Below are 57504 nucleotides of genomic sequence, written 5' to 3'. Positions count from 1 at the left end.
TTCAGGTGCTCAGCGAGCATGCGCGCGAATTCGCCGAGGAATATCCCGGCATCGCCGAACGCCTCGGCGGGCTCGTCGCCGAGCGCATGGACCCGATGGTCGCGGGGCTCCTCGAAGGCGCCGCCTTCCTTGCTGCCCGCGTGCAGCTGAAACTCAAGCACGAGTTTCCCGAGTTCACCAACAACCTCATCGAGCAGCTCGTACCGAACTATCTTGCCCCGACGCCCTCTGCGATGCTGGCGAAGATCGTGCCGCCCTATTCCGACCCGGGCCTGCGTGACGGCAGCCGCATCCGCCGCGGCGCCTATCTCGATGCAACCTACCGCGAGCGCGACCGGCGCGTGACCTGCCGCTACCGGCTCGCCGCCGACGTAACGCTATGGCCCTTCGACGTGGCGGCGGCCGAATATATCGCCAATCCCGCGAGCCTTCAGGCGCTCGGCGCTGCCGGCGGGGCCGACGTGGCAGCAGGCCTGCGGCTCACCCTCTCCCACCGCCTTGCCGCGCGGCGCGAAGACGAGCCGGCCGACAAGGATGCCAAGGAGCCCACGGGCTGGTTCGCCGGCTGCCGCACGACGGATCTTCCCATCCACATCCTCGGCGCGGAGGCGGACGCGATCGCGCTCTACGAGCAGATCTTCGGCCACTGCACCGGGGTCTATTTCCGCTATCTCGACACCTATGGGGACCCCATCGTCATACCGATGCCGGCCGACATCCTCGAGGCGGTCGGCTTCGGCGAGGACGAGGCGCTCCTGCCTCAGGACAAGCGGATCTTCCGCGGCTTCGAGCTGCTGCGCGAATATTTCCTCTTCCCCCGCAAGTTTCTCGGCTTCCGAGTGAAGCGGCTCACCGAGGTGCTGCCGCAGGTCAAGGCCAGGTCGCTCGACCTCCTCCTGGCCTTCGACGAGGCGCACACGCGCCTTCCGGCGGCGGTGGAGCCGGGCATGTTCGCCCTCTATGCGGTGCCGGCGATCAACCTGTTCGAGAAGACGACGGAGCGCATTCCCGTCCGGCCGAACCAGCATGAATATCACGTCGTGCCGGACCGAAGCCGCAACCTCGACTATGAGCCGCACCGCATCCTGGAGGTGCATGCCCATTACACGGGCGGGCGCGAGAAGGTGCCGGTGCGGCCGCTCTATTCTGCCGCCGCGGCCAGCCATCCCGGCGGCCCCTTCTACACCATCCGCCGGCTGCCACGTCGCCGCTCCGCCGAAGAGCGCCGCTGGGGCGCACCATCCGACTACACGGGCACAGACGTCTTCATCACGCTCGGCGAGCCGGCCGGAACAGGCGACGGGGAGAGCATCGCCGAGCTCAGCGTGCGGGCCCTGTGCTCCAACCGCCACCTGCCGGAGCATTTGCCCATCGGCGAAGGCGGGGCGGACTTCCGGCTCATCGACAACGTGGCACTCGACGTCTTCTGCATCGCCGGACCGACGCCGCCGCGTGAGCCCGTCGTTTCCTACCGGCAGAGCCGCGGCGAGAACGCCTCGACCGGCACGGTCGCCTGGCGGCTTATCGACATGCTCAGCCTCAACCATCTTGGTCTCGTCCGCCACGGCGCAGGCCAGAATGCGGAGGCACTGCGCGAGATCCTGTCGCTCTTCGCGGATCTTTCCGACAGCACCACCGAGCGCAGGCTGCGCGGCATCCGTTCGCTGACCAGCCGGCCGGTTGTGCGACGGCTGCGCGCGCGCGCCGGCACCGGTGCCGCACGCGGGCTCGAAATCACGGTCACGCTCGACGAGAAGGCCTTCGAAGGCAGCGGCGCCTTCCTGCTCGGCACGGTGCTCGACCGTTTCTTTACCGAATATGTCACGCTCAACCATTTCACCGAGACGGTGATCTTCTCGACAGAGCGCGGCGAGATCCTGCGCGGGCCGCCGCGCGCCGGATCGAGGACGCTGATGTGACCGCCGGGGGCCCGCCGTGAACGAGAACCCGCGCACCGCAATGGCCGATGCCGTCGAACTGTCGGCCGCAGAAAACAGCCGCGCGGCTCAGGACCGTTTTCTCGACGCTCTTCGGCGCGAGCCCTGGCGCTTCGACTTCTTTACGGTCCTGCGCCATCTCGAGCGCAACCATCCCGAGTGCCCGCGCATCGGCGACAGCGCCACCCGCCGCGACGACTACGTTGCGCTCGGAGAGGATCCCTACCTCGACTTCCCCGCCTCGACGCTCGCCCGCGCCGACCGCGACAGCCGCGAGCGTGTCCGGCTCTTCGTGAAGTTCCTCGGCCTGCTCGGCCCGCAGGGCGCCCTGCCGCTTGCCACGACCGAGGAGGCGCACGCCTGGCACCTGGCGCATGACGACGCCTTTCCGCGATTCCTCGACATCCTCAACCACCGCTTTCTGCAGCTCTTCTTCCGTGCCTGGGCCGATGCGCGGCCCATCGCCCAGCACGACCGGCCCGACCTCGACCGTTTCGGCGCCTATATCGGCGCGGCCGTCGGCATCGCCTCCCCGCATATGCGCGGGCGCGACACGGTGCCGGATGCCGAGAAGCTCGCCTTCGCCGGGCTCCTTGCGCCCCAGGCGCGCTCGGCTTCGCGGCTGCGCAGCTTCCTCGCCGGCCTCTTCGACATCGATGTGGAGATCGAAGAATTTGTCGGCTCGCGCCTCGTCTTCCAGAAAGATGAGCGCACGCATCTTGGCCGGCAACACTGCGGCCTCGGCATCGATGTACTCGTGGGCGCCAGCGTCTTCAGCGTCGAGGACAAGTTCCGCGTCCACCTTTTCACGGACAGCCTTGCCGACTATCGCCGCTTCCTGCCCGGTGGCGACCGCTCGGCCATGCTGGCGGATGCGGTTTTCCACGTCCTCGGCGACATGCTCGACTGGGACGTGGAACTCGCCCTGCCCGCCGGCCGCGTCGAGCCCGTACGTCTCGGCCGCTCCGGCGAACTCGGCTGGACGAGCTGGATGGCTCCAAATTGGGCGGCGACCGACGAAACGGTGCGGCGGGATGCGCGCTTCCACCCCGCCGAGCGTCTGCGGCGCGCCCGCAACATCAACGCCCGATAGCAAGGGGGCGCCCCATGGCCGACATTTCGCTCGAAGCAGTCACCGGCAAGCTGAACCGCGTTGGATACGAGACCTTCATCCAGGCCCTCCGCCAGGCCAAGGGCGCCGGAAACCGCCATGTCGAACTGGCGCACTGGCTCTTCCACATCCTGCAGCACGACGCGGCCGACATCACCCTGACCATCGACCATTTCGGCCTTGAACGGGGCCGGCTGCTCGCCGACATCGGCCATGTCGTCGAAGGCTTCGCCAAGAACGAAACCGAGATGCCGGGCGTGTCCAACGCCGTCATCGATGCGCTCGACCGCGGCTGGCACTATGCCACCCTCTTCTTCGGCGAGACACAGATCCGCACGGGCCATATCCTCGTCGGCGCGCTGAAGTCGCTCGAACTGCGCCGCGCCCTGACGAGCGCCTCGCGCGAGTTCGGCAAGATCCCGGTCGATCAGCTGGCGAGCGAATATCGGGCCATCTGGGCCAGCTCCGAGGAGGAGAACCTGCGCCCGCTCGACGGCGCGGGCCTCAGGGCCGCCGGTACGCCGGGGGCGGAAGCCGTGGCGGAGCAGGCCGGCACCACGGCGCTCGACCGCTTCTCGCACGACCTCACGGCGAAAGCGCGCGCGGGGGAGATGGACCCGATCGTCGGCCGCGACGAAGAGATCCGCCAGATCGTCGACGTGCTCATGCGCCGGCGCCAGAACAACCCGATCCTCACCGGCGAGGCCGGCGTCGGCAAGACGGCGGTGGTCGAGGGCTTCGCCCAGCGCATCGCCGCCGACGACGTGCCGCCGCCCTTGCGCGGCGTGCGCCTGTGCGCCCTCGACATCGGCCTGATGCAGGCCGGCGCCTCCATGAAGGGGGAATTCGAGCAGCGCCTGCGCTCGGTCATCGACGAGGTGCAGAGTTCACCGCAGCCCATCATCCTCTTCATCGACGAGGCGCACACCCTCATCGGTGCCGGTGGCGCGGCCGGCACGGGCGATGCCGCCAATCTGCTGAAGCCCGCCTTGGCCCGCGGCACGCTGCGCACCATCGCGGCGACGACCTGGGCGGAGTATCGGCAATACTTCGAAAAGGATCCGGCGCTGACCCGCCGTTTCCAGCCGATCCAGATCGACGAGCCCGACGTTCAGCGCTGCTGCGACATGCTGCGCGGCATCCTCGCCCCCATGGAGAAGCATCACGGCGTGCGCATCTCGGACGCGGCCATCGTCGCCGCCGTCGAGCTGTCGCATCGCTACATCCCCGCCCGGCAATTGCCGGACAAGGCCGTGAGCCTGCTCGACACGGCCTCGGCCCGCGTCGCCATCAGCCAGACCACGACACCCGCGACGATCGAGGACACGCGCGTTGCCATCGCTGCGCGCGAGAAGGAGAAGGCCGGGCTCGTCGCTGAGCGCGACCTCGGCAGCGCCGATGAGGACCGCATCGCCGCGATTGACACCGAGATCGGCACGCTCACCGAAAAGCTCGCCCGTCTCGAGGAGGAATGGCAGGCAGAACAGGCGATCATCGCCGAAATCCACGCCCTGCGCGACAAGCTCGCCGCGCCGAAGGGAGAGGGGGAAACGGAGGCCGAGACAGAGCCCGAGGCCGAGGCGACGCGCGCGATGCTCAAGGAGAAATTCGCCGCGCTCGATGCGATGGAAGCCGAGGCGCGCAAGATCTACGCCCATGTCGACGAGGCGGCCGTCGCCTCCGTCGTCTCGGACTGGACGGGCATACCCGTCGGCCGCATGGTGCGCGACGAGATCGAGACCGTGCTGGCGCTGCCGGACATCCTCAACCGGCGCGTCATCGGCCAGTCACACGGGCTCGAGATCATCGCCAAGCGTATCGAGACCAGCCGCGCGCGGCTCGACAACCCGAACAAGCCCATCGGCGTCTTCATGCTCTGCGGCCCCTCGGGCGTCGGCAAGACGGAGACGGCGCTGGCGCTCGCCGAGGCGCTCTACGGCGGCGAGCAGAACGTCATCACCATCAACATGTCGGAGTTCCAGGAAGCGCACACGGTCTCGACGCTGAAGGGCGCGCCGCCCGGCTATGTCGGCTATGGCGAGGGCGGGCGGCTGACGGAGGCCGTGCGGCGCAAGCCCTATAGCGTCATCCTGCTCGACGAGGTCGAAAAGGCCCACCCGGACGTGCACGAAATCTTCTTCCAGGTCTTCGACAAGGGCCAGATGGAGGATGGCACCGGCCGGCGCATCGACTTCCGCAACACCCTCATCCTCCTCACCTCCAACGTCGGCACGGATGTCATCATGGAGCTCGGGCAGGACGCGGCCTATGCGGGCGATCCGGAAACGCTCGCCGCCGCCCTCAGGCCGGAGCTGCTGCGCGTGTTCCCGGCGGCGCTGCTCGGCCGCATCGTTATCATTCCCTACCTGCCGTTGTCGCAGGAGGTGCTCGCCGGCATCGTGCGCCTGCAGCTCGGCCGCATCGCGCGGCGCATCGACGAGGCCCACGGCGCCACCTTCATCTACGACGATGAGGTGGTGGACCATATCGTCGCTTTGTGCCGCGACCCGGAATCCGGCGGGCGCATGATCGACAACGTCATCACCAACACGCTGCTGCCCGCCCTCTCGCGCGAGTTCCTGAAGCGTTCCCTTGGCAAGGGAGCGGTCGCGGAGGCGCGGGTCTTCATCGAAGAAGGCACCTTCGCCTATGCTTGGCGCTGATGAACGAGCAAAAGAAAACCCTCCGCCATGTGCGGCGGAGGGGTGAAAGTCGTGTCTTCTGGTCGAGACAGGCGTAGAATGCCTGACGAAGAGACCGGCAGCGGTGCGCAACAGCACGATGAGGGCTGATGGCACGGGAAGCCGGCGGGAACGGTCGGCGGGCCGGCATGTGCGCCGCCTCACGGCAGCTGGCGAAAGACCCGCCTAACGTCGGACTGCACCGGCAGGCAGGCGCGGCAGCCTGCGCGGCGAAATCGCCCGGAAGAGACGAGGCCGACAGCCTGCCGCCTGTGAAGAGATGCCCGGTGCGCGCGCGAGACGCCGTCTCGCAGGCTGAGGAGGGTATTTCCATGACCAGTCCAGCCGTGGCTCCCCGGCCGATGCGGCCGGGCCATCTCATGAACTGGCTTGCCGCCGCCGTCGTTGCAGTCATCCTCACCCCATGGCCGGCGGAAGCCGCCAAGCGCGTCGCACTCGTCGTCGGCAATGCGTCCTACGAGGCGATCCCCGCGCTGCCGAACCCGATGCGGGACGCGGCGGCGACGCGCGATGCCCTGACGGAGGCGGGCTTCGACGTCGTCCATCTCGCTGACGCCACCCTGCCCGCCTTCCAGGCGACGCTCGATGCCTTCGCCAAGAAGGTCGAGGCGGCGGGCGAGGATGCGGCAGCCGTCGTTTTCTACGCCGGCCATGCCGTCCAGCTTGCCGGAACGAACTACCTCTTGCCAATTGACGTCAAGCCCCGCACCGATGCCGACGTGCCCGGCCAGTCGGTCTCGCTCACCGACATCCTGAAGCGCCTCGACGCCACGAAAGCGCGCACCAAGATCGTCATCCTCGATTCCTGCCGCGACAATCCCTTCGTCAACCCGGCCGGGGCGCGCGGCCTCGCGCTGACGCTCCTCGATGGCGCCGACGCCACCCTGCGGGGCGAGACAGGTCTCGCGCGCATCGAATCGAAGGGTGGCACCCTCGTGGCCTTCTCGACCTCCCCGGGCGCGACGGCGGCCGACGGCAGCGGCGAGCACAGCCCCTTCGCCGCCGCCTTCCTCAAGCTGGTGCGCGAGCCGGGCCTGCCGGTGGAGCAGCTGTTCCGCCAGGTGCGCCTCGCCGTCTACGAGACCACCGGCGGCCAGCAGACGCCCTGGGAAACCTCGTCGCTGACGACGCCATTCAGCTTTTTCGAAGGATCGCTGCAGACGGCGGCGGACACGGTCGAGACCACCGGCTCGACGGGCCCTGCCCACGTCACGACCGCCTCGCTCGGCGGGCACACCGCGGCGGAGGCCTTCCGCACCGCCCTCTACTGGGACACGCCGGACGCCTACCGCCTGTTCCTCGCCGCCCATCCCGACGACGTGCTGGCGCTGCGCGTGCACCGCATCCTGACGCTGCGGCAGGAGGAGATGGCCTGGGCCGAGGCCGTGCGCGACGGCACCAAGGACGCCTTCGCCCTCTATCTGCGCCTCTTCCCCGGCTCCTCGCACGCCGAGGCGGCCACGCGTCTCGCCGCCACCGCGCCGGAACGCGCAAGGCTGCAGCTGGCGGCCGTATGTCCCGCGCCGGCACCCGCGCTCAAGCCCACGAAGACCAAGACGACGCCCGCGCCGGCACCGAAGAAGACGCAGAAGGCCACGACCAAGCCGCGCCGCACGCCGGTCGACGACTACGCCGAGCCCGTATGGGTCGAGCGGCCCGTGCGCAGCTATGACCCCGGCCCGGCCATCGCGGTCGACATCATCGGCGGCGCCATCCTCGGCGGCATGGGCCGTCCGCGTCCCCCGCGCATGCGCGGCGACGACGGCGGCTATCGCCCGATGCCGCGCCAGCCGATGCCGCAGCGCCAGCCCATGCCGACTTCGCCGAGTTACGGGTATCGGTAGGAGCAGGTTACGCCGGGCCCTGCCATGAGGGCCCGGCGTCAGCGGCCGGCAACGGCTTATCAGGCGAGCTGGAGCGCCCGCCTATACCTCAAGGCCGTCATGCCCGCGCTCGTCGCGGGCATCCACGACGTGGAAACAGTACGCAGGCTCCAAGACGTGGATGGCCGGGACAAGCCCGGCCAGGACGCGATACGCGTAACTTTATTGTTCCGCCTGCCAAGATCGTGCTGACGGGACATTAACCCCAGCCACCACCGCCGCCACCACCGCCACCACCATTACCACCGTTGCCGGAATCGGGTGGTGGGAAGTACTGGGGCCTAGGTGCGGCGGCTGGTACGACCCGAGCCCTAGTAGGCGTTCCACGCGGTGCCGCCGTCGTCGTGCGGGAGGTGCGGGGCTCCATCGCCGTGTCATAGGGGCGTGGCTGCGTCATGCACCCCTGAAGGGAGGTTGCGCCGATCAGCAATAACGCCGCCACAGCGACGCTCGTCGGGGCACCGTGGGACATCTGCGTCTTCCTTTCCGTCAGAAGAGATCGACCCGGGGATTGCGTTGCTGCCAGGCGTCGCGGGCGAGCGCGACGAGGGTGTCGTCGAGTGCGCCGCCACCTGCGTCGAAGCTGCGCCCGAGCTGGCGGGCGAATTCGCGGGCGGCGGCCGTCTTGGCCTCGGCGGGAAGCTGCGTGAGGCGCTCCCGCGCCGCCGTATTGCCGTTGGTGCGGTCGAGCGCCACGGCGAGGGCGAAGAACTGCGCGGCGATCTGCCGGTCGCGGGGCGTCGGCTTGGCCAGAACGAGCTCGCCCCGGGCCGATGCGCCCCAGGTGTCGCCCCGCTCGGCGGCCTGCTCGAACCAGCGCGCCGCCGCCGCCGCATCCCGCTTCACGAAGATGCCATCGCGGTACATGCGGCCGATGTTGTAGGGGGCGGCCGGATGCCCGTCCTTGGCGGCGGCCGTGAAGAAATCGTAGGCCCGCTTCGGGTCCTTCGGCACGCCAGTGCCGCCGAGATAGGCAAGGCCGAGATTGTTGAAGGAATAGATGTCCTTGCGCGCCGCCCCGGCACGGTAGAACGCGACGCCCCGGCCCTCGTCCGGCGATATGTTGCGGCCGTAGAGGAAGATGGCGCCGAGCTCGTTCATGGCATAGGTGTGGCCCATCTCGGCTGCCCTGAGCAGCATCGCAAGGCCACCCGGCACATCCTGCGGCAGGCCGCGGCCGTAGAAGAGCGCCCGGCCGTAATTGTAGACGCTGTAGGGGTCTCCCAGGTCGGCGCCGCGCTTGTAGTAGTCGTTCGCCCTGGCCCGATCCATCGGCCGGCCGGCATTGACCGTGTAGAGATAGCCGAGCTGGTAGAGCGCGCGCACATGGCCGCGCGCCGCGCTCTCCTCGAAGCTCGCCCAGGCCGCGTCGCGCTCGCGGCTCGCCAATTGGGCGCGGCCGAGCTGGTAGAGGAAGCGCGTGACCTGCGGATAGTCGCGGCGCGCCTCGTTGCAGGCGGCGAGTGCCTTCGGCCCGTCGATCTCGTTGGGCAGGACGCCGGCCGTAACGCCGGCAAGGTCGAGCGGCTCGCCGGCCAGCACGTCGCAGGCGTGCAGCACGGGCTCGACGGCGACCTTCGCCACCAGGGGCGCGCGTCCCGCCGCCCTCGGCAGGCCGAGCGTCAGCGAAAAGGCCTGGGCCTGCGTGCCGATCTGCGGCTCGTAGGCGAGGCGGGCGAGGCTCGAAGCGCCGATGCGTGCCCCGGCGAGCACCGTCTTACCGTCGAGCCGCAACACACCCTTGGGCGGAATGGCATCGACCGAGACGATGGGCTCGCCCGCACCGGCCGGTGCCTCGAAAGCGGGAAAGCCGAGCGGCACGGGGCCGACGCCGATGGGCACGCGCGCCTTGTGCGCCGCGAGGCGCTTGGCGAAGCGCTCCATCACGGCGCCGTCTTCGGCCTCGGCGGAGCGGGTCGGCCCGGTTTTCGTATCGCGCGCTCCGGCCTGCGCGACGGTCGCGTCCGTCACGGTGAGCGCAACGAGCCCGCGGCTCGACTGCTCGAAGCGGTTGGATACCGTGTAGCCCAGAATGCCGACAAAACCGGGCGCGACCCCCTCGCTGCGGTAGACGATCCGCCCGAGAGCCGAGGCCGGATAGGGCTCAGCAGCGGCGACGGGCACGCCGTCGAGCAGGATCCGGCCCTGCTCCGGCAAAAGGTCGAAGGAAACCTTGAGGTCCGCCTCCTGGTAGGTCTGCGGCTCGGGGATGCCCACGCGGATGGTGCTGCCGGCGGCAACCTGGACGTGCTGCATCGGCGCAACCACCGGTGCCACGTCGCGCGAGATGAAATAGAACGGGTCGGTCAGCGAGGAATTCTCCCAAGGCACCTGCCGGCCGCCGGTCGCCTTGATGACATCGCGGCGCACGTCCGTGAGGAGCGAGCGGATTTCCTGGTTGGGCGTCAGAGCCCGGGAGGTGAAGGCCTGCGTGAAGGGGCTGAGCGGCCCCTCGCCATCATAGGAGACGTTGCCGGGCTCAGTGGAGAACGAGATGAGAGTGCCGATGCCCGGGCGAATGTCCGCAAGGCCCTGGCGCTGTTCCACCGGACGCAGCTTCTCCGCTACCCAGTAGCGCTCGGCCCGGAAGGGATTGTTGCGGCAGGCATCCAGAAAGACGATCTGCGTCTTCGCCGTACGCCGCATCTGGTCGAGGATCGCCTCAAGATCGACGGTCTGGATCTCCACGTCATAGGCCGTCGATAGGGTGGCATCGGTCGGTACCACATAGTTGCGGCCCGACAGCTGCACCGCATGGCCCGAATAGTAGAAGAGCCCGACATCCGCCCCGTTGAGAGAGCGGAAGAAGCGCTTGATGCTCTCCTCCAGCGCCAACCGGTCCTGGTCGATACCGGCGATGACATCGAAGCCTGCGCGCCGCAGCGTCGTCGTCACCTCCTCGACCTCGTTGGCCGGGTTCTTCAGCGCCGGCAGGGTGTCATAGCGTGCATTGCCGATGACGAGCGCGACGCGGCGGGTATCGGCCTGCGCCGGAAGGGCTAGAACGCCAGCGGCAAGGACGAAAAGAAAGGCACCGAGGAAAGTCACGAAACGGACCGGCCCGGAGCGACGAGGGCACCATGACGATCCGGCGAAAGGCAACGAGAGAATGCTTGCGATCACCGCAGCCCCCTTCTCATCGTGTGCCAATTCTACTCGCACGGGGTGAAGGAGGAAAGCGCGTTGCCGCACAGACAGGCGCGCCGGTCAGCTTCCGTCGCGGCGTTCCTGGCTCTGCTGCCACTGACGCCAGGCCGCATAGAGGTCCGGACGCCCGTCGAGGCGGATGGGATCGTGGCTGATGGTCATCGACTGCGCGGCGAAGGGCCCGCAAGATCGGCTTCGATCGCCGCAGTCGACAGACCGTGGAGCGCGGCATCCTCGTTCGTATAGGCATAGACGACCGCACCGACGCCGGATGGGCGCATGGTGGCGAGGCACATCGGGCAGGAATGGCCGCCTTCCCTCACGGCGACGGCACCGAAGGGCCATCCGCCTTTGACGACATTCGCATAGGCGAGATCGACCGCCTCGCAGAGGAGCGCCCGGGCGGCATGTCATGCTCCCCGGCCATGGCCAGCGTTTTCCTCGGTCGGCCCCGCCGGGATTCTGGACACCATCGCCGGTGTGCTGAAACCACTACCCACGTCCCAATGTTGCGCCGCATCCGCAAGGATGAGATCCGCCCCCTTCTCGGCGATCATGAAGACCGCCGCCTGGGTGTTGGCGGAGACGATCGTCGGCATGATGGAGGCGTCGACGACGCGCAGCCCCTGGAGACCGCGCACCCTGAGACGCGGATCGACGACCGCCTGCTCGTCCGTGCCCATCCGGCAGGTGCCGCAGGCGTGATAGATCGTCTGGCCGTTGCTGCGCGCGAAATCGAGCCAGTCGTCATAGTTGCGGCAGTCGGGCCCGGGGCTCATCTCGTGGGCGCGGAAGGCGTCCATGGCCGGCTGCTCGACGATGCGGCGCGCGATGCGCATGCCCTCCACCATGCAGTCGCGGTCGACCTGCGCGGCGAGGAAATTCGGCCGGATCACGGGCGGCGCGAGCGGATCCGGCGAGCGGGCGTGGATGCTGCCGCGCGATTCCGGCCGCAGCTGCGTGACGCCGATGGTCATGCCCGGCTCGCGGTCGAGCCTGCGCTCGGCCGCATTGGCATAGCTCGCGTGCATGAAGAAATACTGGATGTCGGGCCCGGCAAGCTCCGGCCGCGTCCTGACGAAGCCGTGCGCAAGGCCGGTGCCGAGCGTCAGGATGCCCTTTCGCGTCAGGAAATATTGCGCGACGGCGAGCGCGAGGCGGTAGCCGCGTGTCGCCTCGTTGAGTGTCACCTTCTGCTTCACGCGCCAGTTCATGCGCGTGCAGAAGTGGTCCATGTAGTTCGCGCCAACCCCGGCGAGCGCGTGCCGCACCGGCAGGCCGAGCCCGGTGAGCACCGTCGGATCGCCGACGCCCGAGAGCTCGAGCAGCTGCGGCGTCTGCACGGCGCCGGCGGCGAGGATGACCTCGCCGCGCGCCTTGACGCTGACGTCACGGCCACCGCTGCGATAGGTGACGCCGGTGGCGCGGCGGCCGTCGAAATCCACGCTGAGCACGTGCGCATGGGTGCGGACGGCAAGGTTCGGCCGGCCGCGGGCCGGGCGTAAATAGGCATCGGCCGCGCTGACCCGGCGGCCATTCCGCTGGTTCACCTGGTAATAGCCGAAGCCCTCCTGGTCACGGCCGTTATAGTCGCGGTTGCGCGGAAAGCCGGCTTCCCCCGCCGCCGCGATGAAGGCCTCGGCCAGCGCTGGACGCTCGGTCACTGTCGTGACGGCGAGCGGGCCATCCCGGCCGCGAGTCTCGTCCGCTGCACCGTCGAAAGCCTCCAGCTTGCGGAAATAGGGCAGGACATCGTCGAAGGCCCAGCCGGTGCAGCCCATCTGCGCCCAGGTGTCGTAGTCCTGCGGCTGGCCGCGCACGTAGATCATGCCGTTGATGAGCGTGGAGCCGCCGAGCCCCTTGCCGCGCGGGATGGCGATGGAGCGGCCCTTGACGCCGTCCTCCGGCTCGGTGGCGAAGCGCCAGTTGTAGACGTCATTGACGAGAAGCTTGCTGAAGCCGGCGGGGATCGGGATCCAGAAGCCGCTGTCACGCCCGCCCGCCTCGAGGAGCAGTACGCTATGCCGCCCTCCAGCACTCAGCCGCTCGGCGAGGACGCAGCCGGCATTGCCGCCGCCGACGATGACGAAATCGAAGCTCTCCATGCTGTCTGCGGCTGTCCTGCCCGCCATCACACCAGCGCCCCCAGCGCCGCCGCATCGAGCGGCCTTCCCTTCTCGGCCATCGTCAGCGCAAGGCCTGCGGCAATCTCGGCCGGCCCGGCGAAGGCGGCACGCTCCAGCACCCTGGAGATGGTGGGCGAGGCCTCGCGCCCGTGCACCCGCTGCACCGGCTGGTCCAGCCAGTCGAGATAGCGGCGCTGAATCTCGTCAGCGAGCATGCCGCCGTAGGACGTGCCGCGCGCACCCTGCTCGACGATGAGAACGTTGTGCGTGCGGCGGATGCTGTCGCCGATCGTCTCCCAGTCGAGGCTCAAGCGGTCGAGCGTGCGCAGGTCGATGACCTCCGCGTCGACGCCGAGCGCGTCCACCGTCTCCAGCGTGCGGTGCACCATGGCGGAATAGGTGAGCACCGTCATCTCCGCGCCCGGCCGCACGATGCGCGCCCGGCCGAGGGGGACGAGATAGTCGAGATCGTCCGCCGGCACCTCGCCCGTCATCTGGTAGAGATCGACGTGCTCGATGACGAGGACGGGATCGCGGCAGAGAAGCGCCGCGTTCATCAGCCCCACGTAGTCGAAGGGCGTCGACGGCGCCACGATGCGCCAGCCGGGCGCGGTGGCGAAGACGCCGGCGGGATCGAGCGAATGCTGGGAGCCATAGCCGGTGCCCATGGCAATCTTGGTGCGCAGGACGAGCGGCACGTCGGTGTCGTCCCCGAACATGTGGCGCGCCTTGCCGATCTGGTTGAACACCTGGTCGGCCGCGACCCACATGAAGTCGGGATACATGAACTCGACGATCGGCCGGTAGCGCCCGTCGATGGCGAGCCCGCCGGCAAGGCCGGTGAAGGCACCCTCGCTGATGGGCGTGCCGAGCACGCGGCCGGGATGGGCATCGGCGAGGCCGCGCGTCGCCCCGTTGGTGCCACCCTTGAGGCGATGCACGTCCTCACCCATGAGGACGAGCGAGGGATCGGTGGCGAAACGGCGGTTGAGCAGGTCGGCGATGGCATCGACGAAGCGGCGCTCGGCCATGGCAAGGCCACGCGCCTCCTCCTCGGCGCGGCGCCCGGGCGGGTGGGCCGGCAAGGGCGCACGGATGCCGACGTCGACGAAGGCCTTGTCCGGCCACAGGCCGGGGCGGATGCGCCGGCGATTGCCCTCCGGCTCGACGAGACGCCCGGCGATGTCGCGCATCAGCGCCTCGCAACGGTCCCTGAGATCGGCGACGGCCGCTTCGTCGATGAGCTTGCGGCGGATCATCTCGTCGGCGGTGCGCTTGAGCGGATCGCGCGCGCGCCACGCCGCCTCCTCCTCCTTCGGCCGATAGCCGAAGGCCGAGCCCGGGAAGGGTCCATTCTGGTGGAAATAGCGGTAGACCTCGACCTCGATGAGCGCTGGGCCGCGTCCCGCGCGCAGCAGCGCCGCTGCCTCCTCGGTGGCGAGGTGGACCGCGAGCGGGTCCATGCCGTCGACGCGCCAGGCGGGAATGCCGAAGCCCGGCGCGCGGCCGGAGAGGCGCGCCTCGCGCGTCACCTCGTCGACACGGGTGGCGACGGCATAGAAATTGTTCTCGACGAAGAAGAGGAGCGGCAGCGACCAGGCGGCGGCGAGGTTCATGGTCTCCAGCGTCGCGCCGATGTTCATGGCCCCGTCGCCGAAGCAGGTGACGGCGATGTCGCCGGTCCCGGCGAGCTTGTGGGCCATGGCGGCACCGGCCGCGAGCGGCACCCCGCCGCCGACGATGGCATTGGTGCCAAGGGCCCCGGCCTCGGCCCAGCGCAAGTGCATCGAGCCCCCGCGCCCGTGGCCGAAGCCGGGCTCGAGCCCAAGGATTTCCGCCAGCGTGCGGTAGAGAACCCGGTCGACCGTCTCCGGGAGGGCGCCCGTCGGATCGAGCCCCGGCGCCGCATAAGCGAGCGCCTTGGCGAGGAACTGGTGATGCCCGCGATGCGAGCCATTGATCTGATCGCTCGGCCGCAGGCCGACGATGGAGCCGACTGCCCCGCCCTCTTGGCCGATGGAGGAGTGCGCCGGCCCGTGCACCAGCCCTTCGCCCGCGAGCACCAGCACCTCCTCCTCGAAGGCGCGAATGAGATGCATCTGCGCCAGCATCGTCCCGAGGAGAGCCGGATCGGCCGCATCCCAGTCCTCCGGACCGGTGGCGAGCCTCGTCCAGGGCGCTACTGCGGACAATGTCGTGCGGGTGACCATGGCAGCCCCTAGATGTACCCGTAGGCGGTCCAGCCGCCGTCGGCGCCTGCGACCTGGCCGGTGATGGCGGAGGCTTCGTCCGATGCCAGGAAGGCGGCGAGTTGGGCGATCTCGTCCGGGCGGATGAGGCGGCCGATGGGCGTACGCACCTCCATGGCCGCGGGGTCGAGCCGGCCCCGCGCGATCAGTTCCTCCAGGAAGGGCGTGCGCACGTAGCCCGGGGCGATGGCGTTGACGCGCACGCCGTGGCGCGCCCACTCGATGGCGAGCGCCTTGGCCATCATGGCAACGCCCGCCTTCGACACGCAGTAGCCAAGGCGCTCGGGCGCCGCGACCACGCCATACATCGAGGAGACGAGAAGGATGACGCCGCGCCCGCGCGGCACCATGCGCCGGCCCGCCTCGTGCGCCGTGACGAAGACGCCGTCGAGATTGACGCTCATCACCCGCCGCCAGCCGGCGAGGTCGAGCTCCAGCGTCGGGCCGTTCTGCGACACGCCCGCATTGGCGATGACGATGTCGAGCGGTCCGAACGCCTGCTCGACCGCATCATAGGCCCGCGCCACGGCGTCCGGATCCTCGACGCTGGCCGTGTGGAGCGTGACGCCCGCGGGCAGGGCCCCGGCCACCTCCGCATCGCGGTCGAGCACCGCCACGCGCGCGCCGCGCGCCGCAAGGAGCCGCACCATGGCGAGCCCGATGCCGGAGCCGCCGCCGGTGACGAGCGCGACGCGGCCGGCAAGATCCTGCGAGCGATCCGTGCTCATGCGCGCATCCCCAGGAAATCGGCCATCAGGTCGAGCTGGCATTCGAGCATCGGCTTGCCGGGATGGACGTGGCAGCCGCGCGCCCGGGCCGCGGCCATGAGCGCCGTCTCCGCCGGCTGCATGATGACCTCCGCCACCGTCTGGCCGCTCGTCAGCCCCGCGATATCGACCGGCAGCGGATCCCCCTCGCTGAGCCCCAGCGAGGTCGCGTTCACGACGAGGGCGTAGCCGCCGACGCCGCCCGGCTCCGTCGTGACGGGCAGCGCGGGGAAGGCCTTGCTGAGGCGTGCGGCCAGATCATCGGACTTCGCCTTGGTGCGATTGGCGATGGCGAGGCGCTTCACGCCCGCCTCGGCAAGCGCGAAGGCGATGGCATTCGCCGCGCCGCCGGCGCCGGCGAGGAGGACGCCCATCCCCTCGGGATCAATGCCCTCGCGCTTGAGGCCGGCGACGAAGCCCTTGCCGTCGAGCATGTCGGCGACGAACCGGCCGTCCGCTTCGCGCCGCACGCAATTGGCCGCCCCGACGCGCCGGACGGTCTCGGAGGCTTCGTCGCACAGCGCGGCGATCGCCGTCTTGTGCGGCACGGTCACGACGAAGCCGCCGAAGTTGCGCACGTGCCGCATGGCGCCGACCACTGCGGCGAGCTCGCCGGCGCCGACATGCATCGGCACCATGACGCCGTCGACGCCGCGCGCCACCATCATGAGGTTGAGCGCCTGCGGCGTCTTCACGTGGTGGATCGGGTCGGCAAGGATGCCCCAGACCCGGGTGGTTCCGGTGATGTTCATCTTGAGTTCCCGCGGCTGTCAGATGCCGAGATAGGCGGTCTTGATGTGCGGATCGGCGAGCAACCCGGCGCCCGTGTTCTCGATGGCGATGCGGCCGTTCTCGATGACATAGGCGCGATGGGCGATCTTGAGCGCGTGGAACGCCTTCTGCTCGACGAGGAGCACGGTGGTGCCCATCTCGCAGATGCGATCGACGATGCCGAACATCTGCTGCACGATGATTGGCGCGAGGCCGAGGGACGGCTCGTCCAGCATCAGCAGCTTGGGATTGGCCATCAGCCCGCGGGCGATGGCGACCATCTGCTGCTCCCCGCCCGACAGGGAGCCGGCGAGCTGGTCGAGCCGCTCGCCGATGCGGGGGAAGAGGTCGAGCACCTCGGCGAAGCGCCTGTCCGCTCCGGCCCGCGCGGCGGGATGGTAGGCGCCCATGAGCACGTTGTCGCGCACGCTCATCACCGGGAACAGCTGGCGCGCCTCCGGCACCTGGATGAGACCGCGGCCCACGATGTCGGCCGGCGCCATGCCGGCGATGTCGGTGCCGTCGAACGTGATGCGGCCGGCGCTCGGCTTCACGAGCCCCGAAATGGCGCGCAGCAGCGTCGTCTTGCCCGCGCCGTTGGCGCCGATGATGGTGACCACCTCGCCGCGCCCGACTTCGATGGACACGTCCTGAAGGATGACGGTGCGCCCGTAGCCGGCGGTGACATTAGAGACCTTGAGCATCGACGAAGTCCTCTCCGAGATAGGCCTCGATAACGCGGCGGTTGCGCACCACCTCCCGGGGATCGCCCTGCGCGATGACCTTGCCGGAATCGATGACGACGATGCGGTCCGACAGGCTCATGATGGCTTGCATGTTGTGCTCGATGGCGATGACCGTGACGCCCGTGTCCCGGATGGTGCGGATGAGCTCCACCATCTTCTGGGTGTCGGTCTGGTTCTGGCCCGCCATGACCTCGTCGAGCAGCAGGATCGACGGCTCGGTGGCGAGGGTGCGGGCAACCTCGAGGCGCTTCAGATCACCGATGGGCAGGTTGCGCGCCTCGACGTCCTTCACGTGGAGGAGGCCGACGAGCCGCGCGATGCGCAGGGCCGCGGCGCGTGCGTCGTCCACCGACGTGTGGCGCATGAAGGCGCCGATCATGATGTTCTCGATCACCGTCAGCTTGCCGAAGGGCTGCACGATCTGGAACGTGCGGCCGACGCCGAGGCGGGCATATTCGTCCGCCCGCGCCGGCGTCACCGGCCGGCCTTCGGCATCATAGATGACCACCGTGCCGGACGTCGGCTTCAGGAAGCCGGAGATCTGGTTGAACAAAGTCGTCTTGCCGGCGCCGTTCGGCCCGATGACGCCGAGGATCTCGCCGCGCCTGAGCGTGATCGACACATGGTCGGTCGCCGTGAGGCCGCCGAACTTCATGACGAGGTCGCGCGTCTCCAGCACCGGCTCGCCGGGCGTACCTTCGATGTGGCGCAGGGCCGGCGCCTCCCTGTCGGGCGCCACGCGCCGGCCCGGCAGCCTGTCGATGAGGGCCGTGACACGCGGCCCGAAGGTGCCGGCGAGGCCCCCCGGCAGCGTCAGGGTGATGAGCACGAGCACGACACCGTAGACGAAGCCGTGCAGGCCGTTGGCGGAAGCGCCGAGCCAGCCGCGCGCGAGCTCGGCGATCGGCACGACGAGAACGGTGCCGAGGAGCGGCCCCGCCACCGTGCCGAGCCCGCCGATGAGCGCGAACATGGCGATCGACACGGAGTTCGCCAGCGAGAACATCGTCTCCGGCTCGAGAAAGGTGAGATACATGGCGTGGAAGGAGCCGAAGAGGCTCGTCAGCCCCGCCGAGATCATCACGGCCTTGAGCTTGACGTCCGTATTGGAGATGCCGGCCGCCGAGGCGGCGTCCTCGCGCTCGCGCACGGCGGTGAGACAGTAGCCGAGGCGCGAGGTGCGGATGGCGTAGGAGACGGCGAGCGTTGCCAATAGCAGGCCGAAGGCGATGTAGAGATAGTTGATCTTGTCCTGGAAGATCATCCACGCCCAGCCGAGCTTGAGCGGCACGATGAGCCCGGCCGAGCCGCCGGTGAAGCCGTGGAAATGGATCGCGAGCAGGCGCACCACTTCAAGGAAGGCGATGGTCGCGAGCGCGAAGAACGGGCCGCGCAGGCGAAAGCACGGATAGCCGATGAAAACCGAGACCGCGACGGAGACGGCGGCGCCGACCCACATGCCGAGCCACGGCGTCAGCCCGAAGTGCTGGATGAGCAGCGCCGTCGTATAGGCGCCGATGCCGTAGAACACCATGTGGCCGAGCGACAACTGCCCCGCATACCCGCCGACGATGTTCCAGGCCGTCGACAGGCCGGCGAAGACGCAGATCGTGACGAAGACGTGCACGATGAAGGGCGAATCGACGACGATCGGAATGACGAGGATGAGCGACAGGGCCGCGAGCGACGTGTAGACGCGCGGGTTGCCGAGCCAGGCCATGAGCGCGGCGAGACGGCCGGCAGGGGGAGCTTCGCTCAACGAGACTCTTACGGTCATGGGCTCACTCCGTGCCGCGGCCGAAGCCGAACAGGCCGGTCGGCTTGAAGATGAGGATAAGGATGAAGATCGCGAAATAGACGACCTCCTTGAGGTCGGGCGCGATGTAGTAGCCGGACAGGCTGTCGACGATGCCGATGATCATGGCGCCGAGAAAGGCGCCGTACATGCTGCGCATGCCGCCGAGCACAACGACGACGAAGGCGGTCAGCACGAAATAGGTGCCGATGGTCGGCGTCACCGGGAACAGCGGCGAGATGAGCGCGCTCGCAAGGCCGACGCAGGCGGCCCCGAGGCCGAAGGCGATGACGTAGATGCGGTCGACGCGGACGCCCATGAGCTGGGCCGCGTTGCGGTTCTGAGCCGTGGCGCGGATGGCGCGGCCGAGCGGCGTCCTCTGCATGAAGAGGTGCAGACCGGCGACGAGCACGAGCGCGCTCGCGAGCATCACGACCTGGGCATGGAGCACGGTGTAGCCGCCGATCGACAGCGGCTGGCGCACGCCGGGCGCCTGCACCGAATAGAGATCGGCGCCGAAGACGAGGAGCGCGAGATTGATGAGCGCGGTGGAGAGGCCGACCGTGGCGAAGATCTGGATGTGCTCGTCGGCCCCGAGAAGCGGCTGGATGATGAAGCGCTGCACCAGCGCCCCCACGGCAAACAGCATGAGCACCATCGGCACCGCCGAGACGTAGGGGTGCAGGCCAAGATGCAGCGACAGAAGATAGACCGCATACATCCCGACCATCAGGAATTCGCCATGGGCGAAGTTGACGACCCTGACGATGCCGAAGATCAGCGTCAGCCCGACGCTGATGATGGCGTACATGCTGCCGAGCATGATGCCGTTGAGGATGAGCTGGACAAGCACGTCCATCGCGAGGCCTCCCGACCGCGAAAAATTGTTCTTCGTTGCTGACCGGGGCGCGGCAGGCACGCCCCGGTTCGGGCGGGCACGCTACTCGGCGCCGATGCCGGTCTTTATCTCGGCGACCGCGGCATCGGCCGGGAAGACCGTGACGAGTTCGCCGCCCTGCCACTGCATCAGGAAGGGTGTGGCGCGCTCGTTCTGGCCAGCCTCGTTGAACTTGGCGCCCCAGCCGGTCGCCGTCGTGCCCTCGGTGACATCGACCGCCATCACCGCCTCGCGGATGGCCGGGGCCGTCAGGTCCTTGGCGGCGGCCATGGCGTCGAGCAGCACCTTGGCGCCCATGTAGTTGGCGAGGCTGTGGCCGGAGCGCGGCGCCGTGCCGTATTTTGCCTCGTACTTCTTCACGAATTCCTCGATGCCGGGAGCGGCCTTGGGATTGGTACGATATTGGGTGAAGTCGACATTGAGCGCGCCCTCCATATTCTCGGGGCCCACCGCCTGCATGGTGTCACGGAGGGAATAGCCGCCGCCCGCACCCATCACGGCCTTGGGCTTGAAGCCCTGCTCCTTCATCTGGCGGAAGAAGAGCACCGTGTCGTTCTGGTAGGAGGTCTGCAGCACGACGTCGGCCCCGGCCGACTTGAGGCGCAGGATGACCGGCGTCAGGTCGACCGACTTCGCCGAATAGGGCAGCGTCTCGACGAGGTTGAGCCCCACCTCCTTGGCGCGCGCCTGCTGGTAGCCGGCGACCGTCTGGCCATAGAGCGAATCCTCGTGGATGATCGCCACCTTGAGGCTCTTGGCGTCGGTGCCGAGCGCCGGCGCCACCGCCTCGGCCACCGCATCGACCATGCGGTTGGCGAAGATGCGCGCCGTCGGATTGGTGCGGTAGACGTTCTTGAAGCCGCGCTCGGTGATCGGATCGGAAATGGCGCCGAGCTCGAAGTAAGGCACGCCGGCAAGTTCGGCGACCTGGGTCGCGGCAAGCGACAACGACGAGGAATAGGTGCCGAAGATCACCGACACCTTGTCGACGGAAGTGAGGCGCCGCGCCTCGCCCACCGCCTGGTTGGGATCGACGGCGTCGCCCCGCACCATCTCGATCTTGCGGCCGTTGAGGCCGCCGGCGGCGTTGCGCTCCTCGATGGCGAGCTCCAGGCCGCGGAAGCTCTCGTCGCCGAGCAGGGCAAGGCCGCCGGAGAAAGGATAGAGCGCGCCGATCCTGACGGCATCCTGAGCGAAAGACGGCGCTGCGGACAGCGCCAGGCCGGCGGCCAGCGCCGCCTTGATAAGAACCTTCATCGTTTCCTCCTTCTACCCCGCGGCGGCGCCGCGCGGGCAGCCCCATGGCAGGCGGCCTCTTGGCAGTCCCTGGGCCGGCGGCCGGTCTTATTGTTCCCGGTCCGGCGCGGATAATGGAGATAACCAAGTTGCCTGACAAGTAGCAAATTGCTACGAACGACGACGATGATTAGATGCGACGGTAGCCCGCTCCCGGGCCGGCCAAGTTGCACAGCCGGAGGAAAGTCCATGACCGTTCCCGCTTCCATGCGGCAGGCCCGTTTCGACGGCGCCGGCGGCCCCGAGGTGATCCGCGTCGAAACCGCGCCCGTCCCGACACCCGGCCCCGGACAGGTGCTCATCGAAGTGGCGGCGGCCGGCGTCAACCGGCCGGACTGCCTGCAGCGGGCCGGCAACTATCCCCCGCCCCCCGGCGCGACCGACATCCCGGGGCTCGAGGTCGCCGGCACCGTCGTCGCCGTCGGCGAAGGCGTGACGAGCCCGCGGCCGGGCGAGAAGGTCTGCGCCCTCGTCATCAGCGGCGGCTATGCGGAATATTGCGTGGCCGACGCCCCGCTGTGCCTGCCCGTGCCGGTGCCGCTCTCTCTGACCGAGGCGGCCGGCCTGCCGGAGACCTATTTCACGGTCTACGATAACCTCTTCACCCGCGGGCGGCTCCGGGAGGGCGAGACGCTGCTCGTCCACGGCGGCTCGAGCGGCATCGGCTCCACCGCGATCCAGCTCGCCAAGGCCTTCGGCGCCGCTGTCTACGCCACCGCCGGATCGCAGGAGAAATGCGACTTCTGCCTCGGTCTCGGCGCCGATGCCGCCATCAACTACCGCGAAAAGGATTTCGTCGCCGAGGTCAAGGCGCTCACCGGCGGGCGCGGCGTCGACGTCGTGCTCGACATGGTCGGTGGCCCCTATATCGCGCGCAACCTCAGCGTCCTCGCCGTCGAGGGCCGTCTGGTGCAGATCGCGTTCCTGCAGACGAGCAAGGTCGAGATCGACCTGATGCCGCTGATGCTGAAACGCCAAACCATCACCGGATCGACGCTGCGCGCCCGCTCCGTCGCGCTCAAGAAGGCGATCGCCGACGAATTGCGCGCGAAGGTGTGGCCGCTCCTCGAAGCGGGCAGGGTGCGCCCCATCGTGCACGCCACCTTCCCGCTTGCCGAGACGCGCGCCGCGCACGAGCTGATGGAATCGAGCGCCCATCAGGGCAAGATCATGCTGGAGATGCGCCGTGACTGACGCGGGCTCCCATGCCGGTCGAGTGGCGCTGGTGACGGGCGCCGGGCGGGGCATCGGCCGCGCCATTGCCGATGCCCATGCGGCCGCAGGCGCCGGCGTCATCTATCTCGACCACGACAGGGCGCTCGCAGAAGAAGCGGCCAGGGTCGCGATGGCCCGGGGCTGGCGCGCCGTCGCCGTGGCGGCAGACGTCGCGGACGAGGCGTCGGTCGCGGCGGCCGTCAGGCACGGCACCGAGACGCTCGGTCCCGTCACGCTGCTCGTCAACAACGCCGGCATCTCGCCAAAATCGGGCAGCGCCGGCGGTAAGGCCTTCGTCTGGGAGATGCAGGCGGCGGAGTGGCGCCGCGTGCTCGACGTGAACCTGACGGGCGCCTTCCTGGTGACGCGCGCGGTCGTGCCGCAGATGCGCGAAGCCGGATACGGGCGCATCGTCAGCATCTCCTCCGTCGCCGGCCGCACCTATTGCGACATCGTCGGCGTGCATTATGCGGCGACCAAGGCGGCGCTCATCGGCTTCACCAAGCATCTGGCCGGCGAACTCGGCCCCTCCGGCATCACGGTCAATGCCGTCGCCCCCGGCCGCATCGACACGCCCCTCATGCGCGGCACGGCCGCGGAGGCCAACGAAGCCGTTCGGCTGGCAACGCCGCTGCAAAGGCTCGGCACGCCCGACGAGGTCGCCGGGATGTGCCTCTTCCTGACCTCCGACAAGGCCGCCTTCGTGACCGGCCAGGTCTGCGACGTCGCCGGCGGATGGCTGATGACATGAGCGCGCCGATCATCGACTTCACCGGACGGACCCTGCTGCTGACCGGCGCCAATGGCGCCATCGGCCGCGCCATCGCCCGCCTCTTCCATGCCCTCGGCGCCAGTTGCGGCCTGACCGACCTCGACGTCGAAGGCCTCGCTGCCTTCGCAGGCGAGTTCGACCCCTCTGGTGCCCGCATCCTCGTGCTGCGCCAGGACGCAGCGTCGCAGGCGGATGCCGAGGCGGCGGCGCAGCGCACGGCCGAACGCTTCGGCCGCATCGATCATGTCGTCACTGCCGCCGGCCTCTACCGGGAGCGGCTTGTGAAGGACATGGACGAGGAGCACTGGCGCCGCTCGCTCGCCGTCAATCTCGACGGCGTTTTCTACACCTGCCGGGCCGCCGTGCCGCATCTCGCCGAGGGCGGCGCCGTCGTCAATATCGCCTCCATGGCCGGTCACCGCGGCAGCCTCGCGCATGCAGACTATGCCGCCGCCAAGGGCGGCGTGCTCACCTTCTCCCGCTCGCTCGCGCGGGAGCTTGCGCCGCGCGTCAGGGTCAACGCCGTCTCGCCAGGGCTCATCGAAGGGCCGATGGTGCAGCATCTCATGGAGGTGCGGGGGCCGGCGCTCCTTGCTGAGACGCCCCTCAAGCGCCTCGGCACGCCGGACGAGGTCGCCCGCGTCGTCGCCTTCCTCTCATCCGACTGGGCCTCCTTCGTCACCGGCGAGACTGTGCATGTCAACGGTGGGCTGTACATTGCGAGCTGAAGGCGCCACAGGGGCGGAGAAGGCCAGTCGATGCCTGGAATGATGCGATGACCCAGTCCCACGATTTCCTCGACCGAGCCCCCTCGCTCGCCGACACGCTGGCGCACAGGCTGCGCCAGGAGATCGCCGCCGGGCGCATGCGGCCGGGCGAACGCCTGCCGACCGAGCAGCAGATCTCCGAACGCTACGGCGTCAGCAGGCCGACGGTCCGCGAGGCCATCGGCCGGCTGAAGCACGACGGCCTCGTCGTCACGCGCCAGGGCGCCGGCGCCTTCATCGCCGAGCCGGGCGCACTTGCTGTTTTCCGCCTCGACGTCGAGGATTTCACCAACCGCGACGAGATCCGCAACATCGTCGAATTGCTCATGGCCGTCGAGGCGACCGCGACGGAGCTGGCCGCCCAGCGCCGCGGCGAGGAGGACCTCGCCGCCATCCAGGCGCAGCTCGACGCGATGCAGGCCGCGATCGACCGCGGCGAGCCGGGTGTCGACGAGGACATGGCCTTCCATCGCGCCATCGTCGATGCGACCGGCAATCCCTTCTTCCGCGACCTGTCCGACTTCCTCGACAGGCGCGTGCGCCATTTCATCCGCACCGCCCGCGCCAACACGGCGCGCATGGGCGGCCTGACCCAGGCAGTCCAGGCCGAGCACCAGGCGATCTTCGACATGATCGCCAAGGCCGACCCGGTCGGCGCGCGGCGCGCGGCGGAAACCCACCTGCGCAATGCCGCCGAGCGCCTGTCGCTCTATTTCGCGAAATAGCGGCACGGATCGGCGTCCCGCGCCCGGCGCCACACCCCGGGAACCATTCGGCCTTCGTGACGTTACCCCACGGACGTAACGGAGGCTGCGAGTGTCCAGCGGGCGCGTCCCTGAGCGATACCTCCTGATATCCTCGACTGGCGACGGCAGGTCCGACCCGCCGGAAGTGGCGGTTGCGCGCAGGGCCATCCGCCCTCCGCGCGTCGAGCCGCGGTTCACGCGGGCGCACGCCGCCTCACCACCGGACCCTGCTGTTGGACGCCCGCGCCATGCCTGGCGTCGCGGCTGCCGGCAACCTGTGGAGGAGGGAGATTGCCATGAGAATGATCGGAGCTATCGCCGCAGCATTGGCCTTCACGGCCGGCGGGGCCCTCGCTCAGGAAGCGGCGACCGCGACGGCGAATTTCGTCGATGCCAAGGGCGAGGCGAACGGCAACGCCCGCTTGACCGCCGTTCCCAGCGGCGGCGTCCTGATCGCCATCGAGATCACGGGCCTGCCTGCCGGCCAGCGGGTCGCCTTCCACGTGCACGAGACGGGCAGCTGCGACCACACCACCGGCCATGATTCCGCCGGCGGCCATTTCAACCCGACCTCGAAGGAACACGGCTACAAGGTGGCGGGCGGGCCCCATGCCGGCGACATGCCGAACCAGTACGTCGGCAGCGACGGAACGCTGCGGGCCGATGTCTTCAATCCCGCCGTCACTCTGGACAAGGGCGAGGCCGGCATCGTCGGGCGCGCGCTCATGATCCACGCCGAGCCCGACGACTACGAGAGCCAGCCCTCCGGCAATGCCGGCAACAGGATCGCCTGCGCCGTCATCGAATAGCCGGCCGTGACACGGCCGCTCGAACGCCGAGGCCCATGATGGACGAGATCTACTGCGGTCCCGCGCCGACGCCAGCGACCCTGCCGGCGAGCTGGAATATCGACGCGCCCGCGGCCGTCCTGTGCCTTCTCCTCATCGCGCTCTACGCCGTGCGGGGCGAGCGCGACCGGCGCGCCGCCTTCGCGCTGGCGGTGCTGCTCGTCGCCGCGCTGTTCATGTCGCCGCTCTGCGCCCTGACGGCGGCGCTGTTTTCGGCCCGCGCTGTCCACCACGTGCTGCTCGTGGCCGTGGCGGCGCCCCTGCTCGCCGCGAGCTTCCCCACCCGCCGCAGCGGCGGCCGGCCAAGGGGCCTCGCGCTCCTCGTCGCCCTTCACGGCCTCGTGTTCTGGGCCTGGCACGCGCCGGCACTCTATGACGCCGCCATCCGCTCGCCGGGGCTCTACTGGCTGATGCAGCTGAGCCTGCTCGGCACGGGCGTCCTCCTGTGGCGGGCGGTGCTGCGCGATACCCGCACCGGCGCGGCGCTCCTCGTGCTGCTCGCGACGGTGGTGCAGATGGGCTTCCTCGGCGCGCTGCTCACCTTCGCCCGGGAACCGCTGTACCAGGCTCATTTCCTGACGACGGCGGCCTTCGGCCTCGACCCGCGGCAGGACCAGCAGCTCGCGGGTCTCGTCATGTGGGTGCCGGCGGCGCTGCCCTATCTCGCCGCCGCGCTCTACCTGGCATTCGTGCGGCTCGGTGCCGGCACGGCGGAGCCGCGGGCGGGATGATCTGGCTCAAGCTCGTGCATATCGCCGCCATCGCGCTGTGGAGCGGCGCCCTCATCAGCCTGCCGGCCCTCTACGTCCAGCGCGCGCATGTCGACAGCACGGCTTCCCTCCACCGCCTGCAGGCGCTCGTGCGGTTTCTCTACGTCAACGTGCTGTCGCCCGCCGCCTTCCTCGCCATCGCCTCCGGAACCGCCCTCATCTTCCTGCGCGAGACCTTCGAGCCCTGGTTTTCGCTGAAGCTCGCCCTCGCCGGGGCAATGACCGCCATCCACATCATGACGGGTCAGGTCATCATCCGGCTCTTTGACGCGGATGAGATCTACCCCCTGTGGCGCTTCACGGCCACAACAGTGCTGACACTCGCCGTGGTCACGTCGATCCTGACCGTCGTGCTGGGCAAGCCCGACCTGCCGGCCCTGCTACCCGATGCCTTTGGCGAGCCGGGGGCGCTGCGCCGCCTGATTCTGCGGCCTCAGTCCCTGTCCGAAATCATGAGGCCTATACCGTGATCGAAAACGAGCTTGCCGCCGTGCCAGCCCGCCATCCCTGTCAGGACCATGGCCAGGACCGAAACGAGCAGCCCGTGTGGCAGTACCTCGATGTCGCCGGAAAGGCGCAGGCCCCAGTTCAAGCCCATGACGGCGATGAGGCTCATCGCGGCCACCGCGTGGCTCCAGCTCGCCACGCGCACCCGGATGCCCGGCACGAGCAGCAGCTCGGCGGTGCCGACAAGGCCCGCGCCGATGCCGGCGGCGAAGGCGCCGCCCGAGGACCACAGGCCCGCCCGCACCCAGAACGGATCCCCGCTCCACCAGTAGAAGACGTCACAGCCCAGGGTCACGACGACGAGCGCGATGGGGAAATGCACGGTCATGGCATGGATGGGATGGCCGGCCACCGCGACGGTGGAACTCGTGTCCTTCCCCGCGACCTCCTCCATGACCGGATTGGGCGCCTCGCTCTTGTCGTTCATCGCAGTCCTCGACCGATCTCGAACAACGTCGGCCCACATCCATGGTTCCACCGCGCCGCCGCCGGTGCCGCGGCCCTTCCCGCCGCCGGCTGCAGCGGCGACTACTCGACGCTCGCCCCCGCGGGCCCCGCGGCCGAGGCCATCGCGCTCATCTGGTGGATCATGCTCGCCGGCGCGACCGTCATTTTCCTCGCGACATCGCTGGCGCTCGCGGGCGCCTTCATCCCTTCCATCCGCCCTCTCCTGACGCCGAAGCGGCTCATCCTGTGGGGCGGGCTCGTCGTTCCCTCGCTCGGGCTCACCGCGCTGGTCGCGGGCGCCTTCACGCTCGGCGAGCGCCTGCTGCCGCGCCAGGGCGCCGAGACCCTGCGCATCGAGGTCGTCGCGCGCCAGTTCGCGTGGGAGTTCCGCTATCCCGGCACGCCAGTGGCGACGCGGGACGTGCTGCACATCCCGGTTGGGCGTGACATCGATTTCGCCGTGACCAGCGAGGACGTCATCCATTCCTTCTGGATCCCGCGGCTCGGGGGCAAGATCGACGCCATCCCGGGCCATAAAAACATCGTGCGGCTGAGGGCCGACGCCCCAGGCACCTATGGCGGCATATGCGCCGAATATTGCGGCGAGGGCCACGCGCCGATGCGCTTCATCGTCATCGCCCACGCGCCGGAGGACTACGAGGCGGCGCTGACCTCCGAGGCCGCGCGATGACGACGGCTCCGCACGAACCGCGCGTGGCCCCGCCGGACGCGCCTCCCTCCGCCCTCCGCCTGCACCGGGAACTGTCGGCGATCTGGGACACGCCGCCCGGCTGGGGACGGCTCTCCGCAGTCAACCACACCATACTCGGCAAGCGCTTCATCATCGCCGCTTTCGTTTTCTTCGTGATCGGCGGCCTGCTCGCCATGCTGATCCGCGTGCAGCTCGCCACCTCGGGCAGCGCCTTCGTCGGACCGGAGATCTACGGCCAGATCTTCACCATGCACGGCACGGTCATGATGTTCCTGTTCGCGATCCCGATGTTCGAGGGCTTCGCGATCTACCTGCTGCCCAAGCTGCTCGGCACGCGCGACATGGCCTTCCCGCGCCTCACCGCCTACGGCTTCTGGTGCTACGTGCTCGGCGGCTCGATCCTCGTGGGCGCCATGCTCGCCGGCGTCGCGCCGGCGAGCGGCTGGTTCATGTACACGCCGCTCTCCTCCTCCGCCTATACGCCCGGCATCAGCGCGGACGTCTGGCTGCTGGGCATCACCTTTGTCGAGATTTCGGCGCTCGCCGCGGCGGTCGAGATCATCGTCACGGTGCTGAAGCTGCGCGCGCCCGGCATGTCCCTCGACCGCATGCCGATCATGGCGTGGTACCTGCTGATCGTCGCCTTCATGATGCTCTTCGGCTTCCCGCCGCTGATCCTCGGCTCGATCCTCCTCGAGCTCGAGCGCGCCGCGGACCTGCCCTTCTTCGACCCGACGCGGGGCGGCGATCCCCTGCTCTGGCAGCACCTGTTCTGGCTCTTCGCTCATCCTGAGGTCTACATCATCTTCCTGCCGGCGGCCGGGGCGATATCGACCATCCTCCCGACCTTCGCCCGCCATGAGCTTGTCGGCTACCGTATCATCGTCGTGGCCGTGATCGCGGTGGCCTTCCTCTCCTTCGGGCTGTGGGTGCACCACATGTTCACCGTCGGCATCCCGCATCTGGCGCTCGCCTTCTTCTCGGCCGCCAGCGGGCTGGTGGCGATCCCCACCGCCGTGCAGATCTTCGCCTGGATCGCCACCCTGGCGCAGGGACGCCTGCGCTGGGACGTGCCGATGCTCTATCTCGCCGGCTTCTTCGTCATCTTCGTCATCGGCGGGCTGACCGGCGTCATGGTCGCCATGGTGCCCTTCAATCTCCAGGCCCACGACACGCACTTCATCGTCGCGCACCTGCACTATGTGCTCATCGGCGGCTTCGTCTTCCCGATGATGGCGGCCACCTATTACTGGCTCCCGCACTTCACGGGCCGCCTCGCCGACCACCGCCTGTCCGTCCCGGCTTTCTGGCTGATCTTCGGCGGTTTCAACCTCACCTTCTTCCTGATGCATCTGACGGGCCTCCTCGGCATGCCGCGGCGCGTCGCGACCTATGCCGCCGAGGCCGGCTGGGACTGGCTGAACCTCCTGTCCTCCGTCGGCGGCTTCGTGATGACGGCCGGCTTCGCCCTCTTCGCGGCCGACGTTCTCATGCAGATCCGCTTCGGCAAGGGCTTTCGCCGCAATCCCCACCAGGCCCGCACCCTCGAATGGGCGATGCCCACGCCGCCCACGCCCTACGCCTTCGCCTCCCTGCCGGACATCACCGACCGGGCAGACAGGCTGGAGCCGGGGGGCCTCGGCAACCGGCTGGCGCGGGGCGAGGGCTATCTCGGCTTCGCCCGCAACCGCTGGCTCGAGACGCTTGGCGTCGACATGGTGTCCGGCAGGCCCGAGCAGCTGATCGTACTGCCGGGACCGACACGCCTGCCCCTCTGGAGCGGTCTCGCCACCTGCGCCTTCGTGCTCTGCCTGCTGTTCAAGCTCTACCTCCTGTCGCTCCTGCCACTCATCGCGGTGGTGTGGCTCTTTCTCGGCTGGACGGCGGCCACCGCCGCGAAGGCGGACCTCGGCCTTCTGCCGGTGGGCCGCGGAAGGGAGCTGCCGCCACACTGGGAGGCCGAACGACCGCCGTCATGGTGGGCGATGATCTTCACGCTCGCCGGCGACGGGACGCTCTTCCTCTCCCTCGTCTTCGGCGCGCTCTTCCTCTGGCTCGTGGCGCCGGGCTGGCCGCCGGGGGAGGTCGTCCTGCCCGCACCGGTGCCCGTGGCGGGCTGCGTCGCCGTCTCTGTGCTGGCAGCCATCGCGGGCAGGAAGGCCGTCACCGTCCTGAGAGCGGGTGGTTCGCCCGCCCTCTGGCTCGGGCTCGGCGCATTGATGCATGCGGCCACCGTCGCGCTTCTCGCCGCGCTGGCCGCCGCCGTGCCCGGCCCGACGACGCACAGCCTCCATGCCGTGACCTTCACCCTTCTCTTTTATGCCGGGCTGCATGCCGGCATCGGCCTCGTCTATGCGGGCTATTGCCTCTGGCGCCAGGGCGGCGGCTATCTCTCGCGCCGGCGCAGCCTCGACCTGCGGATCGCGGCGCTGTGGCACGACTACACGGCCGTCTCCACCATCGTCGCGCTGGCCCTTGCCGTCGCGCTGCCGCTTCTGGCCGTCGTCCCGGAGACGCGGCCATGATCGATGCAACGTCCGGCCGCAAGATCCTGCTCCTGTCGCTCGCCGCGGGCTTCGGCCTCTGGGCGGTCGCCTTCGTGGCGCTCTATGCGATGCTCTCCATCGGCTGCGCCTTCGGTTGGGACAGGGGAAGCCTCGTGCTCGGCCTATCGCTGCAGCGCCTGCAGCTCCTTCTGCTGCTCGGGATCTTCCTCGCGCTGCACGTCGCTCTCGTCGTCGGGCTAAGCGCGCGACAGCAGCGCTCTGACACCGCGACGGACCGTTTTCTTCATTCGGCTGCCCGTCTCGCGGCCATCGCCGCCCTGGCCGCAAGTATGTTCACCTATTGCGGCACCGTACTCCTGACCACCTGCAATCCGTGATGGCACGGTCCGTCTCAGTCGTCGGCACTGGCGACCGCCCCACCCGCCGACTTGCGGAACACCCGCCGCACATGACCTTGGACGAGGCGCGGCGGCGAGCCGCACAGCGTGTCAGAGGCGCATGCGCCAGAGATGCAGCCGCTTCGGAACGCCGTCGGAGGCAAGGGCCGCATAGACCGGCGGCACCGACAGGTCGGTGAGCCACCACCCCGGCTGACCGGACGGATCGACGTCAAAGAACGCCCGGAACGGCGCCGCCTCGGGCTCAGTGCCGACGAAGAACGCATGCAGCGGCAAGTGCAGCCCCACACCCATGGCCTTGGTCAGCGCCTCCTTGCGCGTCCAGCAGCGCAGGAAGACGTTTTGCTTCGCGGCAGGGGCACGTTCGCCGGCGATGGCCAGCCATTCATTCACATGGAAATGCTGACGCGCGATCTCGTCGATATCGTCCATGACGCGCGCCACCTCGATGTCGATGCCCACACGCATGCCGGACGCAACGGCGATCAGCGCCATGTCCGCACTGCGCGAGGTATTGAAATCGAGGCCCTGGACACGCGCCCCTTCCCGATCGGCAAGGCACGGCCGCCTGATCCCGGTCTCACCGAAGGCGATGTCGCCGGCCGCACAGCCCAGATAGCGAGCAAGCACGAGGCGGCGCAGGATCCGCGCACGGCTGAAGCGCGCGCCATCGTGCGCGAAGCGGTAACGCGCCGCCTTCGCCACCTCGTCGGAGCCAAGGATTCCCTCCGCCTGCGCCCAGTCGCCCTCGTCGAGAGCTGCACTCCAGACGTGCACTTCGCCGTCCGCGGGCCAGGGCGGCACGCCGGGCCCGATCGGCCAACGGTCAGGTGGTCCCGCATCATGGGTAGCTGGTTGGATCATCGTCACCGCAGGCAACACACCGTTTCGGCACGCCGCCCCGCGAGGAAGAGCTGCACGGGCGAAGTGAGCAGGAACTGCCGATGTTCCTCACCCGTCTCTTCGCAGGGGAGCCTGGAGAAATTCATGATCAGCCGCAGCCCGAGCCTGTTGGCGCAATGGATCACATTTCCTCGGATGCAATCGATAGACCTCCCCGCCATGCCGCCGCTGCCGCCGCTGCCGCCGCTGCCGCCGCCGGTGAGCGGCGCGGGGCTCAGCAGTTCCATCCGGGGAAGCAACGGCAACTCGACGATCTCAGTTGTTATTCTGATAGGTCAGTTTGCATCACTCGTCGACCGACCTCGGGAAATGAGGCGTTAACGATCGTGAACCGCCACCGAATGGTCGCTTGACCTTCCCACCGTGGAAGGGGCGATGCTTTGGCCACAACGCCAAGGCAGAGGACCGGCATGAGACATTCGCACGGTGGTCCTGACGGCCACGCCGACGATCGCGCACCTGGTGCCCACGCGGGGCACCACCATCGTGACGGACCTGCGGGCGAGGCCGGGACGGTGAAGGATCCGGTCTGCGGAATGATGGTGAACCCGCACACCACGCCGCACCGGGCGCAGCATGCCGGCCGCACCTATTATTTCTGCTCATCCGGGTGCCGCTCGAAATTCGAGGCGGAGCCGGCGCGATACGCCGGGCCGGGGGCGGGGCAAAAGGCCCGGGGCGTCCCCGAGGGACAGACGATCTACACCTGCCCGATGCATCCGCAGATCCGCCAGGTGGGGCCGGGATCGTGCCCGATCTGCGGCATGGCCCTGGAGCCGGTCGTGGCCGAAGGGGACGGTGGCCACAGCCACGAACTCGTCGACATGAGCCGCCGGTTCTGGATCGGCCTCGCCCTGTCCCTGCCGATCGTGGCTCTGGAGATGGGCGGCCACCTGACGGGCCTCGGCCACTATCTCGGCCAGCAGCAGTCCAACTGGGTCCAGTTGCTCCTCGCGACGCCGGTCGTGCTGTGGGCGGGCTGGCCGTTTTTCGTGCGCGGCTGGTACTCGCTCGTGAACCGCAGCCTCAACATGTTCACGCTCATTGCCATGGGTACCGGCATCGCCTGGCTCTACAGCCTTATCGCGACGCTCGCCCCCGGCATCTTCCCCACCGCCTTCCGCGGGGGAGACGGGTCGGTCGCCGTCTACTTCGAGGCCGCCGCCGTGATCACCGTCCTCGTCCTCCTCGGACAAGTGCTCGAGCTCAAGGCGCGCGAGAATACCAGCGGGGCGATCCGCGCCCTGCTCGATCTCGCGCCAAGGACGGCCCGCCGGATCGGACCGGACGGAACAGAGGAGGAGGTCCAGCTCGATGCCATCGTGGCGGGCGACCGTCTCCGGGTGCGCCCGGGGGAGAAGGTGCCGGTCGACGGCGAGGTCGTCGAAGGGCGCAGTTCCGTCGACGAGTCCATGGTCACCGGCGAGTCGATGCCCGTGACCAAAGAGGTCGGCACCAAGGTCATCGGCGGCACGATGAACCGGTCCGGCGCGCTCGTGATCGAAGCGCGGAAGGTTGGTCGCGACACCATGTTGTCGCAGATCGTCCAACTCGTGGCCGAGGCGCAGCGCAGCCGCGCGCCCATCCAGCGGCTGGCCGACGAGGTCTCGAGCTATTTCGTGCCGGCGGTGATCGTTGTGGCGCTCCTCGCCTTCGCGGCCTGGGGCGTCTGGGGGCCCGAACCACGCCTCGCCTTCGGCCTCGTCGCCGCCGTTTCGGTGCTCATCATCGCCTGCCCCTGCGCGCTCGGCCTCGCCACCCCCATGTCGATCATGGTCGGCATCGGGCGGGGCGCCCAGGCAGGTGTGTTGATCAAGAACGCCGAAGCCCTGGAGCGCATGGAGAAGGTCGACACGATCGTGGTCGACAAGACGGGCACGCTGACCGAAGGCAAGCCCGCCGTCACGGCGGTCGTGCCGGCACCGAATTTCACCGAGGACGAGGTGCTGCGCCTATCGGCCAGCGTCGAGCGAGCGAGCGAGCATCCGCTCGCCGTGGCCATCGTCGAGGCGGCCGAGCGACGCGGCATCGCGACGGCTCCGGTTGCCGACTTCGACTCGCCGACCGGCAAGGGTGCGCTCGGCACGGCCGACGGCCACCATGTCGTGCTCGGCAACAAGGCCTTCCTCGCCGAGCACGGCATCGATGCCGCGCCGCTCGAGCAGCAGGGGGACGACCTTCGGCAGGACGGCGCCACGGCCATCTTCGTCGGCATCGACGGCCGTATCGCCGGCGCCATCGCCATCGCCGACCCCGTCAAGGCCTCGACGCCGCAGGCGCTCGCCGGCCTCGCCGCCGAGGGCATCCGCGTGGTGATGCTCACGGGCGACAACTGGACGACCGCCCGGGCCGTCGCGCGCCGGCTCGGCATCGAGGAGGTCGAGGCCGAGGTGCTGCCGGACGGGAAGAATGCCGTGGTGGAGCGCTACAAGAGCGCCGGGCGCACCGTCGCCATGGCCGGCGACGGCGTGAACGATGCCCCGGCGCTTGCGACGGCCGACATCGGCATCGCCATGGGAACCGGCACCGACGTGGCCATGGAGAGCGCCGGCGTGACCCTGCTCAAGGGCGACCTGACCGGGATCGTTGAGGCACGGCGCCTGTCGCGCGCCACCATGGGCAACATCCGGCAGAATCTGTTCTTCGCCTTCATCTACAATGCCCTTGGCGTGCCGGTTGCCGCGGGCGTCCTTTATCCCTTCCTCGGCATCCTGCTCTCGCCGGTCATCGCGGCGGCGGCCATGGCGCTTTCGTCCGTGAGCGTCATCGGCAACGCCATCCGCCTGCGGGCGATGAAGCTCTGACGGCCGGGCGGGGCATCGCCGCAGGCCCGGCGAGCCCTTGCCGGTCGAAGCCGTGGCGCCGATGCTGATGATCGCCTCGCGCGTGCCGCCCTCATCGCACCGGTCGTGATCGGCGCGGGGCGCAAGCTCTCCTTCAAGCAGTTCGGCAACGGCACGGTGCTGATCGGCGGCGGCCATCTCGCAACGCCCTGCCCGCGCAACCATCGGCATCGCCGACCTCGGCGCCGGAGCGCTCATCGAGGTGGTTGCCGCCGCCGCGAAAGGCCGAGTGCTCATCCGCCCGGCGAGACGCCGCACTCGCAAGCTGATTGTCGTTACGGCTGCTGCCCTTGCTGATACGCGGCCAGTATTTCGTCCACGGCGCCTTCGCGAGCGACGCACCCTCCTTGGAGAAGGATCGCCCGATTGCAGTATTGCCGTATCATTTGCGCGGAATGCGAGGCGAGAACCATGATGCGCGCGTTGTCGATCATGTGCTCGAGGCGCTCCCGCGCCTTGCGGGCAAATGTCTGATCGCCGACGCTAATGAACTCGTCCATCAGCAGTATGTCCGGTACACGGGCCGTGGAGATGGCGAAGGCGAGGCGCAGGCGCATGCCGCTCGAATAGGTGCGCATCGGCAGATGCATGAAGCCGCCAAGTTCGGAAAACTCTTCGACTTCCGGAATCCGACTGCGCGCCTCGGCGATCGACATGCCCAGGAAGACACCGCGCAGCACCACGTTGTCTGCCCCGGTCAGTTCCATATCCATGCCCATCGTCATGTCGAGCAGGGACGATACGCGGCCCTTGATCTCGGCAGCGCCGGTGGACGGCTCGTAAGCGCCCGAGAAGACGCGCAAGAGTGTCGATTTGCCAGCGCCATTGTGGCCGACGAGAGCAAGCCGGTCACCCGGAGCGAGGTCGAGAGTGATGTTCTGCAGCGCGCGCACGGTGACGGCACCATCGTCGTCCGCCTGGACCGTGCCGCCAACACGGGCGAGAAGACTGCTGCGAAGCGACCTGCTGCGCGAGTTGTAGATAGGGAAGGCGACGGAGGCGTCGCGCAGCTTGATGGAGGGCATTGCCGCCTCCTTCACAACCAGTAGACGATGCGCGCGCGAAAGCGTGCAAAAAGCGGGGCCGCGACCAGCGCCATGATGGCGATAATGACGAAGGCCCGGCCATAGAGATCCCAGCTCGGCCATTTGCCGTGAAGCGGCTCTACGACGAGCATCAGGAAAATGGCAAAGGGGTTGTAGCCGACAATGTAATGGGCCTTGTCGCCAAGCTGCTCGACGCGCCACATGATGGGCGTCAGAAAGAAAGCAACCTGCAGAAGACTCTGGATGATCTGTGGCAGATCGCGAAATCGCGTGCACAGGAGACCGATCGTGATCGCAGCGAGGAAGGCCGCAAGCAGCAGGACAACCAGCGCCGGCAGGACGAAGGCGGCGGTGGCGGGAAGCGCCACCCCAAACGCCAGATAGACCAGCACGATGATAACTACGTTGTGCGCCAGCACGAGAAGCTGGCGCACGAGGACACGCATCACAAAGGCGGTTTTCGGAAGAGCCTGCTGTCCGAGATAGTGTCCGGCTTGCGTGAAGACCGTCGTGCTGTCGGTCAGGATACCTGCAACCAACGTCCAGAAGACAATGTTCACAGACAGATAAGGTATGTATTCGTCGACCGGATGATTGAACAGATACGCGTATACGATGCCGATTCCCGCCACGAAGATGCCGGTGCTTAGTGTAATCCAGAACTGTCCGAAACGGGAGCGCTTGTAACGCTGCCTGATGTCATTGAGGCCGAGCAGCAGCCACATCTGCCAGGCACCGAACCCCGCCAGAAGGTCGTCCACGGCACGCCGCCAGTCCGTTCTACTTGGTGTCAGGGCCATTCTGTCGCACGAGGATGGGAAGGTGGGAGAGCTTGGTTGGTCGGATCAACGTCGAGGCCACGGCAGACGGCTTGGCGCTCTTGCCACGGAGGGCTCAAGCGTCTGGCCTTCGCGGCGCCAAGCATGGGCCGTGACGTACGCCGCGCATGCTGGCGCAGGCCGTGGGCTGCGCGCAGGCATGCACCGCCGACGACAGGCAGCGAGGCGATATTGAGAATGGCCGCGCCGATGCGGCGGCGATTGGGCCGCAGATGGGACAGGAGTTCGCGCAGGCCGGCCCGGGCGAGCGCAGCCGCTTCCCGATTGCCGGCCCGCTCTGCCATTGCCCAGCGGGCCAGCAGGGTCCAGCAGAAGCGCGGGGCGATTAGGTCGCGTGACGGAAACCGTTGCTCCTCCGGTCGGTCCGGGAAGCCGGCAAGGAGCTTGCGCGCGTAGATCATCAGCGACCGTTCCATCCTGACCGCATGCGAGGCCGCCCCTTCGTGCCTGCGTCGCAGCACCGTGGGCGCGTCCACATGGATGTTGTGGAAACCGGCGCACATCAGACGCAGGAAGAGGTCGTCATCCTCATAGCCGCTGAGACGCTCGTCGAAGCCGCCGACCGCCGTGAAGGCGTGACGGGAGACGAGGGCCGCCGACGGAAGCACGAACATATCCTGCGCAAGGCATTCATCGAGGCTTCGTTTGGGATGCCGTCCCGGCCGGCCACGCAGGAGGGACGGCTCGAGCAGGCGCCCGCCCGCATCGACGACGGCAACGTCGCTGTAGGCCCAGCCGGTCCGGTCCGTGCCGCCGTCCACAGCTGCCTTGAGATTGGCAAGATGCTGCGGGCACCACACGTCATCCTGGTCGAGGAAGGCGATCCAGTCGCTGCGAGCTTCGGCAACGCCGATATTGCGGGCCGCGGATTGCCCGCCGTTCGGCCTGCGCAGGAGACGCAGCGGCAGACGGCCGACAAAGCGCAGGACCCGGTCCGGGCCGTCGTCGGTCGAGCCGTCATCGACGACGACGACCTCCTGCGGCGCAGCGCTTTGCGCGCAAACGCCCGCCAGAGCCTCCTCTATATGGGCCGCGCCGTTGAACAGTGGGATGACCACGGTCACGGACTCATGCACAGTGCTTGGCATCGTTTCTGCTGACCCCGACCGCGGGTGCATTCGGAACAGGAATAAACCAATCGCTCCGACTGTCCATCGGCAGCACGAGCGAATGGCTGTCGCGCTGCGGCGTGTCGGCGCGAGCGGCGGAAAAGTGCGAAACCGAAGGCACTAGCGGCCGCACCCGATTCGGTCTGCGGCGTTCCACGGCAGGCTTTGATTCGGGTCGCGCCTTGCCCGCTGCAGCGGCGCAGCGTAATTCGGCCGCAGGTGATGAGGGTACGGATGCGGTGATTCGGCCGAGGGGCCTCCGTCCTCCGGCTCGGCCGGTGACAATCGCGGAGCGGAGCTTGCTGCTATTTCCTCCACCGTCCGGCCGCTGGCGCCTCATCGACCGGCTGCGCCGGGCGGCGAAATCGTTTCCCCTGGCAGTCAAGGCCAAGCGCCGGCTCGATGCCCTGGTCGCGCGGCGGCGGGGACCGGACGCCCGCTATGCCGCCTGGGTGGCGCGCCAGTACCCGGGGCCGCAGGAGCGGGCGCGCATCGCGGCGGACGTCGCCGCCATGACCAACCCGCCGCTCATTTCCGTGCTGATGCCGGTGTACGAGACGGACCCGTGCTGGCTCGGCGCCGCAATCGGGTCGATCCGTGCCCAGCTCTATCCCCATTGGGAGTTGTGCCTGTCCGACGATGCCTCGACGCGCGCTGACGTGCGCGCCATGCTCACGGCGGCGGCCGCGGAGGACGGGCGTATCAAGCTTCATCTGCGCGCCGAACGAGGCCACATCAGCGCCAACACCAACTCGGCTCTTGCCCTGGCGAGCGGCGAGTTCGTCGCGCTCCTCGATGCCGACGACGAACTGCCACCGGACGCACTCTACTGGATCGCGCGCGAAATCGTCGCACATCCGGACGTCGACATGATCTTTTCCGACGAGGACAAGATCAATGCGAAGGGCCGGCGCTTCGATCCCCACTTCAAGGGCGACTGGAACCCGTCCTTGATGCTCGGCCAGAACGCCTTCTCGCATCTCGGCGTCTTCCGCCGCTCGCTTGTCGCCGCGGCGGGCGGGCTGCGTGAGGGCTTCGAAGGCTCCCAGGACCACGACCTCGCGCTGCGCTGCGCCGAGCTGACGGAGCCGGCGCGCATCCGCCACGTGCCGCGCGTGCTCTATCATTGGCGCGCCCTGCCGCAGTCGACCGCGTCGTCGCCCGCGGTCAAGCCCTATGCCTGGCAGGCCGGGCGCCGAGCGATCCTCGAGCACCTCGCTCGGCAGGGCATCGCGGCTGAAGTCGAGCCCGGCGTCGGCGGCTTCTACCGCGTGCGCTATGCCCGGCCCGCGGATTGGCCGCTTGTCTCCATCATCGTGCCGAGCCGCCTCGGCGAGGTCGCCCGCCGCTCGCTCGATGCGCTACTCGCCGGCTCCACCTATCCGCATTTCGAGGTGATCCTTGCCGTGGGAACGGGTGATGCCGCCCGGCCCGAGGCTGCGGCCTACCTCGCCGCCCTGGGCGGGCAAGGGCGGCTGCGCGTGGTCACCTACGAGCGGGCACCCTTCAACTATTCCTGGGTCAACAACCACGCTGCGCGCCAAGCGCGGGGGGATTATCTCTGCTTCCTCAACGACGACGTGACGCCGATCACGCCCGGCTGGCTGGAGGAGATGGTGCTGCGCGCCCGGCTGCCCGGAGTCGGGGCGGTGGGGGCGATGCTCTATTACCCCGACGACACCATCCAGCATGCTGGCGTCATCCTCGGCATCGGTGGCGTGGCGGATCATGCCCACCGGCACGTGCGGCGCGGCAGCCCGGGCTATTTCGGCCGGGCGGCGCTCGACCAGGACCTATCCTGCGTCACCGCCGCGGCGATGGTGATGCCGCGGCGCCTCTTCGAGGCGCTCGGCGGCTTCGACGAAGCGCTGCCCTGCGCCTTCAACGACGTCGACCTGTGCCTGCGCATCCGCCGGGCGGGCCAGCGCATCCTGTGGACGCCGCAGGCCGAGCTCTATCACCACGAATCGCTGACCTTCGGCCCGCACGATTCGCCCGAGCGCACGGGCCAGTTCCTCAAGGACGTGGCCGAGATGCGCCGCCGCTGGGCGACAGCGCTCGATGCTGATCCGTTCTATAACCCAAACCTGTCGCGTGATATGCGCCGGCACTGGGAAGTGACGGGCTGACCGGCTTTCCACCAAGGGCTTGCCCGCATGCCGGCGAGATGCCAAAAAAGCCGCCCGCATTGCGCAGGAGGAAAGGACTTCCACCGGCTCCATGCGCAATCTGACGCCATTGCTTAAGCCATGCGGAACGCTCGTTTCAACAGCGCACAGGCCGTTCGGGAGGAGCCATGGCACGACGCTTTCTGGTCACCGGCGGCGCAGGGTTCATCGGCTCGGCAGTCGTGCGGCGTCTCATAGCGGAAACCGAGCACGAAGTCCTTGTGCTCGACAAGCTGACGTACGCCGGCAATCCCGATTCGCTCGCGCCCGTGGCGGGCAGCAACCGCTTCCACTTTCTCAAGGCCGACATCTGCGACCGCGCGGCCGTGGGCACGGCGATGGCGGATTTCTCGCCCGATGTGGTCATGCATCTTGCCGCCGAAAGCCATGTCGACCGCTCCATCGACGGGCCGGCTGCATTCGTGACGACCAACGTCGTCGGCACGACCACCTTGCTGGAGGCGGCGCTCGCCCACTGGCGCACCCTGCCGGAGGGGCGTCGCCGGGATTTCCGTTTCCATCACATCTCGACGGACGAGGTCTTCGGCTCGCTGGGACCGGAGGGCTACTTCACCGAGGCGAGCCCCTACGACCCGCGCTCGCCCTATTCTGCCTCGAAGGCGGCGAGCGACCATTTCGTGCGCGCTTTCCACCACACCTACGGCCTGCCCGTCGTGGTGACGAACTGTTCCAACAACTACGGGCCCTACCATTTCCCCGAAAAGCTCATCCCGCTGATGATCCTCAACGGACTCGAAGGGCGGCCGCTGCCGGTCTACGGCACGGGCGACAATGTACGCGACTGGCTCTATGTCGACGACCACGCGCGGGCCTTGCTCATCGCGGTACAAGAGGGAGCTGTCGGCGCCACCTATTGCATCGGCGGCCACAACGAGCGCAGCAACATCGAAGTTGTGCGCGCCATCTGCGCGCTGCTCGACGAGATGGCGCCCGATCCGACCATCGGCCCGCGCGAAACGCTGATCACTTTCGTGGCCGACCGGCCGGGCCACGACCGGCGCTATGCCATCGATGCGGGGCGGATCGCCGCCGAGCTCGGCTGGCGGCCGGCCGAGAGCTTCGAGAGCGGCCTCGCCAAGACGGTGCGCTGGTATCTCGACAACCGCGACTGGTGGCAGCGCGTGCGCGACGGGATCTATCGCGGCGAGCGGCTGGGCACGGGCGCCTGAGAGCAATAACGGATCGAGGAGCCATGCTGACCATCGAGGACACCGCCATCCCGGCGGTGAAGATCATCACCACCCGGCGCTTCGGCGACGAGCGGGGCTTCTTCACGGAGACCTGGAACCGCCGCCGCTTCGCCGAGGCTGGCATCGATCTCGATTTCGTGCAGGACAACCACTCGCTCTCCGGTCCCGCCGGGACCGTGCGCGGGCTGCACTTCCAGAGCCCGCCCTTCGCGCAGGACAAGCTCGTGCGCGTCGTGCGCGGCCGCATCCTCGACGTCGCGGTCGACATCCGCCGGTCTTCGCCCACCTACGGCCGCCACGTGGCGGTGGAGCTGTCGGCCGAAAACGGGCGCCAGCTCCTCGTGCCGGTCGGCTTCGCACACGGTTTCTGCACGCTCGCGCCGGACACGGAGGTGATCTACAAGGTCACCGCCTATTACGCACCAGAGCATGACCACGGCCTCGCCTTCGACGACCCCGATCTCGCGATCGACTGGCCGGTGACACGCGCGGCAGCGATCCTCTCCCCCAAGGACCGCGCCCATCCGCGCCTCACCGAGCTGCCGGAGTATTTTTCGTGAGCGCGCAGCCGCTGCGCATCGCCGTCACGGGCCGCGAGGGCCAGGTGGCGCGGGCGCTCGTGGAGCGCGGCCGCGCCCTCGGCGTCGAAGTTGTTTCGGTTGGGCGGCCGGCGCTCGACCTTGCGAAAGCCCAGACGGTCCTGCCGGCGCTCGCGGCTGCGGAACCGCAGGTCATCGTCAACGCGGCCGCCTACACCACCGTCGACAAGGCCGAGAGCGAGCCGGCGCTCGCCCATGCCGTCAACGAGGCGGGCGCCGGCGCGGTCGCGGCGGCGGCGGCGCGGCTCGGCGTGCCGGTGGTACATCTGTCGACGGACTACGTCTTCGACGGGCATATCGGCCGGCCACACCGGGAGGAGGACGTGCCGGCGCCGGTGAACGTCTACGGCCGCTCGAAACTCGCCGGCGAAGCCGCGGTCGCCGCAGCCGCGCCGGACCATGCGATCCTGCGGGTCGCCTGGGTGTACAGCCCCGTTGGCCGCAATTTCGTCCGCACCATGCTGACGCTCGCGGAAAACCGCGACGTCGTGCGCGTCGTGGCGGATCAACGCGGCACCCCGACCTCCGCCCTTGCCATCGCCGACGGCATCATCGCGGTGGCGCGCAACCTCGTGGCGCGGCCGGGCGAGGTGGCCCTGCGCGGCCTCTTCCACATGAGTGCATCGGGGGAAGCGACCTGGGCCGACCTCGCCGAGGCCGTCTTTGCGGAAAGCGCGATGCGCGGCGGCCCATCCGCCCGAGTCGAGCGCATCGCCACGGTCGATTATCGGACGCCGGCGGCCCGTGCGCCGGACACGCGGCTCGACTGTAGCCGGATCGCGGCGGTGCACGGCGTTGCGCTGCCGCCCTGGCGCGTCTCGCTCGCCGGGGTCGTGGCGCGCTGCCTTGCCGCCGAAGAAGGGAAATGGAGAAGGCCATGAAGGGCATCATCCTTGCTGGCGGCAGCGGCACGCGGTTGCATCCGATGACGCATGTCGTCTCCAAGCAGTTGCTGCCGGTCTACGACAAGCCGATGATCTATTACCCGCTGACGACGCTGATGCTCGCCGGCATCCGCGAGATCATGGTCATCTCGACGCCGGCCGACCTGCCGCGTTTCCGACAGCTGCTCGGCACCGGCGAGCAGTGGGGCCTTGCCCTGACCTATGCCGAGCAGCCACGTCCCGAAGGGCTGGCGCAGGCCTATCACATCGCGGCCGATTTCGTGGCGGGCGGCCCCTCCGCCCTCATCCTCGGCGACAATCTCTACTTCGGCCATGGCCTGACGGATCTTCTGCAGCAGGCACGACGACAGGCCCTGTCCGGGGGCGCAACGGTCTTCGCCTACCACGTCAAGGATCCGCAGCGGTACGGCATCGTGGAGTTCGACGAGGACGGGCAGGCCCGCACCATTGAGGAGAAGCCGGTGACGCCGCGCTCCAGCTGGGCGGTGACCGGCCTTTATTTCTACGACGCCGATGTGGTTGACATTGCCCGCAATCTCAAGCCCTCGACACGGGGCGAACTCGAGATCACCGATGTCAACCGCGCCTATCTGGAGCGCGGCAAGCTGTCTGTCCTGCCCATGGGGCGCGGCTATGCCTGGCTCGACACCGGCACGCCGGATAGCCTCGTCGAAGCGGCCGAATTCGTGCGGACGCTCGAGAAGCGCCAGGGCTTCCGCATCGCCTGTCCGGAGGAAATCGCCTTTGCTATGGGTCATATAGACCGCGCCCAGCTGCGCGCTCTCGGCGAGGCCCTCGGCAAGAGCGACTATGGTCGCTACGTCCTCGCGCTGGCGGACGACAGCGGCAACGTTCGAGGGCGTCGGACGAAGGTTCGTACCGCTGACGCATAACCCGGGTAAGCTGCGCGCAAGAACGCCGGTACAGCGCCGATGAACAGGTCTCGGCCGTGAACATCGGCGCGCGACAGGATAGGGTTGCGATCACGAATCGCGGCCGGCGCTCGCTGCCGGCCCTTATCTGAACCATCTATCAGCGAGGTCATTGATGAGGCCGATCGCGCTTGCCATCCATGGCGGCTGTGGCGTCATGGCGAAGCTCGACCTGAGCGAGGACGAATGGATGGCCGCGCGCGCCGATCTTGCGCGATCTCTGCAGGCGGGCTGGGCGGTCCTGACGGGCGGCGGCAGCGCGCTCGATGCGGTCGAGGCCGCGGTGGTGGTGATGGAAGACTCACCCCACTTCAATGCCGGTCACGGGGCGGCGCTCAACGCGGCGGGCGAGCATGAGCTCGACGCCGCCATCATGGACGGCAGCACGCTCGCCGCCGGGGCGGTGGCCGCCGCCAGGCGCATCCGTAATCCGGTGAAAGCGGCGCGCGCCGTCCTGGAGAGCGGTGAGGCCGTGATGCTAGCCGGCGGAGCCGCCGACGCCTTTGCGCGCGAGTCCGGCCTCGCCGTCGTCGACCCCTCGTATTTCACCACGGAGCGGCGCCTCGAGGCGCTCGCCCGGATGAAGGCCCGCGCCGCGGCCGGTACCACGCGACTGGCGAGCGAGGCGGAGAAGCACGGCACGGTCGGCGCAGTGGCATGCGACGGCGCCGGTCGGCTCGCCGCGGCGACCTCGACCGGCGGCTATACCAACAAGCCCGTCGGGCGCGTCGGCGATTCACCCATCATCGGCGCCGGCACCTATGCGCGCGACGGCATCTGCGCCGTCTCGGGCACGGGCAAGGGGGAGTATTTCATCCGCCACGCGGTCGGCCACGAGGTGGCGAGCCGCATGGCCTATCTCGGCGAAAGCCTCACGGCTGCGGCGGCCAAGGTCATCCACGAGGACCTCGCGCCCTACGGCATCGGCGCCGGCCTCGTCGCGGTCGCGGCCGATGGCTCCGTCACGGCACCCTACAACACGGACGGCATGTTCCGTGGCTGGGTGACGGCGGAGGGACGCTTCCATGTCGCGTCCCATGCAGAGGTGTTCGAGGTGACGGAAGAATTCGCCCGGCCTTGAGACCGGGCGAGAGCGGGGCCGGTCACCGGCCCTCGAGCGCGGCCTCGATGTAGAGCTGGCGCAGCTCGCGGGTGAGCGGCCCCGGGCTGCCGCCGCCGATCGGCCGGCCGTCGATGGACGTGACCGGCATGACGAGGCTGGAAGCGCTGGTGAAGAACGCCTCCTCAGCCGCGAGCGCCTCCTCCACGGTGAAGGGACGTTCGACGAAGGTCAGGCCCTTTTCTGCGACGAGACGCAGCACGGCACGGCGGGTCACGCCCGGTAGCACGGCGTGGGACAGGGGGCGCGAGACGATCTCACCGGCCTTGGTGACGATGAAGGCGGTGGAGGAGGCCCCCTCCGTGACCGTCCCGTCCTCGACCATCCAGGCCTCGTTGACGCCCGCGGCAGCCGCCGCGCGCTTGGCGAGCACCTGGGCAAGGAGAGAGGTCGACTTGATGTCGCGCCGGGCCCAGCGCAGGTCGGGCACGGTGATGACGGCGGCACCCTTCGCCAGCGCTGCACTGGTGCGCACGGACTTTGCCTGGGTGAACATCACCACCGTCGGCGTGAGGCCGGCGGGAGAGAGGAAGTCACGCTCGGCAACGCCGCGCGTGACCTCGAGATAGATGAGGCCCTCCGAGAGATTGTTGCGGGCGACGAGCGCCTGCTGGATCTCCGTCCACGCCTCGCGCGAATGCGGATTGGGAATGTCGATCTCGCCGAGCGAGCGCTCGAGCCGCGCCAGATGCGGCTCGTTGTCGATCAGGTGCCCATCGAGGACCGCCGTCACCTCATAGATGCCGTCGCCGAAAAGGAAGCCGCGGTCCATGACCGGGATGGAAGCGGTCTCGATGGGGAGGAAGGCCCCGTTGACGTAGACAATGCGCGGCGCGGAAGTCTCTGCCATGGCTGGAATGTCCGATCTGTTGGCGGGCGTGGAGCGGCAAGGGAAGATCTGCGTCCTTGCAAGGGGAATGCGGCGCGTCAGCGCAGCATGGTCGACATCGCCGAGAGCGAATTGACGATACGCACCGCTGCCTCGACGGTTGGCGCCTCGAAGCCGATCTCGTCGCCGGACAGGCGGCTCAGCGTCGGCCACTGACAGAAGAGATCGGCAAGCGCGGGCGTCTGCGTGCGGATGTGCGCCGTGATGGGACCGGGCAAACGGAACGGCGGCGCCGGCGGGCAGACGAGCGCCTCCTTCACGCCGGCGCGGATCGCCGCACGCGCCCGCTCCGGCGAGAGGCTGATGCCGCTGTTGCAGCCGGTGGCGCGCTTTGTCTCGACGAAGACGGTGTGCGGGAACAGCTCGCGGTTCTCGTCGATGAAGACGTCATCGCCGCTCGCCATGACGACGGGCGCGCCATATTCGCCGGCAAGCGCGCCGTAGATGCCGGCCTCGCCGAGTTCCAGCCCGTTGAACGCGATGCGGGCGAAGGCGAAGCTGTTGATGGTGTGGGCGAGGATGCCGCGACCATGGGCCCGCGAGTGATAGCCGATGAGGCAGACGGCATTCACCCCCTCCTCGACGCCCGCAACCATGCTGAGGTAGCGCGGCTTGCCCTGCACGACCCGGGCGCGCGCGTCGAGCCGCTCGGCCGGCATGTTGCGAAAACCGCCGTGGGAATCGTTGACGATGACCTCGCGCGCACCGGCCTCGAAGGCCCCGGCCACGGCCGCATTCGCCTCTTCCGCCATCAGCAGGCGGGCCCGCTCGTATTCGCCGTTGCCGGCGCGCGTCTGCTCGGGGTGGTAGACGCCGGCAACGCCCTCGATGTCGACGGAGATGAGAACCTTCATGGGGTGCGCTCCGAAAGGAGGGAGGGAAGATCGGGCATCACCTCGAGCAGCGCCTGCCGCCGGTGGCCGTCACGGCCGGTGACCGTCTCGGCCCGCCAAAGCGCATGGATGATGGCCTGCTCGGTGCTGTCGGCGACAGCCTGGAACAGTGGATCGATGAGCGCATCATTCAGCATGGCGATGGCCGGCATGGGGCGAGCCGCCTCCTGCGGCAGCGTATAGGCGGTGGAAAAGGCGAGCGCGATGTCGCCGCTGCCGTGGCCGAAGACGGAGCCGGTCCGCGCGAGGCCGGCGGCGCTGCGCAGCGAGAGTCGTCGCAGCTGGCGTGTGTCGAGCGGCGCGTCGGTGGCGATGAGGAGGATGATCGAGCCTTTCTCCTGTGCCTCGCCCTCCCCTCCGGCGGCGTCTTCCCTCGTGGCGGCGAGCCGCTCCGCGAGCACGGGTCCGATGGCCCGGCCAGCGAGTATGAGCTGCGCCGCCCGGCCGAAATTCGCCAACACCAGCGCGCCGACGGTGAAAACGCGGCCGTTCGCCACCTCGGCGCGGCGCGAGGCCGTGCCGATGCCGCCCTTGACGCCGAAGCTCGCCATGCCGCGCCCGGCGCCGACCGCCCCTTCCGCGACATCCGGGCCGGCGGCGGCGCAGGCGCCGCGGTAATGCAGATCTCCGACCGCCATGGCCTGAATGTCGTTGAGGTAGCCGTCGTTGCACTCGAAGACGAGCGGATTGACCGTCGGCAGGCGCCGCCCGCATTGCGGATTGGCCGCGATCGTCTGGCGGATCTGCGCCTCGGCCACGGCGGCGACCGAGAAGGTGTTGGTGAGCGCGATCGGCGTCTCGATGACGCCGAGTTCCTCCACCTGCACGAGGCCGATGCTCTTGCCGAAGCCGTTGATCACGCTCGCCGCCGCCGGCACCCGGTCGCGGTAGAGGTCCCCCGCGTGCGGACGCACCACCGTGACGCCGGTCTGCACGGAACCGTCGGCGAGCGTCGCATGGCCGACGCTGACGCCGGCAACGTCGGTGATCGCGTTGCGCGGGCCGGCTGTGAGCGTGCCGACATGCGGCGGGGTGGCATCCCGGACGGACATGATGCTCATTTGCGGTCGATCTTCGGGTCGAGCGCGTCGCGCAGCCCGTCGCCGAGCAGGTTGAAGGCGAGCACCGTGAAGAAGATGGCAAGGCTCGGGAAGAGCGCCACATGCGGCGCGTTGACCATGTCGGCGCGCGCGTCATTGAGCATCGCGCCCCATTCCGGCGTCGGCGGCTGGGCGCCGAGACCGAGGAAGGAGAGGCTCGCGGCCGTGATGATCGAGGTGCCGAGGCGCATCGTGAAATAGACCACGATGGAGGAGACGGTGCCCGGCAGGATGTGGCGCACGAGGATGGTCCAGTCGGAAGCGCCGATGCTGCGAACCGCCTCGACGTAGGTCATGCGCTTCAGGACCAGCGTATTGCCGCGCACGAGGCGGGCAAAGGCCGGCACGGAGAAGACGGAGACGGCGACGACCACGTTGAAAAGCGAACCGCCGAGAATGGCAACGATGCCGAGGGCGAGAAGAATGCCGGGGAAGGCGAAGAGCACGTCGCAGATGCGCATGACGATGCGGTCCCACCAGCCCTCGTAATAGCCGGCGAGGAGGCCGAGCGTCGTGCCGACGAGCCCGCCGAGCGCCACAGAGGCAAGGCCGGTGGCAAGCGAGATGCGGGCCCCCATCACGATGCGGCTGAAGATGTCGCGCCCGAGCGGGTCGACGCCGAGCCAGTGCGACCACGACGGGCCAGCATTGAGCTGGTCGTAATCGAAGTAGTTCTCCGGGTCGAACGGCACGATCCACGGCGCCAGCACGGCCAGTAGCGTGAGCAGCACCACGAAGGTGAGCGCTGCGAGCGCCACCGGCTGGCGGCGGAAACGGCGCCAGAACTCCCTCAGCGGCGTGCGCACGGCCTCGCCCGTTGTGGCGGAAACGGGGGAGACGAGCTCGGTCGCGGTATCGGTCATGGCCGGCTCAACTGTAGCGGATGGTGGGGTTGATGACGCCGTAAAGCAGGTCTACGACGAGATTGATGAGGATGAATTCGAGCGAGAACATCAGCACCAGCGCCTGAATGACCGGATAGTCGCGCTGCGCCACGGCATCGACGAGGAGACGGCCGACGCCCGGCCAGTTGAACACGGCCTCGACGACGATGGAACCGCCCAACAGGAAGCCGAATTGGAGGCCCATCATGGTCACGACCGGAATGAGCGCGTTGCGCAGGCAGTGCTTCAGGATGACGATACGCTCGTTGAGACCCTTGGCCCGCGCGGTGCGGACGAAATCCTCGTGCAGCACGTCGACGAAGGAGGCGCGCGTGAAGCGCGCCATGACGGCCGCGACCGCTGCGCCGAGCGTCAGCGACGGCAGGATGTAGTGCTTCCAGCTGTCGGCGCCGACGGTGGGCAGCCAGCCGAGCCCGACGGAAAAGATTTGCATGAGCAGCATGCCGAGCGCGAAAGCGGGGAAGGAGATGCCGGAGACCGCCAATGTCATGCCGAGCCGGTCTGGCCAGCGGTTGCGAAAGACGGCCGAGGCGATGCCGATCGCCATGCCGAAGACAACGGCCCAGACCATGCTGGTGAGCGTCAGGAGCAGCGTCGGCATGAAGCGCTCGGCGATCTCGGTGGAGACCGGCCGGCGCGTGCGGATGGAGCGCCCGAAGTCGCCCTCGAAGAGGTGGGTGAAATAGCTGACGAACTGCTGCGGCAGCGGCTTGTCGAGGCCGAGTTCGCTGCGCACGAGGGCGAGCGTCTGCTCGTCCGCATCCTGCCCGGCGACGAGCCGCGCCGGGTCGCCCGGCAGCATGTGCACGAAGAAGAACACGAGCACCGAGACGATCAGGAGGGTGGGGATGAGCCCCAGCAGCCGTTTGAGGAAATAGTGCAGCATGGCTCCGGATCGACCTGGCTGGACAAGCTACGGGACGCGTTGCAAGCGGGCGGCGTCCTTCTCCCCCGCATCGGATCTCGGGTTTTCCCGAGATCCGCAATATTCTTGCGCAAGTTGGGCATGCCCGACTTGCGTGCGGGAAAAGGGTTCCCGCTCTTACTCCGAAACGGCGATCTCGCTTGCCTCGATATTGCCGTCAGGCATGACGTAGACGCCGGAGAGACGCTTGGAGGTGGCATAGAGGTTTTTTTCCGTCACCAGCGGCGCCCAGGGCGCGTCCTTGAAGATCTGCTCTTGTGCCTTCCTGTAGAGCTCCGCCTTCTCCTCGTCCTTCACCGAGCGCAGGGCCTTGGCGATATAGGCGTCCACTTCCTCGTTGCTGTAATAGGCGGTGTTGTTGAGCTTCGGCGGCCAGGCCTCGGTGGACAGCAGCGGCCTCAGCGCCCAGTCAGCCTCACCCGTCGAGGACGACCAGCCGGCGTAGTACATGCGCACCTTCGCCGTCTTGGGATCGGGCCATGACTGCACCCACTCGGTGCGCTGGCCGGGCTCGAGCGCCTGGATCTGCACCTTGATGCCGACCTGGGCCAGTTGCTGCTGCAGGAACTGGATGGCCTTCTGCGCCGTCGTGGTGGTGTAGGCGCTCCAGAGGATCGACTCGAAGCCGTTGGGATAGCCCGCCTCCTTCAGAAGCTCGCGGGCCTTGGCCGGGTCATAGGGCCAGGGCTTCATCTTGTGGGCATAGAGCACGCCCTCCGGCACGATGCCCTCGGCCGGCGAGGCGAAGCCGTTGAAGGCAACCTTGGCAAGGGCCTCCTTGTTGATGGCGTAATTGATCGCCTGACGCACGCGGATGTCGTCGAAGGGCTTCTGCAGCGTGTTGAAACTGACGTAGCGCTCGATGATCGACGGGCCGATGATCACGTCCAGTTTGTCGTTCGCCTGCAGGGCGGCTGTCTGCTCATAGGGCAGCGGGAAGGCAAAATCGGCCTCGCCCGTCTGCAGCATGGCGGCACGGGTGTTGTTCTCCAGCACCGGCTTCCAGGTGATGGAATCGACCTTGGGGAAATCCTTCTTCCAGTAGCCGTCGAACTTCTTCACCTTGACGTAATCGGTCTGCTTCCAGTCCTCGAAGACGAAGGGGCCAGTGCCGACCGGGTGGAAGGCGATATCCTTGTTCCCGTATTTCGCGAGGGCCGCCGGCGAGATGATGGCCGCCGAAGCGTGGGCGAGCGAGTTGATGAACGGTCCGAAAGCGTCCTTCAGCGTGATCTTGACGACGTAGGGCGAGACGACCTCGACCTTGTCGATGCGGTTGAACTGGTTGTAGCGGGCGAGCTTGTTCTCGGGATTGAGCACCCGCTCAAGCGAAACCTTGACGGCCTCGGCGTTGAAATCCGTGCCATCGTGGAACTTGACTCCCTCACGCAGCTTGAAGGTGTAGACGAGGCCGTCATCCGAAACTGTATAGCTCTCGGCCAGCACCGGCCGCACCTTGAGGTCCTTATCGAACTCGAACAGGCCTTGGTAGAACGACTTGGTGACGGCGGTCGTCAGAGTCGTGTTGGTGTTGTAGGGGTCGAGCGTCTCCGGCTGGCCACCGATGGCGAGCACGACATCCTTGGCGGCGAGTGCTGGCGCGGTGCCGAGCACGAGGGCCAGAAGGCCGGACGCAATTGTCAAACCTCGTGGAAGTGGACTTTTCATTGGAACGGCTCCCGTTGCAGTGAAGCGATCAAGAGGGGCAGTCATCGGCCGAAGGCGCCGATCGGGTGACGGGCGACGAAATGGCCGGGGCCGACCTCGACAAGGGGCTCGACCGTCGGCTCGTCGCCCAACGCGCGCACCGGGCTCGGCAATTCGTCCGTCACCAGCTCGCGGCGCAGGTGCCGGCGCGCCGGATCGGCGACGGGGACCGCGGCCATCAGCTTGCGCGTATAGGGATGTTGTGGGTTCTCGAAGATGGCGCGGCGCGGGCCGATCTCGACGATCTGGCCGAGATACATCACCGCCACGCGGTGGCTGACGCGCTCGACGACGGCCATGTCGTGCGAGATGAACAGATAGGCCATACCGAGATCGCGCTGCAGTTCGAGCAGGAGATTGACGATCTGCGCCTGGATCGACACGTCGAGGGCCGAGACCGCCTCGTCCGCGATGACCACCTTGGGGTTGAGAGCGAGCGCGCGGGCGATGGCGATGCGCTGGCGCTGGCCGCCGGAGAACTCGTGTGGATAGCGCTGGGCATGGGCCGGCGTGAGGCCGACCCGCTCGAGCAGCCAGTGCACGCGCTGGCGCGCCGCCTCCCCTTTCGCGACCCCGTGCACCAAGAGCGGCTCCATGATGGAATAGCCAACGGTGAGCCGCGGATCGAGCGAGGCGAACGGATCCTGGAAGATGAACTGGATGTTGCGCCGCAAGTCGCGGAAGGCGCTCGGCGGCAATTCACGGATGTTGCGGCCGTCGAACTCGATGGCGCCGCTCTGGCTCTCGACGAGGCGCAGCAGCGAGCGACCGGTGGTGGACTTGCCGCAGCCCGACTCGCCGACGAGCGACAGGGTTTCGCCGGGATAGAGATCGAAGCTCGCCTTCTCGACCGCATGCACACGACGCGTGACGCGGTTGAAGAGGCCGCCGCGGATGTCGAACCGTGTAACGAGATCCCTGACACGCAGGATCGGCGCCGCGTCCGGCTTCACCGTCGCCTGCGGGGCCGCCTCCTTGACGGGCGCCTCGTCGTCCATGCGCAAAAGCGCGAACTCGCGCGGCAGGTCGGTGCCGGCCATGGCGCCAAGCCTCGGCACGGCGGAGAGGAGCGCGCGCGTGTAACGGTGCCGCGGTGCCGCAAACAACCCGGCGGAGGCGCCCTCCTCCACCTTCTCGCCGCGACACATGACGAGCACGCGGTCGGCGATTTCGGCGACCACGCCCATGTCGTGGGTGATGAACACCACGCCCATGTGCATCTCGTCCTGCAGTGCACGGATCAGCTGCAGGATCTGCGCTTGGATGGTGACGTCGAGAGCCGTCGTCGGCTCATCGGCAATGAGGAGGGAAGGCTTGCAGGACAGCGCCATGGCGATCATGACGCGCTGCCGCATGCCGCCCGAGAGCTGGTGCGGGTAGCGGTCGAGCACGCTGCGCGCTTCCGGTATGCGCACGAGATCGAGCATGCGCAGCGCCTCGGCGCGGGCTTCCGCCATGCCCTTGCCCTGATGCACGCGGATCGATTCGGCAATCTGTTCCCCGGCGGTGAAAACCGGGTTGAGCGAGGTCATCGGCTCCTGGAAGATCATGGCGATATCGGCGCCGCGGATGGCGCGCATCGTCCTCGGCCCCGCCGTCGCGAGGTCGAGCACCGCGCCGGAGCGGCGGCGGAAGAGCATGCACCCGGCATCGATGCGCCCGCCGCCATGCTCGACGAGGCGCATCATGGCAAGCGAGGTCACCGACTTGCCCGATCCGGACTCGCCGACGATGGCAAGCGTCTCGCCGCGGTCGACGTGGAAGGAGACATCGCGCACGGCCGAGACCGTCCGCTCGAAGGTCGAGAAGCTCACCGACAGGCCATCGACGGCAAGGACCCGGTTCTCCGAAAGGTGAAGCGTCGGGTCCGGCGCGGGAGCGGTCAGGATCGCGGGGGACGTCATGGCGGGGCGGGTTCGCTCACGAAGTTGATTAGCCGGCAAGGGCCGGAGGAATGGCGAAGGTGGCAAGGGGGCCGCCGCGCACGGTCAGCGGCCCTGGCGTGGTTTCGGGCCCCGCCGGGGCGTAGAGGGCGACGGCGCCTGCCTGTCCCACGCGCTCGATGGCCTCAGCGCCCCCGCATGGTTGCCGTGCAGCCAGGGCAGCACGGCCTCCGCCAGTTCGGCCGCCGCCTCCACGGATCGGCCGGAGGCGTGGGCGACGGCGCTGCTCAGGGCCTCGATCAGAGCCAGCGAACTCGCCTCGCAATTGGCGAAGAACTGGCTCTCGCCGTGGGCGAAAAGCGCGATCGTGGCGAGCGAGGCGAGCGGCGAGCCGGGGCTCTCGGTCAGGGCTAGCACGTCGGCGCCCGCCTCCCGTGCGCGCCGGGTCAGCAGCAAGGTGTCCGACAGATAGCGCGGGAAGGCGATGGCAATGACGAGGTCACCCGGCTTGACCCGGTGCAGGATGCGGGCCGCGTGCGAAGAGCCCTCCATACTGGCGAGCAGTTGTACCTGATCGCAGAAGAGTTCGAGCTTGCGCAGGAGAAGACCGGCGAGCCAGACGCTGCTGCCAAGGCCGAGGATGAAGACGCGCCGGGCGCCAAGAATGGCAGCGACCGCGCGGTTGCAGGCCTCCGTATCCAGGCCCTGCCGCGTCCTGTCGATATTATGGGCCGTCTCCGAGAGCGTTGCCGCCAGGATATCGGCGGCGCTCGCGGGCTTCTCCGGCTTTCCGCGCAGCTTCTCCACAGGCGCCAGCGCCGTCTCGAAGCCGAGCACCAGCGCGGTGCGGAACTGCGCATAGCCGTCGAAGCCGAGAGCGCGGGCGAAGCGGTTGGCGGTGGCCACCGACACGCCAACGATCGACGCCAGTTCATCGATGGGCATGGCCGCGACCCGCAGCGGGTGGTCGAGGACATAGTCGGCGATCCGGCGATGCGACGGCGACAGAACGGCGCGGGCAATGCGCTGCGCGATGGAGGGTTCGTCGAAAGCCGTGGCCATCCGGAATCGTTTCACCTTGCCGGCGCAACCGGCGCGTGATCAGAAATTTTCACGTTCGGATTCGTAGCGATATTTTTTGATCGCGCAAGAGCGTACTGAACGCGACTTGTCAGCGCGTGCGGACGGCGGCGGGTGCGGACCGTTGAAAGCGCCGAGGACCCAGGCGGAGGGTTTCAGCGCCCGCAAGTGCGAATGCTGCGCGGCCATTCGCTACAGCCGCAGCCTATGAAGGCACTGGGCTCGCAAGCTTCGTGGGCTACGGCTTCGGATATTTCATCGACAACCCGTTCGGCACGAGGTTGTCGCCCATGTCTTCGGTATGGTCTGTCTGTTAGCCTGGTGCCCGGGACGGACACCGCAGATGTGGTAGCGGAGGAGCGTTCCATCCGCGAGAGCCACATCGAGGTCATATCGTTCGGCAAGTTTCCGGCCCGGCGCGCGATCGCGGCATAGCGGTCTAACCGCTTGTTCTTCCCTCCTGGTGCGGTTATTTTCACCGCATTCGCTACAGGAGGGCACATCCATGAACCAGCTTCGCGACTACGAGGATGAGACGGCCGCGACCGCGCTCAGCGCCCACGCGCCCTTCGTTGTCGAGTGCCTACGCGACTATGCGCAGCTCTTGCGCGACGGGGCGGTCGATGGCGCCGGACGCTACTTTCCAGCCGAAATCGACGCCACGGCTGATCGGATCGAGGCTGGCGCCCAGCCAGCCGATCCGACAGTTCCGATCACTGCCCGCTATACAAACTGGCGCGGCGAGACGCGCGAGCGCGTCTTCATCCCGCAGCGGGTCTACTTCGGATCGAACGAGTGGCACCCCGAACCGCAGGTCTTGATTGACGCGATCGACTGCGAGACGGGCAACGCTCGCACTTTCGCTGCCGCCGGGTTCGCCGCGCCGGCCGCTGAGCCGGTGGCGGATTGGAGCGACGTAGCCTCGCAAATCATCGGCGAGATCGAACAGCGTTTCCCGAACTGGCGATCTTACCGCGACCTGATCGACTGCATCGATTGCACCTTGCACGACCTCAGATCGCGTGCCGCGGAGGCGGGACGATGACGATCACGATCAATGCAGGCTGGTGGCTGCTGCCGTCCGCTGTGACCATGGCGCTCTTCATTTGGGCCGCGATTGCCGCCCGCGAGGACGGCGGCACATACGGCGCCGGCCATGTCTATAACCTTCTCATCTACCTCGTGGCCGCGTTTGGATCTGTCGTGGCGTGGCTGATTTGGAGCCTGCTACGATGACGAGGCTGACGGCCAAGCTGCAAGGTGCCGCCAATCGTGAGGCCGTGCGCGCCTTTTTCGTGACGCACGTGGGATGCACCGTCACCGAGTGCGCTCAAGCGCTCGGTCTCGGCCGGGCGGCGGTCAGCCGGCACGTCTCCGCGCTACGGGCAGAATGGTCCAGTTGCGCCGCTCTCCGGAAGACGCAGGATGGCTGAGCGCCCGGATCCCGTCCCGCCGCCCGACGTGCAGGAGCGTATGCGCACCGGATGTCTCGTCGTCCTCGCGGCCTGCCTGCTCGGGATCGTGCTGGCGCTGCTCATCGATCGCGCCTGGGGCGCCGAGCCGCCCATCGTGGCCGTCGACGGCGACACGATCTATCTCGGCGAGGAGAAGATCCGCATTGTCGGCCTCGACGCGCCCGAGACCTACCAGGCGCGCTGTGACAGCGAGCGGCAGCGGGGCCACGCCGCCACCGCCTATCTGCGACGCCTGCTCGCCTCCGGCACCATCACCATCCGCCGGCAGGGCCGCGACCGCTATCGCCGCACCCTCGCCCGGGTCTACATCGGCGGCCGCGACGTCGCCGGCCTCATGATCCGCGCCGGCCATGCCGTGCGTTACGATTGCCCTCGCGGCCGATGCCCGCGGCGCATCAACTGGTGCGGCGGCGCGAAGCCAGCGAGCCGCTGACCTCGACGGGCGGCGTCCAACTCGCCAGTGAGATTTCTCAGCTCCCACTGCCGAGCGAACAGTTCCAATGCGCCCCACTCGTCGCATCCGGAGTTTTGACATCCGAGTTGCTCGTTAAAGTAGTCCATGAACGCGAAGCTAATTCGGTCGGCGTCAAATGCATTTAGCTCCCCGATCTCCCCGTCCCCGTTGTTCACACGGTGGTGTCAATATATAGCCGTTCCGGGCATTACCTGGCCCTAGGGCTTGACGGCAAAATCCGAAGAGCACTAGCTTCTTCGCGCGTGGCTATGAAAAGTCAGCGCGAGCATACCCGGACCCGCAAGCAGCATTCCCTGCAAAGCGCGCCGTGGCTCAAAGAACGGGCGGACCAACCGTCCAGCATCAAGGGGCGACAACAGAGCTGCGGGTGAGGGCTGCCATGAGATGGCGACCTCCCAATGGAGGCGTATTGCCCAAGCAGGAGATGGAAATGCTTAACGGGTGCGCGTTCGGGATGACGGAAGAAGAATATTACGCTGAGATCCGCCGGATGGGGCTACTGCCGACATCCATCCCTACAGTCTACATGCGCGGCCAAGAGGTGCGGAATGTTCCGCTTGCGAAGGATCTGTCTCCGCGACTGCGCCTTGAGGTAGTGGAACGGATCCGCAAGAGCTTTGAATTCTAGGGCAGGCAGCTAGGCGGCCTCGACGAGGAAGCTCCCCAAGCGCTCTTCATCTGCGGTGGGGGTTACCTGGCGCACGCGAACCTGGTGACCGAGGACCTCGTAGAGATCGCAAATCGCCGCTTCGACCGCTGGGACCAGTCGTTCGCGATCGCGCTCGGCGACCAACAGCCCGCGCATGTTGGTGCTCGTTGCGAAGTACATGCCTTCGCCAACATCTTCGACGACGACGTCGATCTTCGAGCCGAGAGGAAGGAGATTGGTCATGATCGATTTGTCCCGATTGATCTCGACGGTACCGCTAGCGACATGAAATGTCATCAAGAGAGCGACATGCGAGCGCCGATTGCAAGTCGATGTGGAAATGATGGTCGCGCGAAACATCGCCGTTAAGATGGCAGCGATCTGATTGGAGCCGCCGCCCATGTGCAACCTCTACAACGTCCGGAGCAACCGCGAGGCGATCCTCGACCTTACGCGGGGCATGGTCGATCGCAGCGGCTGGAATGAGCCGTCGCGCGACATTTATCCCGGCACGCTCGCGCCGATTGTCCGCGTCGGCGCGGACGGCGAGCGGGAGATGGTCATGGCTACGTGGGGGATGCCCACGCCGCCGGAGCGCATCCGGGGCAATTATGACCCCGGCGTCACGAACATCCGGAACACGCATTTCAAGCACTGGCGACTGTGGCTCGGGCCGGAAAGTCGATGCGTGGTGCCCTTCAACAGCTTCGCCGAGCCGAACCCGGCTGCCA

At 68.2% G+C, this 57504-nt stretch carries 48 protein-coding genes and 2 pseudogenes (1 of these 50 only partly in view); 26 read left to right on the top strand and 24 right to left on the bottom strand.

Annotation, left to right across the window (positions count from 1 at the left end):
- From tssF to ASC46_RS16810, 4 genes are all read left to right on the top strand, one after another.
- Positions 1-1919 carry the 3' portion of a type VI secretion system baseplate subunit TssF gene (tssF, locus tag ASC46_RS16825; protein WP_055460458.1) on the top strand. Its footprint begins 37 nt before the window's first position, so 1919 of the gene's 1956 nt are visible here — the last part of the coding sequence; the start codon falls outside the window, past its left edge; it ends in the stop codon at positions 1917-1919.
- A gap of 16 nt (positions 1920-1935) precedes the next feature.
- Positions 1936-3030 carry a type VI secretion system baseplate subunit TssG gene (tssG, locus tag ASC46_RS16820; RefSeq protein WP_082464884.1) on the top strand — a complete coding sequence of 365 codons (1095 nt, stop codon included), beginning with the start codon at positions 1936-1938 and terminating at the stop codon, positions 3028-3030.
- Positions 3031-3044: 14 nt separating this feature from the next.
- Positions 3045-5711 (top strand): type VI secretion system ATPase TssH, encoded by a 2667-nt coding sequence (gene tssH, locus ASC46_RS16815; protein ID WP_055460456.1) that lies wholly within the window; start codon positions 3045-3047, stop codon positions 5709-5711.
- Positions 5712-6061: 350 nt separating this feature from the next.
- Positions 6062-7594 carry a caspase family protein gene (locus ASC46_RS16810; RefSeq protein WP_157672351.1) on the top strand — a complete coding sequence of 511 codons (1533 nt, stop codon included), beginning with the start codon at positions 6062-6064 and terminating at the stop codon, positions 7592-7594.
- 528 nt (positions 7595-8122) lie between these two features.
- Here the strand turns inward: ASC46_RS16810 and ASC46_RS16800 are convergent.
- The 9 genes and pseudogenes from ASC46_RS16800 to ASC46_RS16760 form a co-directional block, all read right to left on the bottom strand.
- Positions 8123-10681, bottom strand: coding sequence for a caspase family protein (locus ASC46_RS16800; RefSeq protein ID WP_055460454.1), 2559 nt, complete (start codon positions 10679-10681; stop codon positions 8123-8125).
- A gap of 608 nt (positions 10682-11289) precedes the next feature.
- Positions 11290-12885: pseudogene (locus tag ASC46_RS16795) on the bottom strand (GMC family oxidoreductase); the annotation flags it as partial.
- Positions 12886-12911: 26 nt separating this feature from the next.
- Entirely contained in the window at positions 12912-15116 is a 2205-nt protein-coding gene (locus ASC46_RS16790; protein ID WP_055460453.1) for an alpha-ketoacid dehydrogenase subunit alpha/beta, read from the bottom strand.
- 8 nt (positions 15117-15124) lie between these two features.
- Positions 15125-15883 carry an SDR family NAD(P)-dependent oxidoreductase gene (locus ASC46_RS16785; RefSeq protein ID WP_055460452.1) on the bottom strand — a complete coding sequence of 253 codons (759 nt, stop codon included), beginning with the start codon at positions 15881-15883 and terminating at the stop codon, positions 15125-15127.
- On the bottom strand, positions 15880-16674 hold the full coding sequence (locus ASC46_RS16780) for a shikimate dehydrogenase family protein (RefSeq protein WP_055460451.1): 795 nt from the start codon (positions 16672-16674) through the stop codon (positions 15880-15882). The genes ASC46_RS16785 and ASC46_RS16780 overlap by 4 nt, the downstream gene beginning before the upstream one ends.
- A gap of 18 nt (positions 16675-16692) precedes the next feature.
- Positions 16693-17397 (bottom strand): ABC transporter ATP-binding protein, encoded by a 705-nt coding sequence (locus ASC46_RS16775; RefSeq protein WP_055460450.1) that lies wholly within the window; start codon positions 17395-17397, stop codon positions 16693-16695.
- Positions 17381-19216, bottom strand: a complete 1836-nt coding sequence (locus ASC46_RS16770; RefSeq protein WP_245280598.1) for a branched-chain amino acid ABC transporter ATP-binding protein/permease — start codon at positions 19214-19216, stop codon at positions 17381-17383. Before ASC46_RS16770 ends, ASC46_RS16775 begins: the two co-directional genes overlap by 17 nt.
- Positions 19217-19220: 4 nt before the next feature.
- Complete coding sequence (locus tag ASC46_RS16765; RefSeq protein WP_055460448.1) at positions 19221-20093, bottom strand: branched-chain amino acid ABC transporter permease; 873 nt, start codon at positions 20091-20093, stop codon at positions 19221-19223.
- A gap of 81 nt (positions 20094-20174) precedes the next feature.
- A complete protein-coding gene (locus ASC46_RS16760) occupies positions 20175-21389 on the bottom strand; it encodes an ABC transporter substrate-binding protein (protein WP_055460447.1) in 1215 nt (404 codons plus the stop codon).
- A gap of 228 nt (positions 21390-21617) precedes the next feature.
- On the opposite strand from ASC46_RS16760, the gene ASC46_RS16755 reads away from it, so the two are divergent.
- From ASC46_RS16755 to ASC46_RS16725, 7 genes are all read left to right on the top strand, one after another.
- Complete coding sequence (locus ASC46_RS16755; RefSeq protein ID WP_055460446.1) at positions 21618-22622, top strand: NAD(P)H-quinone oxidoreductase; 1005 nt, start codon at positions 21618-21620, stop codon at positions 22620-22622.
- Positions 22615-23394, top strand: coding sequence for an SDR family oxidoreductase (locus ASC46_RS16750; RefSeq protein WP_055460445.1), 780 nt, complete (start codon positions 22615-22617; stop codon positions 23392-23394). The genes ASC46_RS16755 and ASC46_RS16750 overlap by 8 nt, the downstream gene beginning before the upstream one ends.
- Complete coding sequence (locus ASC46_RS16745; protein WP_210166007.1) at positions 23391-24143, top strand: SDR family NAD(P)-dependent oxidoreductase; 753 nt, start codon at positions 23391-23393, stop codon at positions 24141-24143. Before ASC46_RS16750 ends, ASC46_RS16745 begins: the two co-directional genes overlap by 4 nt.
- Positions 24144-24190: 47 nt before the next feature.
- Positions 24191-24907, top strand: a complete 717-nt coding sequence (locus ASC46_RS16740; protein WP_055460444.1) for a FadR/GntR family transcriptional regulator — start codon at positions 24191-24193, stop codon at positions 24905-24907.
- Between the two features lie 317 nt (positions 24908-25224).
- Positions 25225-25737, top strand: coding sequence for a superoxide dismutase family protein (locus ASC46_RS16735; RefSeq protein ID WP_055460443.1), 513 nt, complete (start codon positions 25225-25227; stop codon positions 25735-25737).
- A 38-nt stretch (positions 25738-25775) separates the two neighbouring features.
- Complete coding sequence (locus ASC46_RS16730) at positions 25776-26507, top strand: cytochrome c oxidase assembly protein (protein ID WP_072249537.1); 732 nt, start codon at positions 25776-25778, stop codon at positions 26505-26507.
- Positions 26504-27016 carry a CopD family protein gene (locus ASC46_RS16725; RefSeq protein ID WP_055460441.1) on the top strand — a complete coding sequence of 171 codons (513 nt, stop codon included), beginning with the start codon at positions 26504-26506 and terminating at the stop codon, positions 27014-27016. Before ASC46_RS16730 ends, ASC46_RS16725 begins: the two co-directional genes overlap by 4 nt.
- Here the strand turns inward: ASC46_RS16725 and ASC46_RS16720 are convergent.
- Complete coding sequence (locus ASC46_RS16720) at positions 26980-27480, bottom strand: DUF2231 domain-containing protein (protein ID WP_055460513.1); 501 nt, start codon at positions 27478-27480, stop codon at positions 26980-26982. The genes ASC46_RS16725 and ASC46_RS16720 overlap by 37 nt on opposite strands.
- A gap of 15 nt (positions 27481-27495) precedes the next feature.
- Here ASC46_RS16720 and coxB point away from each other — a divergent pair, with 15 nt between their 5' ends.
- From coxB to ASC46_RS16705, 3 genes are read left to right on the top strand one after another with little or no spacing between them, the layout of a single operon-like run.
- A complete protein-coding gene (gene coxB, locus ASC46_RS16715) occupies positions 27496-28191 on the top strand; it encodes a cytochrome c oxidase subunit II (RefSeq protein WP_055460512.1) in 696 nt (231 codons plus the stop codon).
- Positions 28188-30737, top strand: coding sequence for a cytochrome c oxidase subunit I (gene ctaD / locus ASC46_RS16710; RefSeq protein ID WP_055460440.1), 2550 nt, complete (start codon positions 28188-28190; stop codon positions 30735-30737). The genes coxB and ctaD overlap by 4 nt, the downstream gene beginning before the upstream one ends.
- Complete coding sequence (locus ASC46_RS16705; RefSeq protein WP_055460439.1) at positions 30734-31096, top strand: hypothetical protein; 363 nt, start codon at positions 30734-30736, stop codon at positions 31094-31096. Before ctaD ends, ASC46_RS16705 begins: the two co-directional genes overlap by 4 nt.
- Before the next feature lie 111 nt (positions 31097-31207).
- Here ASC46_RS16705 and ASC46_RS16700 read toward each other — a convergent pair whose 3' ends face one another.
- Positions 31208-31987 carry a 4'-phosphopantetheinyl transferase family protein gene (locus ASC46_RS16700; RefSeq protein WP_245280605.1) on the bottom strand — a complete coding sequence of 260 codons (780 nt, stop codon included), beginning with the start codon at positions 31985-31987 and terminating at the stop codon, positions 31208-31210.
- Complete coding sequence (locus ASC46_RS16695) at positions 31984-32247, bottom strand: hypothetical protein (RefSeq protein WP_055460437.1); 264 nt, start codon at positions 32245-32247, stop codon at positions 31984-31986. Before ASC46_RS16695 ends, ASC46_RS16700 begins: the two co-directional genes overlap by 4 nt.
- A gap of 183 nt (positions 32248-32430) precedes the next feature.
- Here ASC46_RS16695 and ASC46_RS16690 point away from each other — a divergent pair, with 183 nt between their 5' ends.
- A complete protein-coding gene (locus ASC46_RS16690) occupies positions 32431-34824 on the top strand; it encodes a heavy metal translocating P-type ATPase (RefSeq protein ID WP_072249535.1) in 2394 nt (797 codons plus the stop codon).
- A 28-nt stretch (positions 34825-34852) separates the two neighbouring features.
- Positions 34853-35013 (top strand): annotated as a pseudogene (locus ASC46_RS21735) (FAD-dependent oxidoreductase); the annotation flags it as partial.
- 125 nt (positions 35014-35138) lie between these two features.
- Here ASC46_RS21735 and ASC46_RS16685 read toward each other — a convergent pair.
- From ASC46_RS16685 to ASC46_RS16675, 3 genes are read right to left on the bottom strand one after another with little or no spacing between them, the layout of a single operon-like run.
- Positions 35139-35888, bottom strand: coding sequence for an ABC transporter ATP-binding protein (locus ASC46_RS16685; RefSeq protein ID WP_055460435.1), 750 nt, complete (start codon positions 35886-35888; stop codon positions 35139-35141).
- A gap of 11 nt (positions 35889-35899) precedes the next feature.
- Positions 35900-36670, bottom strand: a complete 771-nt coding sequence (locus tag ASC46_RS16680; protein ID WP_055460434.1) for an ABC transporter permease — start codon at positions 36668-36670, stop codon at positions 35900-35902.
- Positions 36671-36699: 29 nt separating this feature from the next.
- Positions 36700-37812: a glycosyltransferase family 2 protein gene (locus tag ASC46_RS16675; protein ID WP_157672349.1), complete on the bottom strand. Its 1113-nt coding sequence runs from the start codon at positions 37810-37812 to the stop codon at positions 36700-36702.
- 344 nt (positions 37813-38156) lie between these two features.
- Between ASC46_RS16675 and ASC46_RS16670 the strand changes: the two genes are divergently transcribed.
- The 6 genes from ASC46_RS16670 (at position 38157) to ASC46_RS16645 (ending at position 44753) form a co-directional block, all read left to right on the top strand.
- Complete coding sequence (locus tag ASC46_RS16670; protein ID WP_055460432.1) at positions 38157-39986, top strand: glycosyltransferase family 2 protein; 1830 nt, start codon at positions 38157-38159, stop codon at positions 39984-39986.
- Positions 39987-40153: 167 nt separating this feature from the next.
- Complete coding sequence (gene rfbB / locus ASC46_RS16665; protein WP_055460431.1) at positions 40154-41215, top strand: dTDP-glucose 4,6-dehydratase; 1062 nt, start codon at positions 40154-40156, stop codon at positions 41213-41215.
- Between the two features lie 23 nt (positions 41216-41238).
- Positions 41239-41796, top strand: a complete 558-nt coding sequence (gene rfbC / locus ASC46_RS16660; RefSeq protein ID WP_055460430.1) for a dTDP-4-dehydrorhamnose 3,5-epimerase — start codon at positions 41239-41241, stop codon at positions 41794-41796.
- An 11-nt stretch (positions 41797-41807) separates the two neighbouring features.
- Positions 41808-42716: a dTDP-4-dehydrorhamnose reductase gene (gene rfbD, locus ASC46_RS16655; protein ID WP_055460511.1), complete on the top strand. Its 909-nt coding sequence runs from the start codon at positions 41808-41810 to the stop codon at positions 42714-42716.
- The gene (gene rfbA / locus ASC46_RS16650; protein WP_055460510.1) at positions 42713-43633 is read left to right on the top strand and encodes a glucose-1-phosphate thymidylyltransferase RfbA; all 921 of its coding nucleotides are present in this window, start codon (positions 42713-42715) and stop codon (positions 43631-43633) included. The genes rfbD and rfbA overlap by 4 nt, the downstream gene beginning before the upstream one ends.
- A 154-nt stretch (positions 43634-43787) precedes the next feature.
- Positions 43788-44753 (top strand): isoaspartyl peptidase/L-asparaginase family protein, encoded by a 966-nt coding sequence (locus ASC46_RS16645; protein WP_055460429.1) that lies wholly within the window; start codon positions 43788-43790, stop codon positions 44751-44753.
- A gap of 22 nt (positions 44754-44775) precedes the next feature.
- On the opposite strand, the gene ASC46_RS16640 is transcribed toward ASC46_RS16645, so the two are convergent.
- From ASC46_RS16640 to ASC46_RS16605, 8 genes are all read right to left on the bottom strand, one after another.
- Positions 44776-45642 carry a D-amino-acid transaminase gene (locus tag ASC46_RS16640; RefSeq protein WP_055460428.1) on the bottom strand — a complete coding sequence of 289 codons (867 nt, stop codon included), beginning with the start codon at positions 45640-45642 and terminating at the stop codon, positions 44776-44778.
- A 77-nt stretch (positions 45643-45719) separates the two neighbouring features.
- On the bottom strand, positions 45720-46535 hold the full coding sequence (locus ASC46_RS16635) for a M55 family metallopeptidase (protein ID WP_055460427.1): 816 nt from the start codon (positions 46533-46535) through the stop codon (positions 45720-45722).
- Positions 46532-47626 (bottom strand): DmpA family aminopeptidase, encoded by a 1095-nt coding sequence (locus ASC46_RS16630; RefSeq protein ID WP_055460509.1) that lies wholly within the window; start codon positions 47624-47626, stop codon positions 46532-46534. Before ASC46_RS16630 ends, ASC46_RS16635 begins: the two co-directional genes overlap by 4 nt.
- 5 nt (positions 47627-47631) lie before the next feature.
- Entirely contained in the window at positions 47632-48537 is a 906-nt protein-coding gene (gene gsiD / locus ASC46_RS16625; RefSeq protein ID WP_055460426.1) for a glutathione ABC transporter permease GsiD, read from the bottom strand.
- Positions 48538-48544: 7 nt separating this feature from the next.
- Positions 48545-49465, bottom strand: coding sequence for a glutathione ABC transporter permease GsiC (gene gsiC / locus ASC46_RS16620; RefSeq protein ID WP_055460425.1), 921 nt, complete (start codon positions 49463-49465; stop codon positions 48545-48547).
- Positions 49466-49621: 156 nt separating this feature from the next.
- Positions 49622-51148 (bottom strand): glutathione ABC transporter substrate-binding protein GsiB, encoded by a 1527-nt coding sequence (gsiB, locus tag ASC46_RS16615; protein WP_245280597.1) that lies wholly within the window; start codon positions 51146-51148, stop codon positions 49622-49624.
- Between the two features lie 65 nt (positions 51149-51213).
- On the bottom strand, positions 51214-53115 hold the full coding sequence (locus ASC46_RS16610; protein ID WP_055460423.1) for a dipeptide ABC transporter ATP-binding protein: 1902 nt from the start codon (positions 53113-53115) through the stop codon (positions 51214-51216).
- 84 nt (positions 53116-53199) lie between these two features.
- Positions 53200-54156, bottom strand: coding sequence for a MurR/RpiR family transcriptional regulator (locus tag ASC46_RS16605; RefSeq protein ID WP_055460422.1), 957 nt, complete (start codon positions 54154-54156; stop codon positions 53200-53202).
- 523 nt (positions 54157-54679) lie between these two features.
- On the opposite strand from ASC46_RS16605, the gene ASC46_RS16600 reads away from it, so the two are divergent.
- From ASC46_RS16600 to ASC46_RS16585, 3 genes are all read left to right on the top strand, one after another.
- Positions 54680-55219: a hypothetical protein gene (locus ASC46_RS16600; RefSeq protein ID WP_055460421.1), complete on the top strand. Its 540-nt coding sequence runs from the start codon at positions 54680-54682 to the stop codon at positions 55217-55219.
- Entirely contained in the window at positions 55216-55410 is a 195-nt protein-coding gene (locus ASC46_RS16595) for a hypothetical protein (protein WP_055460420.1), read from the top strand. The genes ASC46_RS16600 and ASC46_RS16595 overlap by 4 nt, the downstream gene beginning before the upstream one ends.
- 189 nt (positions 55411-55599) lie before the next feature.
- Entirely contained in the window at positions 55600-56082 is a 483-nt protein-coding gene (locus ASC46_RS16585) for a thermonuclease family protein (RefSeq protein ID WP_055460418.1), read from the top strand.
- 679 nt (positions 56083-56761) lie between these two features.
- Here ASC46_RS16585 and ASC46_RS16575 read toward each other — a convergent pair.
- Positions 56762-57175, bottom strand: a complete 414-nt coding sequence (locus ASC46_RS16575; protein WP_055460416.1) for a hypothetical protein — start codon at positions 57173-57175, stop codon at positions 56762-56764.
- On the opposite strand from ASC46_RS16575, the gene ASC46_RS16570 reads away from it, so the two are divergent.
- Positions 57174-57504, top strand: a 331-nt coding sequence (locus tag ASC46_RS16570) for an SOS response-associated peptidase family protein (RefSeq protein WP_483416336.1), incomplete at its 3' end; no start/stop codon positions are given. The two genes, ASC46_RS16575 and ASC46_RS16570, sit on opposite strands and share 2 nt — an antisense overlap.

It is taken from the genome of Chelatococcus sambhunathii, from assembly GCF_001418005.1.
In the GTDB taxonomy this organism is placed as follows: domain Bacteria; phylum Pseudomonadota; class Alphaproteobacteria; order Rhizobiales; family Beijerinckiaceae; genus Chelatococcus_A; species Chelatococcus_A sambhunathii.
The sequence above is the reverse complement of the archived record's forward strand: the minus strand, read 5'-3'. Positions and strand labels throughout refer to the sequence as shown.

Excerpts from the sequence above, each read along its gene's own strand:
- tssH (WP_055460456.1), top strand. The coding sequence starts at position 3,045 with ATGGCCGACATTTCGCTCGAAGCAGTCACCGGCAAGCTGAACCGCGTT.
- ASC46_RS16810 (WP_157672351.1), top strand. The coding sequence starts at position 6,062 with ATGACCAGTCCAGCCGTGGCTCCCCGGCCGATGCGGCCGGGCCATCTC.
- ASC46_RS16790 (WP_055460453.1), bottom strand. The coding sequence starts at position 15,116 with ATGGTCACCCGCACGACATTGTCCGCAGTAGCGCCCTGGACGAGGCTC.
- ASC46_RS16785 (WP_055460452.1), bottom strand. The coding sequence starts at position 15,883 with ATGAGCACGGATCGCTCGCAGGATCTTGCCGGCCGCGTCGCGCTCGTC.
- ASC46_RS16780 (WP_055460451.1), bottom strand. The coding sequence starts at position 16,674 with ATGAACATCACCGGAACCACCCGGGTCTGGGGCATCCTTGCCGACCCG.
- ASC46_RS16775 (WP_055460450.1), bottom strand. The coding sequence starts at position 17,397 with ATGCTCAAGGTCTCTAATGTCACCGCCGGCTACGGGCGCACCGTCATC.
- ASC46_RS16770 (WP_245280598.1), bottom strand. The coding sequence starts at position 19,216 with ATGACCGTAAGAGTCTCGTTGAGCGAAGCTCCCCCTGCCGGCCGTCTC.
- ASC46_RS16765 (WP_055460448.1), bottom strand. The coding sequence starts at position 20,093 with ATGGACGTGCTTGTCCAGCTCATCCTCAACGGCATCATGCTCGGCAGC.
- ASC46_RS16760 (WP_055460447.1), bottom strand. The coding sequence starts at position 21,389 with ATGAAGGTTCTTATCAAGGCGGCGCTGGCCGCCGGCCTGGCGCTGTCC.
- ASC46_RS16755 (WP_055460446.1), top strand. The coding sequence starts at position 21,618 with ATGACCGTTCCCGCTTCCATGCGGCAGGCCCGTTTCGACGGCGCCGGC.
- ASC46_RS16745 (WP_210166007.1), top strand. The coding sequence starts at position 23,391 with ATGAGCGCGCCGATCATCGACTTCACCGGACGGACCCTGCTGCTGACC.
- ASC46_RS16740 (WP_055460444.1), top strand. The coding sequence starts at position 24,191 with ATGACCCAGTCCCACGATTTCCTCGACCGAGCCCCCTCGCTCGCCGAC.
- ASC46_RS16735 (WP_055460443.1), top strand. The coding sequence starts at position 25,225 with ATGAGAATGATCGGAGCTATCGCCGCAGCATTGGCCTTCACGGCCGGC.
- ASC46_RS16730 (WP_072249537.1), top strand. The coding sequence starts at position 25,776 with ATGGACGAGATCTACTGCGGTCCCGCGCCGACGCCAGCGACCCTGCCG.
- ASC46_RS16725 (WP_055460441.1), top strand. The coding sequence starts at position 26,504 with ATGATCTGGCTCAAGCTCGTGCATATCGCCGCCATCGCGCTGTGGAGC.
- ASC46_RS16720 (WP_055460513.1), bottom strand. The coding sequence starts at position 27,480 with ATGAACGACAAGAGCGAGGCGCCCAATCCGGTCATGGAGGAGGTCGCG.
- ctaD (WP_055460440.1), top strand. The coding sequence starts at position 28,188 with ATGACGACGGCTCCGCACGAACCGCGCGTGGCCCCGCCGGACGCGCCT.
- ASC46_RS16705 (WP_055460439.1), top strand. The coding sequence starts at position 30,734 with ATGATCGATGCAACGTCCGGCCGCAAGATCCTGCTCCTGTCGCTCGCC.
- ASC46_RS16695 (WP_055460437.1), bottom strand. The coding sequence starts at position 32,247 with ATGGAACTGCTGAGCCCCGCGCCGCTCACCGGCGGCGGCAGCGGCGGC.
- ASC46_RS16690 (WP_072249535.1), top strand. The coding sequence starts at position 32,431 with ATGAGACATTCGCACGGTGGTCCTGACGGCCACGCCGACGATCGCGCA.
- ASC46_RS16685 (WP_055460435.1), bottom strand. The coding sequence starts at position 35,888 with ATGCCCTCCATCAAGCTGCGCGACGCCTCCGTCGCCTTCCCTATCTAC.
- rfbB (WP_055460431.1), top strand. The coding sequence starts at position 40,154 with ATGGCACGACGCTTTCTGGTCACCGGCGGCGCAGGGTTCATCGGCTCG.
- rfbC (WP_055460430.1), top strand. The coding sequence starts at position 41,239 with ATGCTGACCATCGAGGACACCGCCATCCCGGCGGTGAAGATCATCACC.
- rfbA (WP_055460510.1), top strand. The coding sequence starts at position 42,713 with ATGAAGGGCATCATCCTTGCTGGCGGCAGCGGCACGCGGTTGCATCCG.
- ASC46_RS16645 (WP_055460429.1), top strand. The coding sequence starts at position 43,788 with ATGAGGCCGATCGCGCTTGCCATCCATGGCGGCTGTGGCGTCATGGCG.
- ASC46_RS16640 (WP_055460428.1), bottom strand. The coding sequence starts at position 45,642 with ATGGCAGAGACTTCCGCGCCGCGCATTGTCTACGTCAACGGGGCCTTC.
- ASC46_RS16635 (WP_055460427.1), bottom strand. The coding sequence starts at position 46,535 with ATGAAGGTTCTCATCTCCGTCGACATCGAGGGCGTTGCCGGCGTCTAC.
- ASC46_RS16630 (WP_055460509.1), bottom strand. The coding sequence starts at position 47,626 with ATGTCCGTCCGGGATGCCACCCCGCCGCATGTCGGCACGCTCACAGCC.
- gsiD (WP_055460426.1), bottom strand. The coding sequence starts at position 48,537 with ATGACCGATACCGCGACCGAGCTCGTCTCCCCCGTTTCCGCCACAACG.
- gsiC (WP_055460425.1), bottom strand. The coding sequence starts at position 49,465 with ATGCTGCACTATTTCCTCAAACGGCTGCTGGGGCTCATCCCCACCCTC.
- ASC46_RS16610 (WP_055460423.1), bottom strand. The coding sequence starts at position 53,115 with ATGACGTCCCCCGCGATCCTGACCGCTCCCGCGCCGGACCCGACGCTT.
- ASC46_RS16605 (WP_055460422.1), bottom strand. The coding sequence starts at position 54,156 with ATGGCCACGGCTTTCGACGAACCCTCCATCGCGCAGCGCATTGCCCGC.
- ASC46_RS16600 (WP_055460421.1), top strand. The coding sequence starts at position 54,680 with ATGAACCAGCTTCGCGACTACGAGGATGAGACGGCCGCGACCGCGCTC.
- ASC46_RS16595 (WP_055460420.1), top strand. The coding sequence starts at position 55,216 with ATGACGATCACGATCAATGCAGGCTGGTGGCTGCTGCCGTCCGCTGTG.
- ASC46_RS16585 (WP_055460418.1), top strand. The coding sequence starts at position 55,600 with ATGGCTGAGCGCCCGGATCCCGTCCCGCCGCCCGACGTGCAGGAGCGT.
- ASC46_RS16575 (WP_055460416.1), bottom strand. The coding sequence starts at position 57,175 with ATGGGCGGCGGCTCCAATCAGATCGCTGCCATCTTAACGGCGATGTTT.